We start from the raw sequence: 57,671 nt of genomic DNA, 5'->3' as shown, positions 1-57,671 counted from the left end.
CTAAGGTCCAAAGGCAACCCGAAGCCGTGCGGATGTATTACGACTACCTTACCATTAAATATGAAGACCAGATTAGTTTCCGCCATCCTTCCGATAGCTTGATAAAAGGCATCGTGCACTACTACGAGGAGAAGAACGACCGCCGGATGTTGCCCGAAGTGTATTACCTTGCCGGGCGGGTATATGCCAGTTTTGGCGATGCCCTCCGGGGACTGGACTATTACCAGCAGGCTTTGGACGCATCTGCTGCGCAAGGCAATGAAAAGCTGATGCAACGTATCTATTTCCAGATGGGGCACATCTTCCTGCATCAGGATGTGTACAACGAGGCATTGAATGCCCAGCGGAAAGCACTTGGCTACAAACACCTGGCGGTGGACAGCGTGTCGGAAGTATTTATCCTGAAAGACTTAGGAGCCACTTACGCGGCACAGGGAAAGACCGACAGCGCTTTCCTTTACTACCAGGAAGCCTTGCGGAAAGCCGAAACCGCCTGCAATGCTTCCGTCCGCTTCTACGTAAAAGAAGACATAGCAGCACTCCATCTCCGCCTGGGCGAATACGACAAAGCATGGCACCTGCTCGATGCACCTCCTGCCGATATGGATGCCAGCGTGCAGGCAACGCTCTACCGCTTGAAAGCTCAGCTTTTTCACCGCACCGGACAACCTGACTCTGCCCTCTACTATTGCCGTCTTTTGACCCGTGAGGGCAGCTCGGTGTACGACCGGCAGGCAGCAAGCCTGGAAATGGCAGGCATCTTTACCGGACAAGGACGTTTTCAGGATGCCGTCAACCAGTACTGCCAATACGTCACTTATACCGACTCGGTGCAGAAACTCATCCGTACCGCTGCCATCAGCAAGGCACAATCTACCTACAACTACCGGTTACGCGAGCGGGAGAACAACCAGCTGAAACTGAAAAACGCCGAGCAGCGCACCCTGATACTGGTCTACCTGCTTGCCGGTGTACTCATCACAGGAGGCGGCACTGTCTACCTGCTCCACCTGCGCACCAGCCGGCAGAAGCAGAACGAACGCATCAAGGAACTGGAGCGCCAACAGGAAGAACAATACACCCGAAGCCGTGCCTACATTGAACAGAACAATGCCGTCATCCGCCAACTGGAGACCCGACTGGCTTCTACCTCGGCAGATAACACGCGGATGCGCGAACGCCTGCAGACCCAACAAGAGCAATTGCGCCAACGCAACATCCGTGCCGAAGCCGAAATGCGCCAACAGGAACTGGCACTGCATACGTTCCGCCAATCGGATATTTACATCCGTTTCCATCAGGCAGCAGACTTTTGTGAATTGTCGGAAGCAGACTGGCAAGTATTGCAACACACCATCGATGAAACCTTCAACCATTTCACAGCACGCCTCTATGCACTCTCTCCCCTCAACGAACGCGAGCTTCGCATTTGCCTGCTGGTAAAAGCCGAAATCCAGCCTACCGGCATCGCCCAACTGACTGGTCGTGTAAAGTCCACCATCACATCCGCCCGCAAAAACCTATTCGAAAAACTATACGGCAAGAAAGGCTCGGCAGAAGACTTCGACCGCTTTATCCGGGCTTTCTGAAAGTATCCGCCAACTGCCCGGTTTTTCCACTACAGATAACACGGATTATACCATGCGCGGTATGAAATTGTGCCTTTTGTGGATGGGGCAATAAATAATGTGACAATGTGATAATGTGACAATGTATTAATGTGATAATGTGACAATGTATTAATGTGATAATGTGACAATGTATTAATGTGATAATGTGGCAATATGTTAATGTGTTAATGTGTTAATGTGTTAATGTGAAAATGTGAAAATGTGAAAATAAATTAGCACATTGCTCTATTATTTATTGGCACATTAAAAGCCCGTCTGTGTCTTTCCGTGTTTTCTGTGTCCCTTCAGAATTCGCAAATGCTTTTTCGAACAAAAACCGCACCGCATCGAACAAAAACCGAACCCGTTTACAGCACCCTATTCAGCAGGTTTCCCTACTTTTGCTTCAAACCAAAAACGAAAAATGCCATGAAACCAATGTTCTATTCACTCTTCGCGCTGTGCTTCCTGATGCCCACATACGCACAAACCGTCGATTTTATCAAAGAACTGGAACCTGCCATCTTGCAATGCACCTACCGGTGCACCATGAAACTTGATACATTAGGGACTAATACAAAAACAGACCGGATGATACTCCGCATCGGGAAAAACATCAGCCAATTCTACTCGTACACGGCTTACCGCACCGATTCGATATGGAAAACACCCAACGGAAAACGGATTTGGGGCAATGCCATGGTACGTGCCATCCGTTCGAAAAACCATGCCCAAATGCTCAATGCCAACATGGTAACCAACGATTATATCTATAAAAACTATCCCGAAGGCAAACTCAGCACGTATGCCCAACTGGGAGTAACAAGCGTACGGATAGAAGAAGACTACACCGGACAGGATTGGACTTTGCAGGACAGCAACAAGACCCTGCTGGGCTATCCCTGTCAACTTGCCACGTGCAGTTTCCGCAGACGAGACTACCAGGCATGGTTTACCTCGGATATACCGATTGCCAACGGGCCGTGGAAGTTCAAAGGCTTGCCCGGACTGATACTGGAAGTGTACGACACGCAATGCCATTATCAATTCCGGATAGAAGGAATAGAACGGACAAACATCGCTCCCGTATGTTTCTACTATACACTACCCGACCCACGGACAGCGGAACGCACCGACCGCATCCGTTACTTGCAACTCAAGGAAGAAGGCACGGCAGGCGTCCCCGGCTTCATACAGAAAACAGGATTAAGCGGAGGCAAAAAGAAAGACAGGCAAAAAATGCCAAAAGGCAATGCATCGCCTACGACTATATGGAAACCGATTATCACACACACTAAGAAGCTGTTTTGAATTTCTTCAAAAAGTTTTTCTTGGCTTGATGTATCCGTTTTCGTGTGTGCTTTGGGCGATTTTTTGGCCCTTTTCGCTCCTGTTCTTCGTCAGATAGCCCGCTATCTTCCTCATCACAGAAGCGAAAATGCCTCAAAAACTCATCCCAAATCATCGCACGATAAATTCAAAACAGCTTCTAAGGAAGTGTTTTTTCATTTCCTCTGACAAATTTGTTTGGCAGGATATGAACCAATGCTTGATTGAAAGCATTACAATCTGCTTCAAGCAGTCTACATTTTACGTTCTCCGTCCCAAAACCGTACGGTTTCCGAACCAAAAACGTACGGTTTTGGTTAGGAAACCATAAAAGGATGCTATCTGCACCGATAATATAATCCAAACATTCACCCAAATGTATGGAAGACATGCGGGAAATTCAACTGATTTCTGAACAAAGGGCTATTTCCGCCCCGCGGAACACCACTTTCAGCAAATGAAGCCGCGTGCCTTGACAGAGCCGTTTCACTATCTTGTCGTTGGCGTATTGATGCAACCGACCGTCGGCTTCCGTGCTCTTTGCCTCCACTTCCGCATCCGTAGCGGTGGGCTTTACGTATTTCAACTCCAAGATGTAGCTATGCGCAATCTCCGGATAACGTGCCTTGTCGGGCAACATCAGGAAGTCACTATACCCATAATTCAGTTCGATTTCAGGCTCTACCAGGTAAAGGGTATTCAGGGCGAGGTATGCCTTGAAAAAGCCTTGCAGGTTGTGCTCGCCCAAGATGCTGTCGCGCACCGAAGAGTTTTCCTTGTATGCCTCGGCAATGCGGTTGATTAGCGACATCCAATCCCCATCGAATGACATCTGGTCCATTTCATCTTGCAAAGCGGTCATGTCTACCCGTGCGCTGCGGCCGAAATAATCCCTCATGAAACTCCAATACTGCTCTTTCACGCAATTGTTCGGTATTTCCATTTCGATACGTCTGCCGAGACTTTTTTTCATTGTAAGCAAACCGTAATAATAAAGCAGGCTCCGGAAATTATCTTCATCAGTCACACCTTCGGCAGGGAAAGAGGTTTTCAACGTCATCACAATCGAACCTGTTGCAGAGATTTCTTCTATCACGCTCATACGTTTCTCCTTCAGGTTGCCACGGTCTATTTCCGCCAGCATCTGCAGTTTCTTGTAATCCGTGCGGACGTTCATGTCCACCATTTCCTTAGGCGGACGGTTAAAGGCGACTTGGTGGCGTAAATAGTAGAGCACCATGTCGCAGTTGTACAAGCGTTCTTCATCGGTATACTCTTCCGCAAAGCAATAGTTGTTATACCACGGCTTCATTTCCGTCAGCATCGCTTCGATGTCGGCATCGGCACGCAGCTTGCCGTTGTCCTTGTAGTATTGGAACATGGTGCGCACGTCCGACTCCGGGAAACCGAGCATGTAGTTGAACCGCGGGTCTTGCGAGATGTTCCAACCGATGTTGTATCCGCTCGTAAGGTCATCCAGCGTAACGGGAGACACCCCTATCATGAAGATGCGGCTGAACATCGCCTTGAATATCTTGAAATACTCACGGTAGAAACCGCTGGCATGGGTCAGGTTGCGGAACACTTCCTTACCGCCTTCACTCAAGATTACATTGGTGAAATTGTCGTATTCGTCAATAATCAGATAAAGCAAGTATTTCTTGCGGCGTGCTTCAGCATTAATCAGCCTCAGCTTGGAAGCCGCGTCTTTTTCGGCAAGCACATTTTCGAAGGTTGACTCATCGTAATAATCTTTATATTGCTTGATAAATGAATCAAGTTCGGCACAGCAATAGTCGTTGAACGTATATTCCAGCCTTTCCATGCCTGCCCCCGCCAACGAGAAATCAAAATAAATCACCTGGAAAGCGTTCTTCAGCGGCGTGGGATGCTCCTTTATCCAAAGCCCGTCGAACAACGTGTCGAAACGGTCTGCCATGGCGATATCGTAATACGCCTGCATCATGCTTACGAACACGCTCTTGCCGAAACGCCGGGGGCGAATTAAGAACAAGAAGTCGCTTGCCTCTTCTAATAAAGGAAGATACATCGTTTTATCTATATAATACCGGTTTTTGCTTCTTACGTCTTCGAAGCTTGCCACTCCATAAGGAATGCCTTTGACTGCTGCCTTTTCCATACTCTTTAAGTTCTAAGTTTCCGCATAGGCAAAGATACGGATTTTCCCGAAACAGCCCAACTTGTCAAGTTCATTAGAAGCTGTTTTGAATTTATCGTGCGATGATTTGGGATGAGTTTTTGAGGCATTTTCGCTTCTGTGATGAGGAAGATAGCGGGCTATCTGACGAAGAGCAGGAGCGAAAAAGACCAGAAAATCGCCCAAAGCACACACGAAAACGGATACATCAAGCCAAGAAAAACTTTTTGGAGAAATTCAAAACAGCTTCTGAATATCCTCAAAATGCCAGTAGATAAAAGGAGCGTGAGGAAATACATTCCAGTCCTCCCCCAATCCCATATTGCCAGGACTGCAGTCCTAGATAGTATAGGACTGCAGTACCAGTAAGGTAAAACTGCAGTCCCAGCCTATCAGGACAGGGAAAGATTATAGCTTTGTAGAAAAGGTCGTGCAGCTTTGTAGAAAAGGTTGACTACTTTAAGTCTTATTCGTAGTATGGTATTATTACTATTCATGCCTGTCATTTACCGGTGTGAGGCAATACCATATTTGCCTTGCAGAAGAATGGAGCCTTTCTGGAATAAAATACTGGCAGTGAGGAAGCTCCCATCACTTCCAGCTCTTTTCGCAAACATTCAGTAATCATCATATTTTCAGCAGTTTCATAGATATTTTCTTAATGGCGGTCATTCATCGCACGATAAATTCAAAATAGGAACTTATACTATGCGGTATAGATTTGTGCATTTTAATGAAACATAACTATTCACCACAGAGGCCACAAAGAACCACAGAGGAAAAATTTAAAAGACTCTGTGTACCTGTGCCCTCTGTGGTAAGAAAATGCACACTTTCATACCGCGCAAAGTATAAAAATTTTCATCGAACAAAAACCGAATCCTAAAACCGTAGCATCGAACAAAAACTGAACTGTTTTATAGCTTCCGGTTCAAGCGGTTTCCCTACTTTTGCCGATATCGAATTTAAAACTTTACAGATATGGCAAAACACACATTTATCGCCTTGATGATGCTCAGCTTCCTGCTTCCGGCACAGGCACAAATCGGAACCACCACACAAGTAATAGAACCAGCCATCATGGAATGCCAGTATGACCATACCGCTATACGAGACACATTTGATTGTAGTCAAGTAATGAAAGACCGGATGATTTTACGGATAGGGAAGAATGTCAGCCAATTCTATAGCTGGTACACCCACTATGGAGATTCATTATGGTCAAGCCCTACAGGACAACAAATAGCCATAAAAAGAACATTCGAAGCCATTCGTACAAAAAACTTCGAAAACAAACCGGGCGAACGCACACCCGGATATATCTATAAATCATATCCCCAAAAAGGGGTAACCACTACATACGTTATACAGGTAGAACCAGATTTGACACTTCAAAAGAAACCCGCTTGCCTATATTTCTCAGAAGATACGCCTAAACAAACGTGGGAAGTGCAAGACTCCATAAAGCAAATAGCAGGTTATTCCTGCCAACTTGCCGTTACTCAATTTAGAGGCAGACTATGGTATGCTTGGTTTTCTCTTGATATTCCCATTGATAATGGACCATGGAAACTTTGCGGATTGCCAGGACTGATTATGGAAGCATACGATAAGCAAAATTATTACCATTATACATTAACAAGCATACGTACAAAAGACGTGGAGCCAATCATTTTTTATAATTATTGGAATTCGGTATTTGAACAGACTACACGACTTACCTATTTAAAAAGAGCGCATAAGTTCATAACCCAATATAGTGAACACTTAAAATATACCCAATATGATTTCTTAGAATTAGATTACCAGCCATAAAATAACATCATGAAACGAAATCTCCTATTTTATATACTCTTGTGCATTTTACCACACGCACAAGCACAAATAGACCACATCACGCAAATTATTGAACCATCGCTATTGGAATGTAAATACCAATGGATACAAAAGCAAGATACACTAAAAAATAATGTAGTAATTGATACAATGATTTTACGCATTGGAAAAAATGTAAGCCAATGTTATCCGTATTCCACGTTTAAAATAGATTCTCTCGCTAATGATCCCAAAGGGAGTGAAACCTTATTACAACAAATGATGGCATCATTTAATGGAGAAGGTCCTGCATTAGGAACAAAAATCATCAATGAATACTATTATAAAAATTATCCGAAAGGCAAACTCACAACGTGGGTGACAAAATCAATAGCCTATCAGATAGAAGAAAAATATGAAAAACAGCCATGGATATTGATAGAAGACAGCATTAAAACCATAAATAAGTATCAATGTCGTTTAGCTGTATGCAAATTTCATGGTAGGGAATATAAAGCCTGGTACACCACTGAACTTCTTTATCAAGAAGGACCGTGGAAGTTTCATGGTTTACCCGGATTAATCATAGAGGTTTACGACACGAAAGACCATTATCATTTCACCTTAGTTAGTGTAAAACGAGAGAATCTTCCCCCTGTATGTTTTTATGATATCAAGAATTCGTCACAATCTCAAGGAGAAAGGATAGACCGTATTTCTTATTTAAAACAGTCAGCGGAAAACAATCCGTATATGCATGAGAAGAAAAAAGACTCAAAAGGAAACACGGTCGCTTACGATTACATGGAAACCGATTATCATAACTATTAATTTTAGATAAAACGAACCTAATACAATAAAACAAACTATTGAAAAACTTCATGCAACGTTTCCCCCACTATCGGCAACATGAACAAATGGACTGCGGACCGACCTGCCTGCGTATGATAGCCGCCTATTACGGCAAACGCTACTCACTGGAACGCTTGCGCGAGCAGTGCCACATCAGCCGGTTAGGGGTATCGATGTTAGGTATCAGCGAAGCGGCGGAAAAGATAGGGATGCGCAGCATGGGGGTGGAAATCAGCTTCAAGCAATTGAAGGAAGACGCCCCTTTGCCTTGCATCGTACACTGGAACCAAGAACACTTCGTCGTGGTGTACCGCTGCACGGAAAAACAAGTGTGGGTGGCAGACCCGGCTACCAGCAAACTGAAATATACGGCAGAAGAGTTCTGCCGCTGCTGGACAAGCAACCGCAAAGAGGGACAGGACACAGGCATTGCCCTGCTACTGGAACCTTCGCCGGAGTTTTACAAAGAAGAAGACGATGAAACGGACAACGGCTTTCAAGGGATGGGCTTCATGCTTTCGTACATCAAGCCTTACAAGCAACTGGTGGGACAACTGTTCCTCGGCTTGCTGTTGGGCAGCCTGATACAGCTGATACTGCCTTTCCTCACCCAGTCTATCGTAGACTTCGGCATCAACAACCAGAACCTGAACTACGTGTACCTGGTCTTGCTGGCACAACTCACTTTATCCATCAGCAATGCGGGCGTGGGCTTTATCCGCGGCTGGATATTGCTGCACTTGGGCACACGCATCAACATCTCGCTTATCTCGGCTGAAGAACACGAAGAAGCACGCCGTGCCTTCCTGAACCAACAAAGGGGCATGGAACAGATGATGAGCAACCTGTCTTCGGCACGCATCCAAGAAGCCAGCCTACGGCAAGACTGCTGGACCCATTGAAATATTTATGGGAGAAATATACCTGACGAACAAAAAACAAACTGCAAGGAGGAAACATCGAACAAAAACCGAACGATTTTATAGTTCCCGACCTGGCAGATTTGCCTACCTTTACTAAAACAGTAAAGAACCCAACAGCTAATAATTGCAATTCATGAAACACCTTATCGTATACCTGTTCTTGCTCTGCCTCGCTTCTTCCCTCTGCGCCCAGCAACGGACATTAACGGGCAAAGTGACCGATTCCGCCAAGCAAGTCTCCTTACAAGGAGTAAGTGTAACAGTCTGCCGGGCAGACGGAAAAAGCATCCTTGCCTTTGCCATTACGGACGAGGACGGGACATTCAGCCTAAACGTGGACAGCACAAAGGCAAGCCGTGCGGTGATACGCTTCTCTTGCCTGGGCTATGCAGCCGTGACCCGCCCTATCCAGCCGCAAGACCAAACCTACCGCATCGGCTTGCAACCCGAAGAAATCAGCATCCGGGAGGTCATCGTGAAAGCACCGAAGATACGGGCGCAAGGAGATACGATCATCTATAATGTAGCACGCTTCTCGAAAGAGGGCGACCGCACCATCGGGGACATCCTGAAGAAGCTGCCCGGCATACAGGTAGCGGACGACGAGAAGATTTCGTACCAAGGCACGCCCATCAACAAATTCTACATCGAGGGCAAAGACCTGCTGGGCGGAAAGTATGGCATCGCCACCAACAGTATCTCCAACCAAGACGTAAACAGCGTGGAGGTGATGGAGAACCACCAGCCCATCAAGGCACTGAACGGACTGAGCCTTTCGGATCAGGCAGCCATCAACCTGCGCCTGAAAGAGAACGTGAAGCAACGGTGGATAGGAAGCGTGAAAGGAGGAATCGGGCTTGCCGCGCCTGCATCGGCACTATGGGACGAGGAACTGATAGCCATGCAGTTCAACAAGAAATTCCAGTCGCTCAACACCTACAAGACCAACAACACGGGCAGGGACGTGACCCGCGAGTTCAAGTCGTTCGACATCAACGCCACACGCTACCGGCGCGAAAAACTGACCGACTACATCCGCATCGTGCCTCCGGCAGTACAGGCACTGAACAAAGAGCGCGAGCTGTTCAACCGAACCCATCAGGCGACTTCGAACAACCTGTTCCAACTGAAGAACGGAATGAACGTGACCGTAGGCATCGGCTACATGAACCACCGGACCGAATCGGACAAGCAGACCGTGACGCAATATTTCCAAGCGAACGCCGATACCACCACCATCCGCGAAAAAGAGAGTTCGCTCTTCGAGCAACAGCAGCTTTCCGCCGAGATACGGCTGGAAGCGAACGAAGACACCTACAACCTGACCGAACGCCTGATGGCAGACTTCGCGTGGCTGGACAAGAATGACGGCGTGAGCGGAACCATCCCCAACACCCAAGATGCCTGGTCGCCCGACAAACAGCTGACCAACGACCTCTACCTGCTGAAGCGGTTCGGCAACAAGTTCATCATCTTCACCTCGTACACCTTCGTGCAAGACCATCCGCAACGGATGGACGTGACGTACGGAGACGAAACACGCAGCCAGCGGATAGAGCAGCGAAAACTGTTCTCGGACAACAAAGTGGATTATGGATTCGCCATAGGGCAAGTCACGGTAAGCCTAGGAGCCGGAGCCAAAGTGATGTGGCGCGACATGGCATCGGAACTGGAGGGCGTAACGCTGACCGATAATGACGAGGAAGGTTCGGGCATGAACTACACGCAGCTCTACCTCACCCCCAAACTGGAATATACGTGGCGCAGGCTGAAGACCCGACTTGCGCTGCCCGTCAACTTCTACCATTATCTATATAAGGAAAAGGCAAACGGGCTGAAAAGCCCCTCGACCCGTGTGTTGTTCAATCCAGACCTGTACCTGTCGTATACCCTAAGCGCACGCTGGGACATCGACCTTTCGGGCGGAATCACCAGCCGTCCGCTCGGTGATGCCTCTTTCTATCCAGGTTACCTGATGGATTCTTACCGCACGCTGATGAAAGGTTATCCCGTATACGGGCTGAGCACCAGCAAATACATCGAAGGTGGCATCTACTACAAGCGTCCCTTGGACGAACTGTTTGCCGATGTGTCGGTGTCACACAACTGGATGAGCCTGCCCTACCTGACCCATCAGCAATTCGAAGGAGATTTCATCGTCACTTCATACCAGCAGGGAGAAAACACGGCACGCCAGCTGGACGTGAACGGCAATGTATCAAAAGGATTCGATTTCCTGAACTGCTACATCTACCTGAAAGGGATGTACACCAACCGCCATGCGGTGCTGGTGCGCAACGAAGAACGGATACCGAACGTGCGCACAATGTGGAGCATCGGGCCGCGCATCGAAGCGGACCTGACGGAAAAAATTACCCTGCACTATGAGTTAAACTATGGGAAAAGCAAGTTAAGGCTGGAAGAAGAAGGAAGCGAGACGAATACCGCTTCATTAGAGCAAAGCCTCAGCCTGCGGATAACACCCGCCGCAAAGCTCAGCATCTTGCTGAAAGGCGGGCATTACCGCAACCGGGAAACAGATAGCCGCAAGCGGGATTTCTTCCTTGCCGATGCCGTGGTGTTATACAAACTCTCCAAACGGATGGACATGGAGCTTGCCGCCACCAACTTGCTGGACGAAAGAGAATACACCTATACCTCTTTCACCGATGAAGCCAGCACCGTATCACGCAGCTACCGCATCCGCCCCCGCAATCTGCTGTTCACCCTGCGGATGACGTACTGAGGCCACACTTTAATCCTTCATTTTAGAAACCCCTTTTATCTTGCCTTCTACACGGGTGGGGGTACCTTTATAACGGATATCGCCGGCACTTGACACCGAAGTGGAAAGCACGCCGCTGGCGTTACACTCGATATCGCCTGCCGAAGAGGCGGTCGCCTTTACATCTTTCGCCAGCAGGTCCTTGGCATAGATGCCGCCTGCCGAACTGGCACTGAACGTAGCGTTACGGCATGTGCCGGCAAGCTTGATGTCGCTCGATGAGCTGGTAGATGCTTTCACATCACCTTCACAGGTCAGGTTCTTTACCGTGCAGTCGCCTGCCGAACTGGATTCGACAACGGCTCCACTGCATTGGGCAGTATTCACCTTGATATCGCCGCTGCTCTGCGTATCCAGACTCAGCTGCCCGCACCGGACAGCATCTACCACGATGTCGCCGCTGCTCTGCGTAATCATTTCCACATCGGCACAAGCTACAGCCCCTGCCTTGATGTCGCCGCTACTCGATGCACGGAACGATACAGCCTTTTGGGTCTTCAAGCCGTTTGCCAAGATAATGTCGGACGAACTGGATGTGGAGAACGAAGTCACTTCGGGAGCATACACACGCACTTCGCATTTATATCTTCCAGTAATGGATGTACCGCTCTTGAAACCTACATGCAACTTACTTCCTTCCTGTTCTACTTTTATCAAAGGCACAATGTTATCAGGTGCATAGATTTCGGCATAGGGTGTACCCGAAGCCTGCGTATAGACTACATCTACCGATGAAGACGAACGAATAGCATCAATGCCGGTAAGCGATACTTTCTGGGTCACATAATTCTTGCTGGGTTTTACCACGTTTCTGCTTCCGGCGTAGCATCCGGAAACGGTAAGCATCATTGCCAAGACACATGATGCCACAATCATTGAAAAATGTTTCATAGTTTCTGTTCGTTTAATTGTTTATGTTCTACTTGTTAGACGCAAAGTCGCGAAAAAAGTTACGGAAAAATAAAGAATCTTTTTGAATGAAAAATTAAGAATGAAGAATGAAGAATTTCCATGCGGGCGAAGCAATTCTTCATTCTTCATTCTTAATTACTTAAAGTACTTGAACGCCGGCGAGATGAACCAGCGCTTATACATCAGGGTAGCAAGCTGGTAAACGAAAAAGGCGGTAAAGAAACCGGCTATGGAATCGACCAGATAATGCGCCTGAATATAAACCGTTGCACAACACAACAACACATAAAAAGGTGCCAGGAAATATGCCAGCCTCCGATTGACCCGCCACGCCATAATCATCACAATGGTAGATATACCTACGTGCGAACTGGGGAAAGCCGCCGTAGGCCGTTCGCCCACTTCTTGTGAAGCCTCCACTAAATTAAAGAAAAAACCATGGTCGAACCCCGGTCCCGGTATCAAGTAATCATTCGTATTGAAATAATCGCCAATAGGAGGAAAATCGCACGCATTCACCCTGTCCATCCCAATAGCCGGGAAATAGAACTGCGGTCCTGCCACAGGCAACATAATATAAACCAAATAATAAATGAAGAACGAAGTGACCAGCACAAAGCAAATCTTCTCGAACCACTCGAAACGCTTCACGAAGTAATAAAGTACCACAATGAGCATCATCGGATAATAAAAAAAATAGCCCATATTAAACGGCTCGCTGAACCAGATGGACGGACAATGCTCGCTGAACTCTACCGAAGGCTGGCACCCGAACAATGCCTGCTCATTGCGTGCAAACAAATAATCAAGGTTCGGGAACAAACGATTGAATTCAAACGTATCGGGATACCAATAAGCAAGCAGACTCATCTGCACCACCATACGGACAAATGCCGTCAGCCTGCACGGAAACGCCTGATACAGGAATATCAGCACAAATGTCAGAATCACAATACCCAAACGTTCCAGTAACATTGTTCCCGGATGGTCCATACGCTGATACAGCAACAAAACCAAAAAACTGGTCAGTGCATTATAAATCAAGCTGATTGTCTCTACGGCAAACAGTTCCTTACCGCTTTCTACCCGTTCGAATAATTTTATAGCCATCCCTCTTTCTTATACCATCTGATTGTTTCTTTTACTCCTCTCTCCAGCGGATATGCAGGCTGGTAACCCAGTTCGTTTCCCAACGGAGCTATGTCGCACCGCCAATTACGCTGTTTCATAATCTTATATTTGTCGGGATTAAGCGTACTGGGTTTATGCATCAGCTTCGCCACGTTTCCTGCCACAGACGAAATAATCTTCAACAACCCAAGCGGACACGTAAAACGTACCAGCCAAGGATGTCCCAATTCGGTCCGTATCAAGTCGGAGAACGTGCGGCTACTATACACTTCGCCATCGCTTACGAAATAAGCGCGTCCCGTCACCTGCTTTTCCACAGCCAAATAAATGGCCTGCACCAAATCGGTCACATACACAAACGTAAGATCTTGCCGGCGGAAACCAGCAACGATGTCCAAATGGCGCGATATGGATTGAGCCATCAGGAAATAATCACGCTCACGAGGACCGTATACTCCCGTAGGGCGGAATATCACCCACGGCAAGTTTTCCAGTGAACGTATGTATGCTTCGGTATGAAGCTTGCTCACCCCGTATGCCGTATTGGGTTGTGGCGTGTCGCACTCACCTATGGGCAGATAGTCACGTTCATGTATGGGACCGAACACACTCAGCGAACTAAGGTAAACGAACTGACGTGGCACCATGTCCAATCTTATCAACACTTCGACAAAATGACGCGTAGCCCAATAATTACCTATTTCGAAGTCTGCCTGATGCAGGCATTTTGTCACACCCGCACAGTGGATAATGCAATCCCACCCGTCATGCTCTTTTTTATGTCGCTTCAGCTGTTCTTCCAAATGATCGGAATCTGTAAAATCGAGTTCGGCAAAACGGATACGCTCATCCTGCAGATATTTCCGACTGCTACTCTGCCTTACACCTGCCCATACCTGCATGCCACGTTCCAATCCTCCTTCGACCAAAAAACTGCCGATGAATCCGCTTGCGCCTGTCACTAATATCTTCATGTTTCCTATATTCTTCATTCTTAATTCTTCATTTCATCGGCTCTACATGGATGTTGATGTATGTATCCTTCCCATATGTGTCACGCAATTTCTGCTCTACTTGCGTGGCACGGTCATGCGCCTCACTCAAAGGCATATTGCCATCCATCCGGATATGCACATCTATCGCATAACGGTTGCCTATACGCCTCGTGCGCAAATGGTGCGGCTGTGATACACCAGGTACCGAAAGCACCAAGTCGGTGATATGACGTTCCACATCATCGGGCAACGAACGTTCCAACAGTTCGTCCAGACAAGGTCCCAATTGCTTTATCGCCACATGGATAATAAAAAAACTTACGATAACTGCCGCCAAAGGGTCGAGTACCCGCCAGTCTTCGCCCAACAAAATGGCGCCGCCGATACCTACTGCTGTCCCTATAGACGAAAACGAATCACTCCGGTGGTGCCAGGCGTTAGCTATCACCGCCGGACTATCGTATTTCCTTCCTACCAGACGTGTGTAATGAAACAGAACCTCTTTCGACACAATTGAAAACAATGCTGCCCACAAGGCAATCCAACCCGGCGAAGGCAACGTTTCCCCCTGTAAAAAAGCGTAAATCTGTTCGCCTCCGCTCCATAGGATACCAATACCTACCACCAGTAATGCCACGCCAATCAGCAAGGTGGCAAAGGTTTCATATTTTCCGTGTCCATAATCGTGTCCTTTGTCTTCCGGCTTGTCTGAAATACGCACAAACACCAATACAATCACATCTGTAGCCAAATCGGATAATGAGTGTACCGCATCAGCTATCATCGCGGCACTGCGTCCCAATATGCCTGCAGCAAACTTACACAGCACCAGCACGACATTTACCACGCTGCCTGCCAGCGTCACCCCGTATATGGCACGCCGGCGGACAGCAGCATCAGTCTCATTCATATCACATTCATTTTTTACATAAGCATGGGGCAAAGATACGCAATTCTAATGAAGAATAAAGAACGAAGCATAAGGAATCTTCATATTTTTGACAGACAGGACAAGAATCCCGACAATCTGATTCGTATCACTTTTGTAATACCTGTTTCACGCCCCTGTAACACAAAAACTACACCTTTGCACCCGAATCAAAAAAGACAAGAAATTATGAAAAAGAGTTTCATCACCCTGTTATTATGCTTGTGTTGCAGCTTCGTGATAAAGGCACAAACCAATTCGCCACACGTAGAGCGTCCCCGATTAGTAATCGGCATTGTAGTCGACCAGATGCGTTGGGATTACCTCTACCGTTTCTATCCGCGTTTCGGAGAAGGAGGCTTCCGGCGCCTAATGAACGAAGGCTTCAGTTGCGACAACACTCATCTCAACTACATACCCACCGTGACCGCCATCGGGCACTCGTCTATCTATACCGGTTCCGTACCCTCTATCCATGGCATTGCAGGAAACAATTTCTACAAGAATGATACACTGGTATATTGTACCGACGATCCTACCGTAACAGGTGTGGGAAGCAACAGTCCTGCCGGCAAAATGTCACCACGCAACTTATTGGTCACCACTATCGGCGACGAACTGAAACTTGCTACCAACTTCCGTTCGCGCGTCATCGGCGTAGCCTTGAAAGACCGCGCTTCGATTCTTCCTGCCGGACATACACCCGATGCAGCCTATTGGTTCGATGACGAGACCGGACGCTTCATCACCAGCACTTATTACCGGAAATCACTTCCCCAATGGCTGAACGACTTCAACCAACGTGACCTTGCCCGACAATATCTCTTGCAAGACTGGGACACCCTCTACCCCATCGAGACCTACACTGCAAGCACAGCCGACAGCACTGCTTACGAATTACCCCTTGCCGACACTCCTATACTGCCCGTGCCCACCTCACACCTGTTCGAACAGAAAGGCTACAGTGTCATCCGCACCACTCCTTATGGCAACTCGCTCACGCTGGAACTAGCCAAGGCTGTACTGAAAGGTGAACAACTGGGTCAAGGTCCCGAAACTGATATGCTCACCGTCAGTCTTTCGTCAACCGACTACGTAGGACACCAGTTCGGAACTTATGCCATCGAAACAGAAGATACTTATCTCCGTCTTGACCGTGACCTTGCCGACTTTTTCCGTACGCTGGACGAGACGATAGGTAAGAATAACTACCTTCTCTTCCTTACTGCCGACCATGCAGCCGCCCACAATTTCCGCCTGATGCAAGACTGTGGAATTCCTGCCGGGGGCTGGTATGCGGGCACTGTCAAAGATTCGCTCAATGCTGTGCTTGACAAACAGTTCGGCTCTGGCCATCCACTGGTGAAAGACATCCTTAACTATCAAGTATTCTTCGACCATGCATACATCCGCCAAGCAAACATTGATTTACGCGCCGCAAAAGCCTGCGCCATTGATTTCCTGAAAAGTTACCCACAATTTGCCTACGTGGCAGACATGGAAGACCTGAGTAACGCCACCCTACCTGCCGATGTGCGCGAACGTGCCATCAATGGTTACAACCGACTGCGCAGCGGTGACATTCAGCTCATCATGCAACCCGGCTGGTACAACATTGACCGACCTGATAAAACAGGTGGTACCGACCACGGCGTATGGAATCCTTATGATGCACATATCCCGCTGTTTTTCATGGGTTGGCACATCGAATCGGGTAATACTTTCCACCCTGTACACATGACTGACATTGCCGCCACCGTCTGTGCCCTGCTTCGCATACAGATGCCCAACGGCTGTATCGGAACACCTGTAGAAACAGTAGTGGAATAAAACAACCGGCATCCTTTAACCTGTTTAAATTTTGCTCAGCCCCTTAACTTCATAACGCATCAATGAAACACAAGACGGACACAGAATTTACATAAACACCTTATATAATAAAAGGTATCGAGAAAAATCTGTGTCCGTCTGTATGTTATCTCCAAACCCGTTTACCTGAAAGCTTTTTCCGCCTCACGCCTCAAAGCACGCCAGCCGGGCATCTGTTTCAGTTCGCGACGGATAGGAGCATCGTAAAGCAAGAAGAGAAGGAACAGCAGAAGGCAGGCGTAAATCACCCAGCCATAGATTTGCTTGATGCTCACTTCCATCATCCGTTCGATGAACCCCGGCATATATCCGCCTAAATCGAAAGGCGAGGAGCTGACTGCTACGTTATCAATAGCAGTGCCGTAACGCGCCAGATTATCCGCCATGTAGTAAGACAGACCTTCGGTATAGACGGCTGCCCCCAGTACACCGCCTACCACCATGTGCAGCATATTGAACACACTCAACGCCTGGAAGAAGTGCTGAAACGTCATAATTTCTTCCAGACAGACCATAAACGTAGCACTCAGTACGGCATAGGCGAATCCACGGCACGCTACAGGCAGATAAAGCTGAGAAATATGAATTTCTGACGAAAGCGTGAAATAAAAGCCTACAAGATAACACGCCAGCACAGCTATGCCTACCGCCAGAAGGCGCAAATAACTGAACCGTCTTACGTGCATCCACCAGTAAGCGAAAAGACAGCCTGCCACCACACCCGCCAGCACCAGCCAGTCGAGCCGGACGCTGACCAACGCCTCATAATGCATCACGCTCTCGTAGAACACTTCTTCCAGCGAACGTTCGGCGGCAAGGTACATTTCGACCAGCATAATGAGCAGCAAGATGGGGAAAAGATGCCTGTATGTCCACATCTTCGGTTCGAGGAAAGGATGGCGCACATGAAGCATCCGTCCGACACACACCGCCAGCGTGGACACAATCATCACTGCCAGCACGCGAATAACAGGACTGTTCCACCAGTCGTAAAACTCTCCGTAACAGAAGAAATAAGCCACTTCCAGCAAGAGCAGCGCCCACAACAAGGCTCCCAGCCAGTCGATGCCGAAAAGCGGGAACTTCTTGACGATGCGGAAATGCCGTGTACAAAGGGTGATTATCAACAAGTCAACCATCATCACCCCCGCCATGAACCAATGCATGTACGACCAATGATAGTAATGCATCAGATAAGTGGCAAGAAGGTCGGACACCTGCATGCTCCCTAATATAATAATGTGCAGCATGGGGAAGAACACCGTGAAATCACGCTTTGGCGTCATCCAAAGCTGGATGGTGGACATACATTCGAAAGTACCCTGTATCTTGCAGATGCCCTCCACGAAACAGATTACCCAAAGCAAGGGCAGGAACGTAACGTGTGGTGCAGCCAAGTTGCACACCAACACACCCGTAGCAGATACCGCCAGCAACGTCTTGTTGGTGAAACGGAACTTCATCCGGAACAGCAGAGGGAAATAAATCGCCATTCCCGCCAGGTTGGCATAAAGACACATTAGCAAGTCCTCGCGCATCAGGGTGATTTCACCCATCATCTCTGCCAGCGTACCCAGATAAAGCCCTCCCGAAAGCTGGAACGTGACTGCCATAAAGACATAAAGCCAGGGCTGCATGAGACGGGGCACAAAGCCGCGGACCATCGGCATCGTGAACGGTCCGTTAAGTACAGGCGCTCCCATCTCAACGCTTCACTTTACATTCCACATTCAGCCCAGCACGCAGAAGACTCAGCTTCTCCACATCGTTACCTTTCAGGCTGATACGGACAGGCACGCGCTGTTCCACCTTTACAAAGTTGCCTGTAGCATTGTCTTGTGGGATGAGCGAGAAGGCGGCTCCCGTGGCATCCGAGATAGATTCCACCGTGCCGGTATAGGTCACACCCGGAACGGCATCGGCGGTAAGCATCACTTCCGAACCTACATGAATGTGCGGAAGTTGGGTCTCACGGTAGTTGGCAATGACCCACAAGTCCTGCCCGTCTACGATATCCACCATTGTTTGTCCGGGCTGCACCAGCTGCCCTTCATGAATATCCTTGCGCCCCGTCACGCCGTCGCAAGTGGCGACAATCACGGTGTACGACAGGTTCAGCTTTGCCAAATCCACGGCTGCTTCCGCCAGCCGGATGCCCGCTTCGTTCTGCTCCAGCCGGTGCGTCTGCTCATCACGGGTGAGGGCGGTCGATTGCTTGGCACGCAAGAGCTGTTCATAACGTGCCTTAATAGCTTCGTATGCCGTGTGCACTTGGTCGTATTGTTGAGGTGTCACGGCATCTTGCTTCAGAAGTTTCTCGTAGCGGTGCCATTCACGCTCGGCGTTCTGCATCTGCACCCGCACTTCTTCGATGCCCGCATCGCTTACACGCAGGTTGTTTTGTGTAGTAGCGATACCGGTCGATGTGGCACGGCGTCCCGAAAGGGCGTTGGCAAGGTCAGCTTCTGCCTGAGCAAGGCGCAGGCGGAATTCGGTGTCTTCTATCACCAGCAAGGTATCGCCTTTGCGCACCGGCTGGTATTCTTCGAAATAAATCTTCTTGATAAAACCCTGCACACGGGTATTGACGGGCGTAATATGTTGACGCACCTGCGCATTATCGGTATATTCCACACCCAAATGAATGAAGCGCGAGCAAACGTAAACCAGTCCCACGGCAAGCAGGGCAATCACTACGGTATTATAAATCTGTTTTTTAGTCTTTTTTGTAAGCATAAGTCTATTGAGTTTGGTAGTTAAGAAGTTAAGAAATTAAGGAGTTAAGAAATTAAGGAGTTAAGGAGTTAAGAAGTTAAGGAGTAAAAACTATTGGCTTAACTCCTAACGAAGCGAAGCGGAGTGATAACTCCTCTAACTCCTTTAACTCCTTAAAATTACAACGTATGTGTCACATATCTCATCTGATAATAATGGTAAACCAAGTCGATGCGGGCGTTCACCAGTGCAAGATCGGCGCTCAGTTTGGTGTTGCCGGCATCCAACATGTCGGTCAGCAGGGCAAGCTCGTTGCGGTAGCGGTTGCTGGTCACGCTGTAATTCTCATTAGCAAGCTGCACGTTCTTCTCCTGAGTCCGCAGCTCGGTAAAAGCAGTCAGCAGAGAAGTATAGCTTGCCTGCACGGCATTTTCCACCTGCTCTTGTGCCAGCCCGTGTGTCTCTTGCGCCCGGCGCACGTTCAGCCGTGCCTGCTTCAGCTTGCGGGTATTCTTGAAGAGCGACGAGAAGTTATAACTCACACTTACGCCCACGTACCAGTAGTTGAAGTTGTTGTCCAAAACGGGTACTTCGATAGTGATAGGTCCATCCAGATGTTCGGCGGCAAAGAGCGACACCTTAGGCAAGCGTTCCGAGCGTTCGCGTTTCACCAGTTGCTTGCTCGTCTCGATGCCCGTCGCCGCCTGCCGCAAGTCGATGTTGGTCTGTGTGGCAAGCTCCTGCCAGTCATTTTCGCTTAGTGTCTGCACTTCGGTGGCAAGCAGGGTTGTGTCAGGCACGACGACCGTCTCTTCGGGCAAGTGCAGGATAGTCACCAACCGGTGGTTTACTATCTTGCACGCATCGTTCACCTTCGCCAATTGCAGTTTCAGATTTTCTTTCTGAAACTCATAGCGGGTGATGTCGTTTTGCAAAGCGGTGCCCTGCTCGCGCCGTGCCTGCATGTCGGCTATCACCTGCAGGGCGAGGGCGAGGTTTTTTTCCAGTACCTGCGCCTGGTTGTTCAGCTTGTACAAGTCGAGGTAATATCCCACGAGCTGGAAGCGGACATCCTGCCTGTTCTTCTCCCAGTCCAGTTCCGCCTTTTGCTTATCAAGCCTTGCCAGCTCGATACCGCTGTTCACCGCCCCTCCGGCATAGATAACCTGTTGGGCTTCGAGGGCGAAATTGTTCCCCCAGTGGGGCATGTCAATGTGGGTGGCATTGCCAAAATCGCGGTTCCACAGCTTCCCGTCGCCCCAATAGCTGCCCGAAAGCGAGGCGCTGATGTCAGGCAGACGTTGCGCTTTTGCCGCCTTCAGTGCTTCGGCGGCAGCTTCTTTTCCTGTCGCATACGCCTGTATGCTTGTACTGTTCGCATCGGCAAGGCGGAACAGTTCATCGATGCCCATCACTCGCGGTTGGGCACAAAGGTGCAGGCTGCATAGTGCCACCAAGCAAGGCACTATGAGCCTAAAGTTTTTGCTCATAATGTAACTGATTAAAAAATGGTTGAATGAAAAAATGGAAATCCCCGTTGTCGTATACCGAAGCCGGCCATCAAATCAAAGCCGCCACGCCCCATGCGTGGAAATCATGAATTTTGTTACTAAAACGGACGATGTAAGTTTTCTTCTGTGTCATATTCGTAGGGCGGACTCTTTCTAAATCCGGCGCGAAGTTAGAAAAACAATCCGCAAGTTGTAACCTTACAAGTGCTGCATTTTACATTTCTTTAACAAAAAAGCTACATATATCACACAAGCGAATATACATCAAAAACTCATTCCAAATCAGCACACGATAAATTCAAAACAGTTCACCATGTTTCTTTCCAGATTTCAAAAGAAAACACAAAAACACCGCTTAAAAAAGAGCCGTACTGAAAACAGAGGTTGTCATCCCTTAATTCTTGTTATAAAACATTTTATTTTAGTCAAAACATTTGCATATTTCCCAGAAGTCCGTACCTTTGCAACGTGTTTTTCATAGTATTAGATTTAAGGTTAACAAAGGTTGGAGTACAGCGGTACTCCTTTTTTTATGTCCATACGTTTGGACATTACGCTTTTGCCTATGGTTTCATGCCTGTTACAGCCCTAAAGAGTTTGCAGGAATGGTATTCATAGCTTTCAACGCATATAGGTCTATCCGCTGTAAGATTAATAATCTTCAGGCTGCAAGATTATTAATCTTACAAGCGGAAGATTATTAATCTTACACCAGACGAAGTTATCTGCGCTGAGAAAAGGAGATAATAACAACCTTTTAAATAATCTGAATACTACCCATTTATTTAAACCTTACCGCTACTCCTATCAGATGGTTGACCGGCTCCCCGTTAAGGCTGGCAGGGATGAAGTAAGGCAGGTTGCGGACCACCTCGCAAGCAATGGAATCCATTTGGCGGTATGAACGGGCATCAGGCGCAAATACTTTTGCCGACCTTGCAAGGGTGACGTGACAAGGTAATCCCATTTTATTGACCACAAAATAGACCACAGAGATGCCTTCGCCGATGTGGATGTCCTTCACGGCTTCCTGTATGTAGTGTTCCAAGCCCGTATTATATTCCGAGCCGTAAGGCTTAGGAATGGAAAACTCCGGCCCGCTGTCCGCATATCTGTAGACCGTATCTCCTTCTATCATGTCATAAACCGGCTTTCCGGTCTCACGCTCCAAGATTATCGGTTCTTTGTCCGGTTCCTTTACCTGTATCGTATCGGTTTCAGCCGCAAGCGGAGTTCCTGTCTTCTGCTGTCCTCCGCAGGCTCCTAAGGCAAGCAATAAGAAACATATCATCGGTTTCATACGCACATAAGGTTTTGGTCTCTGCAAATTTAGGGAAAAGAAGGGAAAAGCGCAACCGCAAGATTCTTCATTCTTCGTTCTTCATTCTTCATTTAAATTCGCTATCTTTGCAAAAGTTATTTAGTATCAAAGAAAAAACATACGCTATATGGAAAAGAAATTCAAACGGACTACTGTCACCTCGGCATTGCCTTACGCCAACGGGCCGGTCCACATCGGACACCTGGCGGGCGTATATGTGCCTGCCGACATCTACGTGCGCTACCTGCGCCTGAAGAAAGAAGAAGTATTATTCATCGGAGGCTCGGACGAGCACGGCGTGCCCATCACCATCCGCGCCAAGAAGGAAGGATGCACGCCGCAGGACATCGTGGACCGCTATCACACGCTCATCCGCGACTCGTTCAAGGAGTTCGGCATTTCGTTCGATGTGTACGGGCGTACCACTTCGAAGGTGCACCACGACACGGCATCGGCATTCTTCCGTACCCTTTACGACAAAGGCGAGTTCGTAGAAAAGACCTCGATGCAATACTACGACGAGGAAGCAAAGACTTTCCTTGCCGACCGCTACATCACGGGCGAATGTCCGCGTTGCCACGCCGAGGGCGCTTACGGCGACCAGTGCGAGAAGTGCGGTTCCACGCTCTCGCCTACCGAACTTATCAACCCGAAGAGTGCCATCAGCGGAAGCCAGCCGGTGATGAAGGAAACCAAGCACTGGTACCTGCCGCTCGACAAGCACGAAGCATGGCTGCGCCAGTGGATTCTGGAAGACCACAAGGAATGGCGCCCCAACGTGTACGGCCAGTGCAAGTCGTGGCTCGACATGGGACTTCAGCCGCGTGCCGTAAGCCGTGACCTCGACTGGGGTATCCCCGTTCCGGTAGAGGGAGCCGAAGGCAAGGTGCTCTACGTATGGTTTGACGCACCTATCGGCTACATCTCGAACACCAAGGAATTGCTGCCCGACTCGTGGGAGAAATGGTGGAAAGACCCCGAAACACGCCTCGTACACTTTATCGGAAAGGACAACATCGTGTTCCACTGCATCGTGTTCCCCGCCATGCTGAAGGCGGAAGGCAGCTATATCCTGCCCGACAACGTGCCGGCAAACGAGTTTCTGAATCTGGAAGGCGACAAGATATCCACCTCACGCAACTGGGCGGTATGGCTCCACGAATACCTGCAAGACTTCCCCGGCAAACAGGACGTATTGCGCTACGTACTCACCGCCAACGCTCCGGAAACAAAGGACAATGACTTTACATGGAAGGACTTCCAGGCACGTAATAATAATGAACTGGTAGCCGTATACGGAAACTTCGTGAACCGTGCCCTCGTGCTGACCCACAAATATTTTGAAGGCAAGGTGCCCGCCTGCGGCGAACTGAACGATTACGACCGGGCAACCCTGCAGGAATTTGCCGACGTGAAGGCACAAGTAGAGAAACTGCTTGACGTATTCAAGTTCCGCGATGCACAGAAGGAGGCAATGAACCTTGCCCGCATCGGCAACAAATACCTTGCCGATACCGAACCGTGGAAGCTGGCAAAGACGGATATGGACCGTGTGGCAACTATCCTCAACATCGCCCTGCAACTGGTAGCAAACCTTTCTATCGCCTTCGAACCGTTCTTGCCTTTCAGCTCCGAAAAGCTCCGCAAGATGCTGAACATGGAAACCTTCAGCTGGGAACAACTGGGACGCACCGACCTGCTGGAAGCCGGACACGCCCTGAACAAGGCGGAACTGCTCTTCGAAAAGATAGAAGACGACGTCATCCAGGCACAAGTGGACAAGTTGCTTGCCACCAAGAAGGCAAACGAAGCTGCTGCCTACAAGGCAAACCCTATGAAGCCGACCGTCAGCATCGAGGACTTCGACAAGCTGGACATCCGCGTAGGCACGGTGCTGGAATGCGAAGCAGTGCCCAAGATGAAGAAACTCTTGAAATTCAAGATAGCCGACGGGCTGGAAAACCGCACCATCGTGAGCGGCATCGCCCAGCACTACAAGCCCGAAGAATTGGTGGGCAAGCAGGTATTGTTCATCGCCAACCTCGCCCCGCGCCAGTTCAAGAACGGCTTAGTGAGCGAAGGCATGATATTGAGTGCCGAAAACTTCGACGGCTCACTGGCGGTCACTTCCGTCTTGCGCGAAGTGAAGCCGGGTAGCGAAGTGAAGTAATCTTTTTATCTTGAAACGCAGATTAACGCAGATTTTCGCAGATTCTAAAAATAAAAATCCGCGCTAATCTGCGTTAATCTGTGTTTCATCTTTTAATCTTGCAATATGCCCGAACAATCATTAAAGGAAAAGACCGCGAAAGGACTATTTTGGGGAGCCGTTAACAACGGTGCCCAGCAATTGCTTGTGCTCGTATTCGGCATCATCCTGGGGCGGATGCTCGGACCGGCGGAGTACGGCATGGTGGGGATGCTCACCGTCTTTACCCTTATCGGGAACTCATTGCAGGAAAGCGGTTTCCGTGCCGCACTGGCAAATGTAAAGCACATCCGGCACGAAGACTATAACGCCGTATTCTGGTGTAGTCTCGGCATCGGCGTGTGTGCCTACCTCGTATTGTTCTTCTGCGCCCCGCTGATAGCCCGTTTCTATCACGAACCGGCACTGGTTCCATTGGCGCGTTATTGCTTTCTTGCCATTCCCATTGCCAGCCTAGGCACGGCGCAAGGAGCTTATCTTTTCCGCAATCTGAAAGTACGCCAGCAGGCACTTTCGGGCATCATCGCCCACATCCTATCGGGATGTCTGGGCATCACGCTTGCCTACCACGGATTTTCCTACTGGGGCATCGCCACACAAAGCCTTACATACCTGATTGTCGTGACAATATGCAGCTGGTATTTCTCGCCGTGGCGCCCTACGTTCCGGATTGATTTCCGCCCGCTGAAGCCGCTCTTCGCTTTCAGCAGCAAGTTGCTCATCACCAATATCGCCAACCAGCTGAACAACAACCTGCTTTCGGTCATACTGGGAAAATACTTCAACCCGCAGGCGGTGGGCAATTATAACCAAGCCAATAAATGGAACGCCACGGGGCATCAATTTATTACAGGAATGATGGGCAGCGTGGCACAACCTGTACTGGCAAGCATCAGCGACGACCGCGAACGCTCCCTGCGCGTATTCCGCAAGATACTCCGCTTCTGTGCCTTCCTTGCTTTTCCGGCGATGTTCGGACTCTCTATCGTGACACACGAGCTGATTCTCCTGACCGTAGGCGAAAAGTGGACAGGCAGTATCCCCTTGATGCAATTGCTCTGCATCGGAGGTGCCTTCGTTCCCCTCAACACCCTCTTCTCCAGCCTCATCATCAGCCAGGGGAAATCGGACATCTATATGGGAAATATCATCGCACAGGTCGTGCTCCAGCTCCTCACCGTCTTAGTATTAATACAACTGGGCGGAAGCATCTACGCAATGGTGGTCGTGAACGTGTGCCTCAACATCGTATGGCTGTTCGTGTGGCAAGGCTTTGCCCGGCGGTTCATCGGACTAAAAGTAAAAGCCTTACTACTCGACCTGCTTCCTTTTCTCTGTTCCGCATTGCTTGCCTGCTCGGCAGGGTGGCTGAGTGCCTATATGGCAGGAGGCCCGCTCGCCGTCACTTTTCTTACGAAAGTCATTGTAGCGGCAGGGTGCTATTTCCTCGTCATGAGGATCGCCCGTGCCGAAATCCTGCAAGAATGCATCGATTACCTCTTCAAGAAGAAACGGGCGTAAACCGTTTGCAAACTAACGGAACTTTGCTACATTTGCGGAAACAATCAAAATACCAACCCATTATGAAAACAAGATACTTATTAGTAGGAGCGATGCTCCTTAGCCTTTGCTGCTTTATGAGTTGCAACAAAGACGAAGACCTCTTTTCACGTGATGAAATCCAGCGGTTCCTTTTTAATATGAAGGATGATTATTACGGAACAGTAGAAGTAATTTGCCGTAAGGATAGTCTGACTCTTGATACCTTAAAAACCGTAGCCCGCTCCCGCGATTCACTGATGTTTATTATGCCGTTGGAGCCGATAGCCAAAATGGTTTCGGATAAAAGCGTAGCCCAACGGCTGTGTGATATCGGCGAAATTACGGTTACTGCCGGATATGAATTTTTAAATGCAACAGGTGAGACTTATACCAATTTTAGATTATATCCTGAAGATGCTATCATTTACGGTGGATTGGGAGCACCGCCTACCATCCGAATTGTTTTTTCTTCGCTTTATGACGGTCGTTATGAATATTATAATCAAAAGAATTATATTTCATTCAATATTGCCCCGGCAGAGTTATGGGTAAACGGCGAGAAATACGAAACGTTTCAGGTTCCTTACGCCGATAAAATAGTTTACCATTTCGAAGGCGAAACCAAATAGTAAAATTTGAATATCCGCAATCATTCCCTGTAGGGGCGGGGTTAGCCCGCCCGTATGCATTCACGTAGACGTTTTCGGGCAGGCAGACCCTGCCCCTACAAGGCATTGGGTGGAATGCGAAATTCATATAATAAAAACAATCTGCGGAAATCCGCGTTAATCTGCGTTTCAACATACTCCATGAGCACCCTTTACGTAGTCAGCCCCCCGCTTGAAATCTTCGAAGGCTTGAAGCCCGAAGTGAAGCAGCACATCGTGATGCTGCCCGACTTCCTGCGCTATCCCTCCGGACGGTTCAAAGGAATCACCCGAAGCCTGCTTGCCGGACGCATCCCCTTGCCCAAGCGAATCTTATATTATTGGTTCCCGAAGAAATACTTCGACCGGATTATCCATGCCGAGGCAGGCGATGCCATCTTGATTTACGAAGCGTGCAACGTGCGGGTGCTCCGCGCCATCCGCCCTTACCTGCCCGAGGGAGTGCCCTGCTACATTTACTATTGCAACCCTGTCGGCACCACCTTCCGCCGTCCTGCCGAAGAACTGCAAGCCATCCGCGCCCTCGGATACCGCCTGACGAGCTTCGACCCCTGCGAAGCGGAACGCTACGGAATGGCATGTACAGGACAATACTTCCGTTATCCCGAACACCAGCCCGACAACATCGACTCCGATTGCTTCTTCTGCGGCCTGCCCAAAGACCGCGCCGGCACGCTGCAACGCCTCCGCACACGCCTTGAAGCCGAAGGCCTCACGTGCGATTTCGTTATCCCCCGCACGCCGGCGGAGAAGCTCACCTATCCCCAGTACCTCGATCGCCTTGCCCGCACGCGCTGCGTTATTGACATCAGCCAGAAGGGACAGACCGGCCTGACGCGCCGCCCCCTCGAAGCCCTCTTCTACGGCAAAAAGCTCTTGACCGATAATCCGGAGATAGCACGCTATGACTTCTACCGTCCGCAAAACGTCTTTATCCTTGGCAAGGATCCGGAAGAACAGCTCCGCGCCTTCATCGAAAGCCCCCTTGCCGAAGTGCCCGAAACCGTCCGCGCCGCCTACGACGTAAACGAGTGGATAAGGCATTACCTGCCGTGATTTTTTACAATCATAAAAAAGAATACCGCAAACATCCCATGTAGAGGCATATTGCATACGTCCGAATGTGCCAACTTATCCACACGGATGTTTTCGGGACACGGTTTTTGGGGACCGGAAGACACTTTCCTCTGCTTCGAAGGTGGATTATCGGAAAATAAAACTAACTTTGGACGTGAATTTAAGACAACTCAATTATGACCGATTACATAGCTACTTGGTTCTACCGCGAATCGGCGGACGAGGCGAGCTTCTACCCGCAGATGGGGCAGAAGGGCGACTCAGCACTGGTGCACTCGGTGTATATGCAGATACAGGTGCCTTTCTTCCGCACCTTCCGGCACTATAACCCTGCGGCACGGCTGCTGTTCTTCACGAATCTGAAGCGTGAAGGATTGCCCCGTTTCCTGCTGGAATTGTTCGATGAATTAAGCGTGGAGACCGTCACACTTCCTTATACACGGCGTCCGCCGAAGGGATGGTACGAAGCATGGCAGAACCAATTCTATCTATACGATATTCTTAGCGGGATGGACGGACGGATGCAGGCGGATGATACGTTGCTGGTGTGCGATGCTGATTGTTTGTGCCGTATGCCGCTTGACCCACTTTTCGATGAAATCCGCAACAATGGGAGTGCACTCTATGAGTTTATCACCGACCGTTCCGCTACTATTAACGGCATCACCCTGCCGCAGATGGAAGCGTTCTACGAAGCCTGCTACAGCAAACCTCCCCGTTTGCCACTTGCTTACTACGGAGGGGAATTCATCGGGCTGAGAGGCGACAACGTCTACCGTATCAATGAGGCATATCCTGAACTTTGGGCATTCAACCTTGCCCGAGCCGGCCTCCAAGCTCCCAAACTGAACGAAGAAGCGCACGTGCTCAGCATGCTTGCCGAGCGGCTGGACTTACGCAATGCCATAGCAAACCGTTATGTAAAGCGGATGTGGACTTCTCCGCAATTCAACAACGTCCGTCCCGGAGACGAGCATCTTGCCGTATGGCATCTGCCTTACGAGAAAAAGCGGGGGCTGTACCGCCTCTTCCGGCTCCTCGAAAAGCAAAAAGGCCTGGGCGATGAGGCCCGCTTTTGGGAAAAGGCAAAAGCGTGGACGGGCGTGCCTGCCGTGAGCCTCGTCAAGCGTCTGCGCGACCGGTGGACAACCTTGCGGATGCGATTCGATTGATTTACGATTTTACTATTTACTATTTATGCGAATCAGAAGTTAAACGTAGTTATGTTTCACAGGAGTTATCACTTCGTTCAGGAGTTAAAAGCCAATAGCTTTACTTCTGAAAGCGGTGCAAAAGGTATTGGCATCTAACTCCCAGCCCGCATTGGCGGGCGATAACTACCTATAACTCCCTTTTAACTCCTGATTGGCATTATTTACAATGCCGCATGGAGAAATAGTAAATCGTAAATTGTAAATTGTAAAATATAAAAATAAAACCATGAAAATACTGACTATCATTGTATCTTACAACTTCACCCGATGGATAAAACCTTGTCTGGAGAGCCTGTCCCACTCGGATTATCCCACCGATGTGCTGGTTATCGACAACGAGTCGCAAGACGATACCGTGCAAACCATCCGGAACGCTTACCCGCATGTGCGCCTCATCGCCAACGGAGAGAACTTAGGTTTCGGACAGGCGAACAACATCGGCATGCGCCTTGCGCTGGAAGAAGGCTATGATGCCGTATTCCTGCTGAACCAAGACGCATGGGTGGCACCGGACAGCATCGGATTCCTGGCTGCCCAGGCAGAGAAGCATCCCGAATACGGCATCCTCTCGCCTGTACACTTGAACGGAACGGGCAACCGGCTGGACCATGGATTCGCCAGCTATGTGCATCAGACCGACCCTGCACGCATTCCGCACGACCAGGACGTGATAGAAGCCCCTTTCATCAACGCGGCATTCTGGTTCATCCCCGTCCGCACGCTGAAAAGGCTGGGCGGATTTTCGCCCCTCTTCTACCATTATGGCGAAGACAAGGACTACGTGAACCGCCTGCACCGCCACGGATTGAAAGTGGGCTACGTACCTACGGCATTCGGTTGCCATGACCGCCAGTCGCGCCCCATGACCCGTGAGGTGTTTTTCCGCACCGAGTACGTGTATCTGCTCTCCGAATACACCAACCTGAACCGCACTTTCGGAAACGCTTTCGCCTATAGCGTCCTTGCCTGCGTGAAGAAAAGCCTGCTCGCCTTCATGCATCATAAGTGGAAAGACGGATGCACCTATCTGCATCTTGCCTTGAAGCTAAGTGGAAAGACGCACGAAGTTATATGCATCCGCCGGCGAACCCGCATGGAAGCGCCGCACTTCTTACTTGAATGAAACAACCCGCTATTAATTATTAACTATTAATTATTCATTAAAGCATGTACGCTCCGATTCTCCTTTTCGTCTACAACCGCCCCGAACATACACGCCGGGTTATCGAATCTTTGCAAACCAATGCTGAGGCAATAGAGAGCCGCCTCTTTATCTATGCCGACCAAGCCCGAAACGAGGCAGACCGTCCGAATGTGGACGAAGTGCGCCGGTACATCCGGAGCATCGGAGGCTTTAAACAGGTTACACTTATCGAACGCTCCGAGAACTGGGGTCTTGCCCGCAACATCATCGATGGCGTAAGCACGCAGGTCAATGCCTACGGGCGTGTGATTGTGCTGGAAGACGACCTGGTGGTGTCGCCCTACTTCCTGCGCTTTATGAACGATGCGCTGGAAACGTACAAGGACGAAGAGCGGGTAGGACATATCCAGGCGTGCGACTTCACGAAAGACCCTTCGCTGCCCGACACCTTCCTTATCAAGTGGACCGGAAGCTGGGGCTGGGCAACGTGGGCACGTGCCTGGCGGCATTTCAATCCCGACGGGAAAGCCTTGCTCGCCCAGCTGGAAGAACGCCGCCTGACCCACACCTTTGATTTCAACGGGAATTATCCCTTCACCCGCATGCTGCGCCGCCAGATAGCCGGCAAGAACAATTCGTGGGCAATACGCTGGAACGCCAGCCTGTTCCTCGCCGGTATCCTTTCGCTGAACGTGGGCAAATCGCTGGTGCAGAACACCGGATTCGACGGCACGGGCACGAATTGCGGAGGCGGAGGCCTCTATGCTTCCGACCTGTGGATGCATCCGCTCCCCGTCGTCCCTATTTCCCCCATCGCGGAGAACCAAGAAGCCCGCCGTGCCTTCGCCCGCTATTATCACCGCACCAACGGCTTTTGGGCGAAAGCCATCCGGCGCATCAAGCGGACGTTGCGGGGAGACTTCGGAGCTTAGTTCTCACCACAGATTACACAAAAGGCGTTACAATTGTTACAATTACAATTATTTTTTAGCGATTTCAATGGGAGGAGAAAAAGTGAACATAAAATTTATATTATATATATTATATTATAATATATATAATATACTATAATAATCAATACACTCTTCCTTTTTATGCCACACACAGAAAAAGCCGTTTTCAATTAATTGTAATTGTAACAATTGTAACGCTTCTGCCTCCGTTACAATCATTACAATTACAATTAGCCTTCATGAATATCTGCCACGATTGAAGACTATCTAAATAAAAATGCCTCAAAACAAACAAGATTCCATTTATTTTCTTTACTTTGTAGGAAGAAAAAAAACTACCGACTATGGCTAAGAAGAAGAAAGAAAAAAAAGGCGGGAAACGCATGAAGAAAAAAGAACTCGCCGAACTGCTCATCAGTTATTTCCAACTGCGGGCAGGACAGGCCTTCGGGCTGAAACAATTGTTCAGGGGGTTGAAACTCACTACACACCCCTTGAAAATGCTCTGCACGGATATCCTGCAAGAAATGGCTGAGGACGGATTCCTCATCAAAACCGAAGACGGACAATATAAACTGAACGATAAAGGACAAGTGCTGACCGGTATCTTCCAGCGCAAAAGCAACGGTAAGAACTCGTTTACGCCCGATGACGGAGGAGAACCCATCTTCATCGCCGAACGCAACGCGGCACACGCCATGAACGGTGACAGGGTAAAAGTGAGCCTTTGTGCACGCCGCAAGCGCAAAGAACCCGAAGGGCAGGTCATCGAAATCCTGGAACACGCCAAGACCACCTTCGTAGGCACGCTGAAAGTGACCAAGAACTACGCTTTCCTGCTCACCGAATCGAGTACGCTGGCAAACGACATCTTCATCCCGAAGGAAAAGCTGAAAGGCGGAAAGAACGGCGACAAGGCGGTGGTGCGCATCACCGAGTGGCCCGACGAGGCGAAGAATCCTTTCGGCGAAGTAGTGGACGTGCTGGGCAAGGCAGGCGACAACAATACCGAGATGCATGCCATCCTGGCGGAATACGGGCTGCCCTATACCTATCCGGCATCGGTGGAAGCCGCGGCGGAGAAGCTCTCGGCGGAAATCACCCCCGAGGACTATGCCGAGCGTGAGGACTTCCGCACCGTGACCACCTTCACCATCGACCCCAAGGACGCGAAAGACTTCGACGACGCCCTCTCCATCCGCCCACTGAAGCCGGGGCTGTGGGAAGTGGGCGTGCATATCGCCGACGTGTCGCACTACGTGAAGGAAGGCGGCGCCATCGACAAGGAGGCCGTGAAGCGCGCCACCTCGGTATACCTGGTCGACCGCACCATCCCGATGCTTCCCGAACGCCTGTGCAACTTCATCTGCTCGCTCCGCCCCAATGAAGAAAAGCTCGCCTACTCGGTCATCTTCACCCTCAACGACAACGCCGAAGTGAAGGATTACCGCATCCGCCACACGGTCATCAAGTCGGACCGCCGCTTCACCTACGAAGAGGCGCAAGCCATCATCGAGACCGGAACGGGCGACTATACCTACGAAATACTGGAACTGAACCGCCTCGCCCAGCAGCTCCGCGCACGGCGCATGGCAGCAGGTTCCATCGACTTCGACCGCGTGGAAGTGAAATTCGAAATCGACGAAAAAGGCAAGCCGCTGAGCGTGTACTTCAAACAATCGAAAGAAGCCAACAAGCTGATAGAGGAATTCATGCTGCTGGCAAACCGCACCGTGGCGGAACACATCGGCAAAGTGCCCAAAAACAAGAAGCCGAAAGTATTCCCCTACCGTATCCACGACCTGCCCGACCCGATGAAGCTGGAAAACCTGAACCAGTTCATCGCCCGCTTCGGCTACAAGATACGCACGGGGGGAAGCAAGACCGAAGTGTCGCGCTCGCTCAACCGCCTGCTCAGCGACGTGTCGGGCAAGAAAGAGCAGAACCTCATCGAGACGGTATCGCTCCGCGCCATGCAGAAAGCCCGCTACTCCATCCATAACATCGGGCACTACGGGCTGGCGTTCGACTATTACACCCACTTCACCTCGCCCATCCGCCGCTATCCCGACCTGATGGTGCACCGCCTTCTCACCCGCTACGAAGCCGGAGGTCGCACCGCCCAAGCCGACAAGTACGAGGAATTGTGCGAGCACAGCTCTGCCATGGAGCAGACCGCGGCAAGCGCCGAACGCGCGTCCGTGAAGTACAAGCAAGTAGAGTTTATGGGCGAACGCATCGGCAACGTGTACGACGGTGTCATCTCGGGCGTCACCGAATGGGGCATTTACGTGGAAATCAACGAGAACAAGTGCGAAGGCATGGTGCCGATGCGCGACCTGGGCGATGATTACTACGAGTTCGACGAGAAAAACTACTGCCTCATCGGACGCCGCCATCACCGCAAGTTCAGCCTGGGCGACCCGGTGAAAATCAAGGTGGCACGCGCCAACCTGGAGAAGAAGCAGCTCGACTTCACGCTGGCGGAATAACCCTGCCTCAACTGTATCTGATACACCGATTCACCACAGAGGACACACTGAAATCATTTTACCCATGGCCTCTGTGGTGATATATGAATAGGATATTCTCCGGAAGTCCTTAAAATTTTCCACTAGCACTGCTATTGATTTCCACAAGAAGTTTGTAATTTTGCACACTAATTGAAAATAAGAATGGCGTTACAAACTGAAGTGTTATCCGAAATCCTGCGAACTTCGCCTTGCGTGGAACTGCTCCGCTTGCGCAACCGGCAACTGATTATCCTATTTCTTTTCAAAATGTTTTATCATAGGCAGACCGCCGTGCCTTTCGAATCCTTACGCATGCAACTGGCCGACTACCTGAGCGCTGTACGACTAGAACAGGACGAAGAAAGCGGCATCACAGAATTCGATTCATTCGAGGAAAAGGCAGGCAAATACATCCAACGGTGGACCGACAAAGGATTCTTGCGCAACTATCAGGAAGAAACAGGCGAAGTATTTTACGAGCTATCACTCTATACCAGCAAAACCATCGACTGGCTGCTGAGCCTGAAACGTGAGGAATTCGTGGGCACGGAATCGAAATTCATGAATCTCTTCGGACAACTGAAGGAACTGGTAGAGTTTACCAACGAAGACAAGGAAGAGCGCATACGGATGCTGGAAGAGAAAAAGCGCGAGATAGAACACCAAATTCAGTCCATCCGTGCAGGAGGTGACGCACAGATATTCGAGGAATACCAGATATTGCCTCGCTTCAAGCAAATCAGCCAGTCGGCAAAAGAATTGCTTTCCGACTTCAAAGAGGTAGAAGAAAACTTTAAAAGCATTACCAAGGACATCTACCGCCGACATGCCGACGGAGCATATTCAAAAGGTGACATCCTGGGCTTTACCTTCGATGCCTTGGCAAACCTACAACAGAGTCCGCAAGGCAAAAGCTTTTATGCCTTTTGGGATTTCCTGCTGACCCCTTCATTACAACACACATGGGATGAACTGGTGGAACACCTCTACGACACGCTGGACGACAAGCGGTTGGAGGTGAACGACACCTTCCTGAAAAATATGAAGCAATACCTCTATTCCGCCGGGAAAAAAGTATATCAGGCAAATGACAAGATGGCAGAGAAACTGAGCCGCATCATCTGCGAAAACGGAACGATACCTACCATTGCCATCCAACGGGTGATAACCGACATCCAGTCGTCCCTGTTAGCATTGGCACAAAAAGGCATCACGCCCGATGTATCGCTGGAAGTAGAAACACTACCTGATATCAATATGCCTCTGGAACGGAAACTCACCTTGGAACGAAACGTAGAAGTCATCTATCGACAAGCATTGGAAATGGCAAGTTCGGACATCAGCGAAGCCCATTCGGCAGAGAACCTGTTCGTGCAAAACCGTATAGACCGACGCACATTGAAACAACACATTCAGCATGCCTTGCGACACAAGCGTCAGACTACATTAGGCGATGTCATCCAGGAAAACGGTGGCTTACAGCAGGGTTTGTCGGAATTATTCGGCTACATCAGTGTAATACGCGATTTCCGGCATATCATCCATGCCGAGCGGACACAGACCGTAACGTTCGACGAAACACAGCACAAAGCAATTGTTATTCCCGAAATCATTGTCGTGCGATGAAGTGCATGTTTACAGAGGACACTGAGTATTTCAATTATTTCCTCTGTGGTAAGCCCAAACTCCAAAACCCAAGAACTTAAAACTCAAAAACGAATGAACTTAGAATCTTACATCTCCCCATACGCACGGGCAGTGGTCTGCCTGTTGAAAGGTCCGGTAAATACCACCGACCGATGCTGGAACGACCTGTTACATTACCAGACAGAAATCCAGAAATATATTTCACAAATCGGGCTGGAACTGATTGTAAAACGCGACGAAGGATTCGCTTACCTGAAACAGATGACCGACGAGAGTGGCAATACCCTGGGACTGGTGCCCCGCAAGCCGCTGGGATTCGAATGTTCAGTGCTCGCCATCATCCTCCGCGAGGTGCTCGAAGAATTCGACAGCAACCTTGACGAGCTATATACCACCGCATGCTACATCACCGGCAAGGAACTGAAAGAACGCATCGAACTATTCCTCCCCGAACGCTTCAACCGTGTCAAGCTCTTAAACGAACTTGACTCGTACATCGCCCGTATGGTGCAACTGGGATTCCTGATAGAAAGAGAGCAAGAAGGGCGTACCTTTTATCAAATCCACCGCATTATCAAAGAAAAGGTCACACTCGACCAATTGGTAGAATTTAAAAAGAAACTCGAAAGCTATGTTGAATCTGTTTAGTACATCTTCGGATACGGCGGGGTTCCGCCTCGACTATATGGAAATCTATAACTGGGGCACATTCCACGAACGCATCTTCCGACTTGCCCCACAAGGCAACAATGCCTTGCTTACCGGAGCCAATGCTTCGGGCAAAAGCACCATCATCGATGCGTTGCTCACTTTACTGGTGCCAGCTAAGAAAGACCGTTTCTATAATCAGTCTTCGGGCGTGGAAAAGAAAGGGAACCGTACCGAAGAAACCTATGTACTGGGACATTACGGTAATATACAGAAAGAAGGTGAACGGGGAGTCACCACGCAAGCCTTGCGTGACAAAAGTGCCTACTCGGTGCTGCTCGCCTCGTTTTCGAATACAGACCAGCGGGTAGTTACCATCTTCCAGGTGCGCTGGTTCTCGGGTGGAGAACTGAGACGTAGTTTCGGGCTTGCCCATGTCCCCCTGGAAATACAAAAAGACTTTCAGCCCTTCGATGGCAAAGGTGTATGGCGGCGCAGGCTGGAGGCATCCTACAAAGGAGCACGCACGCTGGTTGAGTTCTTCGACGGACCAGTAGGCTATGCCGAGCGCATCACCCAACTGTTCGGTATGCGTTCGGTCAAGGCACTGAGCCTGTTCAACCAGATTGTGGGCGTGAAAGTGCTTGACGACCTCGATGAATTTATCCGCATCAATATGCTGGAAGAACACGATGCCGAAGCCCAGTACCTACAACTGAAAGATAGTTTTACTACCCTGATAGACGCCAAAGTCAACATTGAGAAAGCACGCACCCAAATAGAGATGCTCCAGCCGATAGCCAGCCTGGCATCCCAAATAGAAAGTGCCGACGAACGGCTTCACCAGCTGATGACCGACAAAGACACAGCTGTCTATTGGTTTGCCAAACAACTGATAGACCTTGCCAAGGAGAAACTCGATGTGGCAATGAAGGAAAAAGAAAAACTGGAAACCGAAATCGCACACCTGCGCCAGCGTGAAGAAAAGCTGAAGCAGGAAGAACGCACACTCTCGCTTGCCATCGAGAAAGACGAAGTCGGGCGTAAACTGAAAGAATTGGAAACCGACATCGAACGCCTCTCAAAAGTGCGCAACGAGCGAATGGCATCAATGGACACTTACAACGAACTTGCCAGCAAATCCGGGTTCTCACCCAACCCCGACGAAAAGACCTTCAACGCCCAGCGGGCCCAGGCTGCACAACAGATTGAAGAATGGACGGAAACCAAGGAAACATGTATCCGAAAACAAGTCCAGACAGAAAATGAACAAAAAAAACTGGCACAGCAGGTAGAAGAGCTGGTACACACAGTAGAAATGCTCCAGAAAAACAAGAACAACATTCCCTTACGCGAAACCGAAATCCGTGACGCCATTTTAGCGCATACAGGAGCTTCGAAAGAAGAAATTCCTTTCGTTGGCGAATTATGCCGGGTGGCTGAAGACGAAAAAGAATGGGAAATAGCACTGGAAAAAATCCTGCACCACTTCGCACTCCACCTTATTGTGCCCGACAAATATTACCATCAGGTCAACGAATACGTAAATACCACCAACTTGAAAGGACGGGTGATGTTCTACCGCTATACGCCCTCAGGTTTGCTTGCCGGTATGCAGACGTACCAGCTTTCCGCTGGCGAAGAAGGACAAGTCATCGACAAAATTGAAATCCGTCCCGATAGCGAATACGAAGAATGGGTGCGCGACATGATTCTGGAAAAATACAACTACACATGTGCCGATACACTGTCCGCATTCGAGCGTTACCGAGAAAAAGTGGTTACCCGCGAAGGACTGGTCAAATTTGCCGGCGAACGCCACGAGAAAGACGATCGTCCACACATCTTGCGCCGTGAGAATTTTGTTCTGGGCTGGGAGAATAAAGAAAAGATACGTCTCTTGCAACAAGAATTGCTCCAACTTCAGGAACAGGACGCCACGCTTGCACGAGAGATAGACCGCATCCGGCAAGAAGCTGCAGAAGGAGAAGCCCGGTGTGCCTTGCACCGCCGATTGGTAGACTTATTCCCTGACTTCAAGAAAATAGACTGGCAAAGCTTCGTAGGCGAAATCCAACGCAAACAGGAAGAAAAAGAAGCCTTGGAAAAAGGGAATGACCATCTGCACACCCTCCAGACACAACTGGAAAATGTACACGAAGAACAGCACCGCCTCTCGGTGACTGACATTCCGGAACACACCCGGAAAATGATTCATGCCGAATACCGCATCGAACAGTTGCAACGGGAAATAGACGAAAACCAACGGGTAATTTCGTCCATCCGGTCATTACTCTTCACTGATTTCGAAAAGAATTATGCCTACTTGTGCGAACTTTCTTACGACCAATTGAAACAAGAGCGCGGCAAGTTCCAGGCAAAGAACGAGCGTGAGCGCAAAAAACTGGAAACGGAAAAACGCGGATACGAAGACGAGGCAAAAGTGAAAATTACCGCCTTCAAGCATCCCGATGAGGATATCCTCACCCGTTTTAAAGACTGGCGTGCCGATGTAGACACTTTGCCTGATGCCACTCATATCGAACTGATAGACGCCTACCGGCAAATGCTGGAAAGGCTGGAAAAAGAAAACCTGCCCAAGTACGAAAAGCAATTCGACGGCTATCTGCAAAAGACACTCACCGATAAAGTGGGCGAGTTCCGGATGTTCTTCATCAACTGGATGCATACCATCAAGAGCAACATCGATATGCTCAATGACTCGTTGAAAGCCATCGATTACCGGATGCGTCCCGTTACCTACATCCAGCTCACCGCCCTTACACAAATCAGTGAAGAAGCCAGCGAGTTCAGACGGCTTATGGACGAAGCGGTTCCGAATGTACAGAAAATCAATGCCACATCCGACGGCAGGCGAATACACTTCTACGAACACGTAGAACCGTTTATGAGCCGTCTGGCAGACGAGGAATGGCGAGCCAAAGTTATGGACGTACGCTTCTGGTTCACCTACAAAGCAGAAGAATTCAACCGCCAGAACGGACACAAGGAAACCACCTATGAGAATATGGGACACCTTTCGGGAGGAGAAAAAGCGCAGCTGACGTATACCATCCTCGGTTCCGCCATTGCCTACCAGTTCGGACTTACCAAAAGTGGATTGCAAAGTGATTCGTTCCGGTTCGTGGCAATCGACGAGGCATTCAAGGCACAGGACGAAGACAAGGCACGCTACCTCATCACCCTGTGCAAGCAACTCCATCTCCAACTCCTTGTAGTGACGCCCAACGACAACATCCATATTGTGGAAAACGATATCTCGTACGTCTATTTCGTAGAACGCAAAGAGGAGAAAACCTCCTGGCTCTATAGCATGCCGATAGAACAATGGAAACGCGAGACCCACGAACAACCAAGTAGGACCTGAAACCGAACTACTGACATGAAACCGCACCAAAATAAAAGTCTGCTTTCATTTTATCACTGCCAGCACAGTGAAGGATTTCGAAAACATAAACCGATGCATACGAAATCCTTCGCTATGCGCCTCCAGACATACTTTTTGATAGTTCAATCCTATTTCAGCACACCATCTTATCATACATTTCCTCCAGCATATAGGAAAAATGTATGAAAAAAATTCCGTTTTTGACAAATTGCATGTATGAAAATTTTGAATTTTCCATGATTACTTATATCTTTGTTATGTCTAACCAATTACTATGAATAATGGCAGACGGTATTACATGTAAAGAAAGATATTTTTCATGCGTTTATCTTTTACTTCCTGAATATTGTAAAAACAAAAAAGGAATTGTCTTTGCAGTGTTGCCTGTGAGCCCTTGTGTTCTGTGACAACATCAACAAAAATGCACAAATCCATACCGCGCAGAGTATAATTGCAAAACATAACTGATAAAAGATAACAAAATGAAGATATGTCAATCTTTCCGGAATGAAGACATTCATACTTGTCTTTTCCTAAGGGAATAACGCAAACTCTCAAGAAACAAGACAAACCGGAAAACAGATTCCCATATCTTTTTTAATGTTTACCTATATTTTTGTTATACCTTAATTATATATGAAAACAATGCATATCGGTCAACTCATCAAACAAGAAATGGACAAACAAGGAAAAACAGTATCTTGGCTGGCCAGAGAATTGTCGTATTGCAGAACAAATGTATACAAAATATACGACAAGAAATCCATCGACACTGATTTGTTATTGCGCATTTCCATTTTATTAAAGCACGATTTCTTTGCCTGCTATTCGAATGAATTAAAGTAAAATGTCCCCAATATATAAACATATACACTTATTGGGGACACTTTTACTTCATTTTGTTAATATATATTTTTTTCTTTGTATATCTAAACAGTCAAACACACAAAATATGAACAACAAAGTAAAGCAAATTATATTGACAGGCATATGCATTTTCACCGGATTCGGCGGATATATCCAAGCACAACAAGTAGACTACTCCGTAGTTTCAGTTCCAGAAGAATCCAGTAACCAATTCATCCGTATCACATCAGATGCCGATTGTGTATGTATGCCCATCGTAAAACGGAACGGGAACAAACGCATTGACTGGCTCTCCAATCGCATATTAGACACTTCAACCGACGGACAACATATCGCCTATCTTTCAGCACGCAACAACACGACCAACATCTTTATAAAAGATTTAAACAAACAAGGAGGTTCTGTACAACGAACCAATCGTTCGGCTGTGCTGGACTTTTCTTATTCACCCGATGGAAAATACATTTGTTTTTCAGAAACTCGCGGGGGAACAAACCAGATATTCCGCACCGATGCCAAAGAGGGATATGTGTGTCGGCAAATCACCAGTGGAAGTCAAGATTATTCCCCCGTTTATTCAACAAACATGACACAAATATTCTTTGCCAGACAAGAGCTGAAAAGTGTCAGTATCTGGAGTTATAATGTACAAAACAATTTCCTTTCAACATTCACCAGTGGCATGAATCCGTATCCTGTAAAATCAGAACAAGCATTTGTATGTACCCGTCCCAATGCAGCAGGAAAAAGCGAAATATGGAAAATAAATTATCATACAGGCACAGAGGAATGCATTATCTCTGACCCCGAACGAAGTTTCACTTCTCCAATAATTTCACCCGATGGGAAATGGCTGTTGTTTGTAGGAAGCAGCAAAATAACATCAGGGACATTCACTTATTTGAATACCGACATATTTGTAGCAAGAACAGACGGCACGGACATGACACAACTCACCTACCATGCCGCCGATGACCTCAGCCCCGTATGGAGCAGAGACGGGAAATACATCTATTTTATCTCCCAACGTGGAAGTACCTCAGGTACAGCCAATATCTGGCGAATGAACTTTAATTACTAATACCTTTTAAATTTATGTATCATGAAAAAGTTTAAGTTATTTGTGTTGTTGGCTTTTATAGGCTTGGCAACCAGTGCTTCTGCACAGTTCGTTAATTCAGGCACATCCAGTAGCACATCAAACAGCAGTTCATTTGATGTCACTTCCGTAAAGACTAGCGGATGGAATCGCATCTATGTATCGTACAATCCTTCAAAGTTGAAATTTGATTATGACGATGCGGATGATATAAAATTCAAAGGATTGACCGTTGGTTGGTTAAGAGGCTTCGGGCTTACCCAAAAGTTACCCTTGTACATGGAGGTAGGTGCAGGCGTTCAGTACAGAAGCTATAAGGACGAAGAATCTGATTCTTATGGCGGATATGAAGCCAGCTATTCAAATAAAGTCACAATGCTTTCTTTGAATATCCCTGTAAATTTATTGTATCGGTTCAACATCACAGACGACTTTTCCATCAGCCCTTACTTCGGATTAGACTTCCGCATAAATCTCCTTGGCAAGAATAAAGCCGAAGTAACTTATAACGACGAAACAGATTCGGAAGATATTAACCTGTTCGATGATGACGATATGGGCGATGAAGCTTGGGGACGCTTCCAAGCCGGCTGGCATCTTGGTGTAGGATTTGATTACCGTGTACTACATGTAGGAGTAGAATATGGAACCGACTTCAACGAGATAGCCGAAAAAACAAAATTCGCAACCACTTCCATTACATTGGGACTAAACTTCTGATATATAAACCAAACAAAGAGTAAGGTGTGCCAAATCCTATTTCGGCACACCTTCTTTAATCTTAATACTTATGAAAACAATTCGATTATTTTGGCTATTTACTGTTATGGCATTGATGGCAGTAAGCTGCTCGGATGATGATAATGACCTTGAAAGTTCGATTGTAGGCGCATGGCAATCTGAAATTCATACTTCCCGCATATGGATATTTATGAGCGATGGACAGGTTGTTTCTGAAGATGAGTATGGCACTTACTATCTAAATGGAGACCGTTTGTATATTTCATGGACAGACGAATACGGTAATTATGAGGAAGCTTTTCTAATTGTTGAATTAACATCCGACACAATGATTCTTGACGAATTGGACGAAGAAGGGATAGCTCATGATGACCCGGAAACTTACCGACGAATAAATATGGGAAACAGGTAAAAAACAAACAACCCGCTATCTTCCTCATTACATCCCTTCCCAGCCTCCCCCCATAATGGAAGGTCGGGAAGGGTTCTCAAAAACATATTCCAAATCAGTACACAATAAATTCAAAACAGTTTCTGACATTTCTTTTTGCACACAAAATCTCACCCACAAGAAACAAAAAGAAAACAAAACAAGGAATACTGAATCTTTTTACTTACATTAAATCTTTATTTGATTTCATTTCGTCCACAATTCATCAAAATATTTTTCATTTTGCAACACATTATATAGAAAATCCTTTCAATTTAAAACACAACAAGCTATTATGCTTAAAAAGTGCACTCATTCAGCTTAAAACAAAAACAAAAAGACATAAATTTGCAGTGTAATAAAACAAAAAGATGTTTATCCGGGATAACAACTGTAAATGTGTTAGTTTAAATGGTATGAATGATTAAATCAGGAAACTATGAAAGGATTACTTAAAAAAGGAGGAGCATGGATTGCAGTTGCAATACTATCTCCAGCAGTGCTGATGGCACAAGACAAAGTGGAAGCAAGTGTGGGAGCCGACCTGGTGAGCGGATATATCTGGCGCGGGCAAGATTTGGGGAATGTCAGCATCCAACCCTCGCTCTCCATCGCCTACAAAGGGTTCTCGCTCTCGGCTTGGGGGTCGGTAGGGTTCGAGAAGTCAGATACGAAAGAGTTCGACCTTACGCTGGGGTATGGCATCGGCGGGTTCAGCGTATCTGTAACGGACTATTGGTTCAACAACGGGCCGGCGTATTTCCATTACGGAGCACACGACACGAACCACACGTTCGAGGCGCAAGTGGGATATGATTTCGGCGTGCTTGCCGTAAACTGGTACACCAATTTCGCCGGCAATGTAGGGTATAATTCGGACGGCGACCGTGCGTATGCCTCATACATCGCCCTTTCGGCTCCTTTCCGTCTGGGCGGGCTTGACTGGGAAGCCACGGTAGGAGCCACGCCCTGGGAGAACGATTTCTATAACGGAGGCAAGAACGGATTTGCCGTGAGCGAGGTAGGCATTAAAGCCACCAAGGAACTGAAAATCACCGATTCGTGGACCCTGCCCGTCTTTGCGCAGGCGATATGGAACCCGGCAACAGAAGGCGCCTATTTCGTGGCAGGCTTAAGTTTTTGATAGGATAAACGAGAGGTAAAAGATTGAGGGATAACATTTCTGGCAAAGTACTAACTACAAAATACAAATACAAGATGAAAAAGATTGAAGCGATTATCCGGAGAACACGGTTCGACGATGTGAAACAAGCATTGCTGGATGCTGACATCGAGTGGTTCTCCTATTACGACGTGCGGGGCGTAGGAAAGACCCGCGAAGGCCGCATTTACCGCGGCGTGGTGTACGACACAAGCTCGATAGAGCGCATCCTGCTCTCCATCGTGGTGCGCGAAAAGAATGTAGAGAAAACCATCCAGGCGATACTGAAAGCCGCCCAGACGGGCGAGATAGGCGACGGGCGCATCTTCGTCATCCCGGTAGAGGACGCCATCCGCATCCGTACCGGCGAACGGGGGGACATTGCGCTCTATAACGCCGAACAAGAGAAATAAGCCACATAAGTCATACAAATACAATATCTAAACGAGATTTTATTATGGATACATATACAAAAGGCGGCAGATGCTGGATGAGGTATGCCGCGGCGATTCTTATGCTTTTGATTTCCACGCCTTCCCTGCTGGCACAGGAGGCAAGCGGAGCGGATATGCCCGCGCTCGATTCGGGCAATACAGCGTGGATTCTGACCTCTTCCATCTTAGTGTTATTGATGAGCATTCCGGGCATTGCCCTGTTCTATGGCGGCTTGGTGCGCCAGAAGAATGTATTGAGTGTCATTATGCAAACCCTCTTCATCGTAGGCGTGGTCAGCATCTTATGGATAGCCTTCGGGTATAGCTGGGCGTTCGATACCAGCTTTGCCGAGTCAGGAAACCCGCTGGCGTGTGTGATAGGCGGATTCGACAAGGCGTTCCTCCACGGCATCACCCTGGATACGCTGACCGCGGGCAACATTCCCGAACTGGTATTCGTGATGTTCCAGTGCATGTTTGCCATCATCACCCCCGCGCTGATATTGGGTGCCTTTGCCGAACGTATCAAGTTTTCGGGCTATATCGTGTTCATCACGTTGTGGGTAATCCTTGCCTACTTCCCGATGGCACACTGGGTATGGGGCGGAGGCTTTCTGCAGCAAATGGGAGCCATCGACTTTGCCGGAGGTACGGTGGTGCACATCAATGCCGGGATTTCGGCATTAATCATGGCGATTATGCTGGGCAAGCGCATGGACTATAAGGTAGGGCATCCCATTACGCCGCATAACGTGACCTTCGTCTTTATGGGCACTTCGTTCCTGTGGCTGGGATGGTTCGGCTTCAATGCCGGAAGCGGGCTTGCCGCCGACGGGCTTGCCGCAAACGCCTTCCTCGTAACCCATGTGGCAACGGCTATGGCGGCTATCACGTGGATGGTCATCGACTGGCTCTGCAACAAGAAACCCACCACCATCGGCGCCTGTACGGGAGCCGTAGCCGGACTGGTGGCAATCACTCCGGCGGCAGGCACGGTAGACCTGCTGGGCGCGTTCTGCATCGGTATCATCACGCCGATAGTATGCTTCTTCATGGTAGCTGCGGTCAAGCCGAAATTCAAGTATGACGATGCACTCGATGCGTTCGGCGTACACGGCATAGGCGGTATCATCGGTTCTATCCTGACCGGCGTATTCGCTACCCGCTTCATCTCGGGCGAAGACGGCGTTCAAGGCGCTCTCTACGGCGACTGGCACCAGCTTTGGGTTCAGATTGTAGCAACCGTGGTATCTATCGTGTTCAGCGCGGTCATTACCTTCATCCTGTTCAAGATAGTAGACTCTACCATCGGGCTCCGCGTAGACAAGCGCGTAGAAGAAGAAGGGCTTGACATCTACGAACACGGCGAGTCGGCTTACAATCATTGATAGCTGACAAGGAGAATTGGTTTTAAGGGCACACAGAATTCCAAGGCTTCGCACAAGCCTCGGAGTTCTGTGTCCTCTGCATGCTTGGGAAAGCCCGTTCCCCTCATATTGTTATAGAATGTTTTTTTATGCCAAAGGGTGTGACAAACAAGAGAGGTACACGCGACATTTTTGGTACTTTTGCAGCGGTAAAAGAAAGGATAATTTATGGCTAGACAAAACTCACGTGTATTTATTTTAATCTTTTTGGGTATGCTTACCGCCTTCGGGCCGTTTGTCACCGATATGTATCTGCCTACTTTCCCCGAGATGGCAGATTTTTTTCACACATCTTCTTCGATGGTCCAACTGGGCTTGACCGCCAGCATGATAGGCCTGGCGGCGGGGCAATTGTTCTTCGGACCGCTGAGCGACAAGTACGGGAGACGCCCGTTGCTGATTGCCGGCATGTTTCTGTTCCTGGTTTCTACGCTGGGATGCGTATATTCGCAGACCGCCCTGCAGTTTGTAGGCTGGCGGCTGGTGCAGGGGATAGCCGGGGCAAGCGGGATTGTGATATCGCGCTCGATAGCCGCCGACAAATATGCCGGACGCGAACTGGCAAAGATGTTAGGCATCATAGGCGCCATCAACGGAGTGGCTCCGGTAGCTGCTCCGATGGGAGGAGGGATGCTGGCGGAAAGCATCGGCTGGCAAGGCATTTTCTGGTGCTTGTTCTGCATAGGCATCCTGCTTCTGGCAGGCAGCTTCCACCTGACCGAGTCACTTCCGGCAGCTAACCGGAGAAAAACAGACTGGGCAGATGTGTTCCGCGGTTTCGGCGCGGTCTTGCATAACCGCCAGTACTTATGCTACATCCTGCAGTTCGGGTTTGCCCAGGGCGTGTTATTCGCCAACATATCGTCCGCCCCGTTTATCATGCAAGAACATTATGGCTTCTCGCCGATGACGTTCAGCGTATGCTTCGGCGCCAATGCGCTGGCAATTGTCTTCTCGGCGGCATTATCTGTCAGGTTCCGCCATCCGGAGCTGGTACTCTATCGCGGAAGCCAGGGCATGCTGGCCGTTTCCATCCTCCTGCTGGCAGCGATGGGTTCCTCGTGCAGCTTTTGGATTTACGAAACATTGTTGCTCTGCCTGTTGGTGATGCTGGGGCTGACATTCACATCGTCCAACACCTTAGCCATGAACGCCGAACGCCAACATGCCGGAACGGCATCCGCGGTATTGGGTGCGTTAGGCTTTGCTTTTGGCGGCATTGTTTCTCCGTTGGTGGGTATCGGCGACATCATGCTTTCTACGGGTATCGTATTTACCGCAAGCTCACTAGGGGCTTTCACATGTGCCCGTATCCCCATGCGCAGACTGATAAGACGTAAGGTTGCTGTAGCATGCGGCAAGTAATGCCGAAAAAAATCGTACTGGATGACAAAAGTATCTAATTTTTCGACAAAATAATAGGATAAAACGCAGAATAAAGCAAATTTGAGTATTCTCGCTGACAGTCAGAGAGTTTGACTTTGGATGGAACAAATTGGCATAAGGTCGGGAAAACGGATTTAGGCAGATTGCAGAAATAGATGCACTTCCAAATCATTACCCGACACCTGATGCACATTTAACACTAACGGTCTCTATTTCTGCGTTCTGCGTAGGTTTACATTCTGCCTTTACAACTCCCGTAAACTAATTTTGCACCAAACAAAAAGCAAGGATTATGAGGAGTACATTCAAGACCGTTTTTTATGTAAACGGAAGCAAAGAGAAGAACGGATTTGTCCCCATCATGGGACGGGTTACAATCAACGGGACTATCGCACAGTTCAGTTGCAAACAGAGCATCTCAAAAGAACTTTGGGATGCCAAAGGCAACAGGGCGAAAGGCAAGAGCCGAGAGGCGGTGGCGGTCAATTATGCCCTTGACAACATCAAGGCGCAGATAACGAAGCACTACCAGCGGCTTTCCGACCGTGAGGCGTTTGTCACGGCAGAAATGGTACGCAATGCCTATCAAGGTGTAGGCACGGAGTATGAAACATTGTTGCGTGCCTTTGATAAGGAGAACGAGGCATTCGCCAAACGGGTGGGCAAAGACCGTTCCAAACGCACATATCTGAAATATGTCATTGTCAGGAGATATGTTGCGGAGTTTATCAAGAAGAAATACAAGCGGACGGACATAGCGATGAACGAACTGACCGAGGACTTCATCCGTGACTACTGCCTGTACCTGCGCAACGAAGTCGGGCTGGAACAATCATCCGTGTGTGTATACTCCATACCGTTGAAACACATCGTCACCGCAGCCCACTATAACGGGAAGATAGCGAGAAACCCGTTTGCGATGTACCATCTTGACCCTGACCACAAGGAGCGTGGCTTTCTCACGGAGGATGAAATTCAGGCGTTAAGTGCAATCAAGCTGGACAATCCCAACTTTGCATTGGCAAGAGACCTGTTCCTGTTCGGTTGTTGGACGGGAATCTCGTTCACGGACATCAAGAACCTGACCACCGACAACATCATTGAAATGAATGGTGCATCGTGGATTGTGTCGAAACGCCAAAAGACGGGCGTACCGTTCCAAATCAAGTTGATGGACATCCCGATGCAGATTATCAAGCGGCATGAAGCGTTCAGGACTGACAAGCGGCTGTTCAATATCGGCTCGCTTGACATGGTGAACAAGCGCATCAAGAAAATAGCTAAAAGATGCGGTATAGAAAAGACGGTTTCATTCCATCTGAGCCGCCATTCATTCGCTGTTTTGGCATTGAATTACGGTATGCCGATAGAGAGCGTGAGCAAGATTTTAGGACATACCAATATCACCACCACGCAAATTTACGCGAAAGTGACGAACAAAAAACTTGAAAACGACATATCCGATTTCGAGAGCAAGGTAAGCGGACGTTTCGCCATATAAACGCACAGGGTATGAAACGGACAACAATCACGATGGACGAGTACGGCAGGGTTGCTGTACCGTCCGATGCCGCCAGCGTATGGATGAGCGAAATGGAACTGGTGGAACTTTTCAATGTAATCGTTCCTACACTCCGTGCCACCGTCCGATCCGTGTATAAGAGCGGAGTGTTGAAATCTTGCGAGGTGGAAACGCGTATCAGGCTGCCTAATGGCTATTATGCGGAAGCGTATGCCCTGCCAATGGTCGTTGCACTTGCCTTCCATATCAACACACCCAATGCCGCAAGGGTGCGCAATGCCCTTTTGGAAAGGATGTGCTTGCGAAAAGACAGACAAATGCTGTGGCTTTCGTTAAGCGACAGACAGCCATGTAAATGTTAATGGGTGCGATTATTCGTCAATATATCCATTCGTCAATACGCCTGTGTGGTTACACATCCATACCACTATCATATCAGTCCGAAGAAGTGCGGTTTTGCTTCTTCGGGCTTTTTCTTTTCACCTTTTGATGGCTGGCATTGCCCGTTTCGCTGCATTTTCTTGTTTGTCGGTTTCTTTTGCGCCGTTCTGCATAGTTTTACGTATCAAGGTTTTAACCGTCATGCCGTAGCTTTGCAGCCATGTTTAATCCGCCTGCCGACAGGGTGTCGGCGGCACTAAAACCTATATTTGAAACATGGAAAAGAAAGAAACATTCATCCGAGTAGGCACAACGCTTTACAAGATTGTGGACCAGCCCCGCATTGACGGCGGCTATGTGAGAAAGCGCATCGCATGGAACTCCGAGACCCTGCGGCAGGACTACGGCAAGGATTACATGGCAAGTGTCCCGAAGTATGACGGCTTCTGCACCGTACCCGACCATGTGGGCTACCAGCCCGTTGTCGGCAAGTTCCTCAACCTCTACGAGCCGATAAACCACCAGCCGCAGGAGGGCGACTTTCCCTGCATCCGCTCGTTGGTGGAACACATCTTCGGCGAACAGTACGAGTTGGGCATGGACTACTTGCAGCTGCTCTACCTCTATCCCGTTCAGAAACTCCCCATCCTCCTGCTCGTGTCCGAAGAACGGAATACGGGCAAAAGTACGTTCCTGAACTTCCTGAAAGCCGTATTCCAAAACAACGTGACGTTCAATACCAACGAGGACTTCCGCAGCCAGTTCAATTCCGACTGGGCTGGCAAGCTGCTCATCATGGTGGACGAGGTATTGCTCAACCGCCGTGAGGACAGCGAGCGTTTGAAGAATCTCAGTACCACGCTTTCCTACAAGGTAGAGGCGAAAGGAAAAGACCGTGACGAGATAGGCTTCTTCGCAAAGTTCGTGTTGTGTTCCAACAACGAGCATCTGCCCGTCATCATTGACATTGGCGAGACACGCTATTGGGTGCGGAAAATTGTGCCGCTCAAGAATGACGATACAGACTTCCTGCAAAAGCTGAAAGCGGAAATCCCAGCTTTTCTCCATTTCCTGCAACACAGGCAACTCTCCACCGAGAAAGAAAGCCGCATGTGGTTCAACCCGAAGCAGCTGGAAACAGATGCCTTGCGGAAGATTATCCGAAGCAACCGCAACCGTTTGGAGATAGAGATGGCGGAACTGCTGCTCGACATCATGGCAAGCACGGGTATCAGTTCTGTTTCTTTTTGCCTCAATGACATTATCCCGTTGCTTGTCTGCTCGCAAGTCAAGGTGGAGAAGTCGCAGGTTCGGAAAGTGGTGCAGGAATGCTGGAAGCCGGCTCCTGTATCCAATTCGCTTTCTTACACCACCTACCAATACGATTACAACCACGAATGTCACTATTCACCTGTCAGACGGATTGGACGCTACTATACGGTAAGCAAAGTGCAGTTGGAAACACTCTGATATTTTGATGAAATGATGAAAGTATATGTAAACATAAAAAATAACAGCGACTTACATGCTCATCAAACCCTCAACAAAAGTATTTGGCTGATGAAAAGAGAAAGCGGATGCAGCCTCACACATCACTTTTCTTTTGGCGAGCGGTTTGATGAAACGCTGATGAAAGGTTATTGCATTAGTTGTCAGTATATTAGACTATCCAATCATCAATTCATCGGATTTTCACCCCTCATCAAGTCCGCCGGGAAAGCAACAAAGGTGAATATCGCCATCCGTAGGCTGGTCGGACGGACTTCCGTCCTGCCGACCGACAAGGGAAAGCCGATGTCGCTGGCGAAAAGAAAAAGCAACCAATGTCCGCCAACATCACCGCTGACACCACCGCAGGCTTTTGGGAAACAAAAAGCCATAGCTCATTAGGGCGTTTTCTTCACGCACCGCTTCGCTCATGCTAAAAACACCCTAATGAGCCAATGGGGTTGCACCCCTCTGGACACCCCCGTTTGTCCTGTGCGGCATGACCGCAGGCGGACGAACATTGACAAACAAGTTTGTAGAACCTCAAAAACAAGAAACGAACATGGGATACATAAGCATTCAAATCAACAAGGCGAAAGGGTCGGCTGACACGGGCGCATCCGACCACATAGAACGCAAGACCACGCCCAAGAACACAGACCCCACACGCACCCATCTCAACCGTGAACTGGTGCAATTCCCCGATGGCGTGGCAGACCGTACCGAAGCGATAAGCCACCGCATCCGCACGGCTGGCATCAGGCGTAAGATAACGTCCGACCAAGTACGGGCAATCCGCATCGTGCTTTCAGGTACGCATGAGGATATGGTGAAAGTACAAGACGAGGGTAGACTATCCGAATGGTGCGATGACAACCTGCAATGGCTGCACCGCACGTTCGGCAGGGAGAACACCGTTTCGGCAGTGCTGCACATGGACGAACACACTCCACATATCCATGCCACGGTCGTTCCGATAGTGACGGGAGAGCGCAGGAAAGCGAGGAAGAAGCAAGCGGAGGGCAAACGCACCTACCGCAAGAAAGCCAACGCCGTGCGCCTGTGCGCAGATGACCTCTTGACCCGTGAACGGCTTGTTGCCTACCACGATAGCTATGCTGAAGCGATGGCAAAGTACGGCTTGCATCGTGGCATACGTGGGTCAGAGGCACGGCATACCACCACAGCCCAATACTACCGTGACTTGAAACGGCAGACGGGAGAGCTTGAAACCAACATAAGGCAGTTGCAGACCGAACAGAAACAAGCGGAACGGCTGCTTGCCGAAGTCAGGAAGGAAATCAAGTCGGAGAAGCTGGAAGCCGCCAAGACCGAAGCGAAAACGGCACTTGTGGCAAAGGTCGGTTCTCTTTTGGGAAGCGGCAAGCTGAAAGAACTTGAAGCCGACAACCGCACCCTGCAAAATGAGGTTGCAGCCCGTGACGAAAGCATCGAGTTGTTGCAACAACAGATGCAGCGGCAGCAGGATGAACACAGCCGTCAACTGATGGAACTGCAAGCCAAGCACCGCAGAGAAATGGCGGACAAGGAAGCGGAACACCAAAGGGAAGTGTCATTCCTGAAATCCATCATCCAAAAAGCCAAGAAATGGTTTCCGCTGTTCCAAGAGTTGGTGTACATGGAGAAATTCTGCCTTAAAGTCGGCTTCAACGAGCGGCAGACCGCCACGCTCATCAGCGGCAAGCCGTTGTTCTATGAGGGCGAACTCTATTCGGAGGAGCACAGGCGGAAGTTCACGACCGAGGAAGCAGGCTTCCAAATGGTGAAAGACCCGAAAGACAAATCCAAACTTGCGCTTGCCATCAATGGGCAACTGATTGGCGAATGGTTCAAGGAACAGTTTGGCAGGCTGTTCTCATCCATTAAAAGGACTGTTAAGCCGCTTAGGAGAGACAAGGGCATGAGATTATAAACGATGCCAACGGGAGGGTAGCAAGTTTGTGTTTGGGGCAGACCAAAACCGCTTGCTATCCTCCCATTGGTTAAATTCAAAATCGGACAGGAAACATCCTCTACTCAAAAATCTATAAGTTTTCTTGTTAAGTTTGGTTATTCATATTTGCCTTGGATGAAGTGCGTCCGCATTCTCGGTTCATATTCCGGCTTGCGAACGCCGTTCTTCCGTCCGCTTTCAATGCACTTTAGCAACCACGCCATATTTTGCCCCAAGATGCGCATGGTCTGCAAGCCTTCCTTGTCCTTGCGCACATCGTCGGGTGTGAAGCCGTGTACCGAGTTCCAGTATTGCGATGCTACGATAGGCATATTCGCAATAGTGAAATATTGATTCAATTGCTCGAAGGTGGCGGAGGCTCCACCACGGCGGCACGATACTACTGATGCGCCGAGCTTGCCCGCCATGCGGTTCTCCGTGGCGAAGAACAGGCGGTTCAGGAACGAAACGAGTTGCCCCGTTGGTGCACTGTAATAAACCGGAGAACCGATGACGATGGCATCAAATTCATCCAGCCGTTTCTGTATCTCTTGCACGAGGTCGTCGCGGAAACAATGTCCTGTATTCATGCAGGCTCCACAGGCGATGCAGCCCGCTATGGGCTTCTTGCCTAAATACAGCAATTCCGTCTCAATGCCGTTTGCCTGCAAGGTGGTTTCCACTTCGTGCAGGGCGGTATAGGTGCAGCCCGTTTGATTCGGGCTGCCATTAATCAACAATACCTTCATACGTTCAGAATTTATGCGCCAGTTCAGCCGCTTGCTTGCAGCCGTCCGTCTTGTTGATGTCACCTTCGTTCAATACTCCGGTAATAAGCACTTCGCCAGCCATCTCCCATTTCAGCAGAGCGGCAGAACGTTCCAGCGGCATACGGATGCCGTCCATTACCGTCACGTCGTTTTCTTCGCAGCAGGCTATCAGTCCGCATTTCTTTCCGGCGATATCCTTTCCGCCCACCACGAATGAAAACAGGCGGTCAATCACACCCTTTATCTGTGCCGGGATGGAATACCAGTAGGTTGGCATGGTGAATACAACAGCATCGGCTTCCATAATGGCAGGTGCGATAAGGTTGAAATCGTCGTCGAACGAACAAGCCTTGCCCGTCTTGAAGCAGGTCTGGCAGGCACGGCAACCGCCTATCTTCATCAGTGCGGCATCAAATCGTCGCACCGTGTGGCCGAGTGTCTCCGCTTCCCTGATAAATGCGTCCGTCATGGCAAAGCTGTTGCCATGCTTGCGTGGACTTCCCGTAATAACTGTTATCTTCATGACGCTTCCTCCTTACTTTTGAATGGTATTCGAATTCTGATTGTACGCCTTCGCCACGCACCGCCACTCGCCGTCCATCTTCATCAGCAGCAGGTAGTCGGTGAAGTCGATACGGCCTCCCCATTTCTCTTCCAGCACGCGCACCACGGCGAGGGTCTCTTCTACGTCCACCACGTCGATGCGTGCCTTGAAGTCATCGCCTGCGCCTACGGTGTCCACATTGTGGTAGAACTGCTCGATGCTGCCGTGCTCCAGCTTCCCGTCCAAGTAGCCGAATAAGACGGCTTCGTCAATAAACAATTCGCGGGCATACTTGCTGTTGCCTTCTGCCACACTTTTCACAAACTTCATGGCAGCTTCTTCCACTGCCTTGTACTCTTCGATATTTGCTCTCATGATGCTAATGTTTAATTGATTATCTTGTTTTGATGCTACAAAGGTAGGTGATTCCTCCAGTTTGCACAAGTACCGAAAAATTATTCATATACTGAAAAATTATTCGGTATATACCCGTTACGATATATTATCCTTACCTTTGCAGGCGTAACATTCAATAAAGATAAAACCATGTACGAAAGAAAGATACCCGTAGATTTGGACTGTCCCTTGCGGCTGACCATGAGCCTGATTGATTCCAAGTGGAAGTCATGCATCTTGGACGAACTGCGCCACCGTGCCCTGCGTCCCAGTGAATTGCACAAGATATTTCCCGAAGCCACGCCTCGTGTGCTCGACTTGCAACTGAAGGAACTGGTAGAGGACGGGCTCGTATCGAAGACCATCTACCCTGAACTGCCTCCTCGTTCGGAGTATGCTATCACTCCGTTGGGGATGACGCTTATTCCCATCATCGATGCTATGATTGCATGGGGAGAGAAGAATACAGAATTATTTGAAAAGAAATATGGGAAACGGTAATAGAATTTGGTTGCTTTTCACTATCTTTGCGCTAAGACAAGAGTTGTTTGACAGAAATTTACCGCATATTGCAGAATTTGTGACTGTTTCCAAGTCATTACCTCGTTTTTTGAGAAATGCTTATAAGTAGCTTATTTTTAATATATTCCTATTTCAATATCGTTTTTTACGACAAAAGAAACGCGGAGAGCTTGTTGGTGGTATGCTCTCCGCGTTTCTTTTTTACGTGACAATCCTCCTTACGAGAATGTGGATAATTTTCAGAATTGGTATCCGGTCCATCCGAAGAGGTCGGCAGAAGCTCCGGTATTGCCATCGGCTACGGTAACCTCACCTGTTCCGTGTATTTCATCGCCTGTAAGCGTCGAAGTCAATTCATTGGTTACAGAGATAGTTGTAGTTGCTTGTGCATCACCTTTGCTATCTGTCAGGTCTACCAAGTCGTCTACCATACCCGTACCGATAACCAATGCATTGGTAATAGTAGCCTTCGCACCACGGCGAATCTTGATAGCGTCTACCATTTCGGCTGCTTCAGACAAGTTTTCGATAGTCATGTTCTCGATGGTGAAGTCGGATTGCGGAGCGTGGTCTGCACCGTTTCCGTCCAGATTTCCGTCAGCTTCTACACCACGCGGATCTTCTTCGGTGCTGGTGAATCCGGCTTCCCAACGTCCGTAGCAGTCCTTCAGCGTACCGCAATAGCCTTGAGTGAAGTCGAACATATCGTCATCGCAGTTTACGGCAAGCAGTCCGGTTACGTTTACCGAGCCTCCGAAGAATTCGATGGCATCATCGGCACCGTCAGCAATATAAATGTTTTCAATCACCGTTCCGTTTCCTACTGCATTCAGTGTAAGTCCGTTGTGCTCGATATCGGCACTCGAACGCGCTCCGGTATAAAGCAGCTTGACATAACGCAACACGCCCGAATTGTCGGCATTGTCATCGCCTCCGTAGGGTTGGTTGTTATCAATCTCGGTAGCACCTTCGGTTACAGTTCCCTCTACGCCTGAGATACGGGCATAACCGTTGATAATCAATCCTCCCCAGTAACCCGGTCCGGCATTGGCTTCATCTTCTGCCGTAAAGGTAATGGGAGCCTCAGCAGTTCCTTCTGCCATAATCTTACCGCCACGTTCTACCAGCAAGTAATTGCCAAAACCTTCTTTTGCCTTGATGGTCAATCCGGCAGGGATGGTCAGCGTAGCACCTTCTTTCACTACTACAGCACCTTCGAGTGTATATTCAGTATTTGCATCGAGAGTCATATCCGAAGCGATATCGCCTGAAAGAGTTGCCGTAGCAGGTGCAGGAGCTTCGGTTTCGCCCGGGAACTGATAACCTGTCCATGACAGTGCACTGGTATTGGCACCCGTATTTCCAGCCTCCATCACGATGCCTTCGTAAGTGCCTTCTGCGTTCAAGTCGCCATCGGTAGTAGCCGAAGCCAACTGATTGCTTACACTCATTTCAGTACCTTCACCTGCTCCGCCTTTTCCATCGGTCACGTCAATCAGGTTTTCTACAGGACCTGTACCCATTACCAAAGCGTTGGTGATGTGTGCTGTAGCACCGCGGCGTACCTTGATAGCATCGTTCATCGAATAATCAGAGAAATTAGCGATAGTCATGTTCTCTATACGGAAGTCTGATTGCGGTGTATGGTCAGGACCATTTCCGTCCATGTTACCATCGGCTTCTACACCGCGCGGGTCTTCTTCGGTGCTGGTGAAACCTTCTTCCCAAATGCCGTAGCAGTTAGACAAGGTACCGGAATACCCCTGAGTAAAGTCGAACATATCGTCATCACAGTTTACAGCAAGCAAATTGCTTACATTTACTGTACCTCCGAAGAACTCGATAGCATCGTCGGCACCTTCTACAATATATACATTGTTAATGGTAGTACCGTTACCTACACCGTTCAAGGTCAAACCGTTGTGCTCGATGTCTGCACTTGAGCGCGCTCCGGTGTACCACAATTCGATGTATTGCAATGTTCCGCTATTGTCGGCAGCATCGCTTCCTCCGTAAGCCATGTTGTTGTCCACCTCGGTAGCACCGGTAGCGGTACTTCCTGCAGGACCTGAAATAGGAGCCTTACCATTGATAATCAAACCGCCCCAATAGCCCGGCTCAGCCTTGCTTTCATCGTCTACCGTAAACACGATGGGAGCCTGTGCCGTACCTTGGGCATTGATGCGTCCGCCCTGTGCCACAATGATGTATTTGTCGAAGCCCTGTTGTGCCTTGATGGTAGTTCCGGCAGGAATTTCAAGAACAGCGCCATCGGGTACAGTCAGCGTACCAGTCAAAAGATATTCCGTATTGGCATCCAAGGTCATCGTTCCTTCCACATTACCCGAAAGTTCCACGGTTTCTGTAGGTTCTTCACCTCCGCCTTGGTCTCCGCCTTGAGGATCGTCATCGTCACTACAAGAAGTCAGTGATACACTGCTTGCCAATGCGGCAAACAACATCGCATTTAAGAAAAACTTTTTCATTGTTCGATAATTTGGTTAAAATTATAGTTTGGTTTATTGTTCTGATTATATTTTTTCCAAGCAGGCTTAGAAGCTGTTTTGAATTTATCGTGCGATGATTTGGGATGAGTTTTTGAGGCATTTCCGCTTCTGTGATGAGGAAGATAGCGGGCTATCTGACGAAGAACAGGAGCGAAAAGGACCA

The 57,671-nt window shown here is 48.9% G+C and carries 47 protein-coding genes and 2 pseudogenes (1 of these 49 running past the window's edge); 33 read left to right on the top strand and 16 right to left on the bottom strand.

Features of this window, described 5'->3' with window-relative positions; all coding sequences use genetic code 11:
- Positions 1–1,589, top strand: partial view of a hypothetical protein gene (locus tag B5F25_RS07585; RefSeq protein ID WP_087248693.1) — the 3' portion only. It extends 154 nt beyond the left edge of the window; only the last 1,589 of its 1,743 coding nucleotides appear in the window; its start codon lies off the left edge, out of view; its stop codon occupies positions 1,587–1,589.
- Between the two features lie 450 nt (positions 1,590–2,039).
- Entirely contained in the window at positions 2,040–2,921 is an 882-nt protein-coding gene (locus B5F25_RS07580; protein ID WP_162614373.1) for a GLPGLI family protein, read from the top strand.
- Here B5F25_RS07580 and B5F25_RS21595 read toward each other — a convergent pair.
- Both B5F25_RS21595 and B5F25_RS07570 read right to left on the bottom strand, forming a co-directional pair.
- Positions 2,905–3,075 carry a hypothetical protein gene (locus B5F25_RS21595; RefSeq protein WP_158100011.1) on the bottom strand — a complete coding sequence of 57 codons (171 nt, stop codon included), beginning with the start codon at positions 3,073–3,075 and terminating at the stop codon, positions 2,905–2,907. The genes B5F25_RS07580 and B5F25_RS21595 overlap by 17 nt on opposite strands.
- Before the next feature lie 264 nt (positions 3,076–3,339).
- Entirely contained in the window at positions 3,340–5,079 is a 1,740-nt protein-coding gene (locus B5F25_RS07570; RefSeq protein WP_087248687.1) for an ATP-binding protein, read from the bottom strand.
- A 101-nt stretch (positions 5,080–5,180) separates the two neighbouring features.
- On the opposite strand from B5F25_RS07570, the gene B5F25_RS21590 reads away from it, so the two are divergent.
- A complete protein-coding gene (locus B5F25_RS21590) occupies positions 5,181–5,375 on the top strand; it encodes a hypothetical protein (RefSeq protein ID WP_162614372.1) in 195 nt (64 codons plus the stop codon).
- A gap of 224 nt (positions 5,376–5,599) precedes the next feature.
- On the opposite strand, the gene B5F25_RS22635 is transcribed toward B5F25_RS21590, so the two are convergent.
- Complete coding sequence (locus tag B5F25_RS22635; protein WP_262483239.1) at positions 5,600–5,728, bottom strand: hypothetical protein; 129 nt, start codon at positions 5,726–5,728, stop codon at positions 5,600–5,602.
- A gap of 350 nt (positions 5,729–6,078) precedes the next feature.
- Here B5F25_RS22635 and B5F25_RS07560 point away from each other — a divergent pair, with 350 nt between their 5' ends.
- The 4 genes from B5F25_RS07560 to B5F25_RS07545 all read left to right on the top strand — a co-directional run bounded on the left by B5F25_RS07560 (position 6,079) and on the right by B5F25_RS07545 (position 11,433).
- Entirely contained in the window at positions 6,079–6,912 is an 834-nt protein-coding gene (locus B5F25_RS07560) for a GLPGLI family protein (protein WP_087248683.1), read from the top strand.
- Positions 6,913–6,921: 9 nt separating this feature from the next.
- Complete coding sequence (locus B5F25_RS07555) at positions 6,922–7,743, top strand: GLPGLI family protein (RefSeq protein WP_087248681.1); 822 nt, start codon at positions 6,922–6,924, stop codon at positions 7,741–7,743.
- A 50-nt stretch (positions 7,744–7,793) separates the two neighbouring features.
- Positions 7,794–8,666, top strand: a complete 873-nt coding sequence (locus B5F25_RS07550) for a cysteine peptidase family C39 domain-containing protein (protein WP_087248679.1) — start codon at positions 7,794–7,796, stop codon at positions 8,664–8,666.
- Positions 8,667–8,820: 154 nt separating this feature from the next.
- The gene (locus B5F25_RS07545; protein ID WP_087248677.1) at positions 8,821–11,433 is read left to right on the top strand and encodes a carboxypeptidase-like regulatory domain-containing protein; all 2,613 of its coding nucleotides are present in this window, start codon (positions 8,821–8,823) and stop codon (positions 11,431–11,433) included.
- 9 nt (positions 11,434–11,442) lie between these two features.
- Here B5F25_RS07545 and B5F25_RS07540 read toward each other — a convergent pair whose 3' ends face one another.
- The 4 genes from B5F25_RS07540 to B5F25_RS07525 form a co-directional block, all read right to left on the bottom strand.
- Positions 11,443–12,363, bottom strand: coding sequence for a DUF2807 domain-containing protein (locus B5F25_RS07540; protein ID WP_087248675.1), 921 nt, complete (start codon positions 12,361–12,363; stop codon positions 11,443–11,445).
- A gap of 156 nt (positions 12,364–12,519) precedes the next feature.
- On the bottom strand, positions 12,520–13,494 hold the full coding sequence (locus tag B5F25_RS07535; protein WP_022038622.1) for a phosphatase PAP2 family protein: 975 nt from the start codon (positions 13,492–13,494) through the stop codon (positions 12,520–12,522).
- Complete coding sequence (locus B5F25_RS07530; RefSeq protein ID WP_241148375.1) at positions 13,485–14,507, bottom strand: NAD(P)-dependent oxidoreductase; 1,023 nt, start codon at positions 14,505–14,507, stop codon at positions 13,485–13,487. The genes B5F25_RS07535 and B5F25_RS07530 overlap by 10 nt, the downstream gene beginning before the upstream one ends.
- Positions 14,508–14,517: 10 nt before the next feature.
- Positions 14,518–15,420, bottom strand: coding sequence for a cation diffusion facilitator family transporter (locus tag B5F25_RS07525; protein ID WP_022038624.1), 903 nt, complete (start codon positions 15,418–15,420; stop codon positions 14,518–14,520).
- Positions 15,421–15,627: 207 nt separating this feature from the next.
- On the opposite strand from B5F25_RS07525, the gene pafA reads away from it, so the two are divergent.
- The gene (gene pafA, locus B5F25_RS07520; RefSeq protein ID WP_158100013.1) at positions 15,628–17,268 is read left to right on the top strand and encodes an alkaline phosphatase PafA; all 1,641 of its coding nucleotides are present in this window, start codon (positions 15,628–15,630) and stop codon (positions 17,266–17,268) included.
- A 161-nt stretch (positions 17,269–17,429) separates the two neighbouring features.
- Here the strand turns inward: pafA and B5F25_RS07515 are convergent, their stop codons facing one another.
- The 4 genes from B5F25_RS07515 to B5F25_RS07495 form a co-directional block, all read right to left on the bottom strand.
- Positions 17,430–19,010 (bottom strand): hypothetical protein, encoded by a 1,581-nt coding sequence (locus B5F25_RS07515; RefSeq protein ID WP_087248672.1) that lies wholly within the window; start codon positions 19,008–19,010, stop codon positions 17,430–17,432.
- A gap of 1 nt (position 19,011) precedes the next feature.
- Complete coding sequence (locus B5F25_RS07510) at positions 19,012–20,043, bottom strand: HlyD family secretion protein (RefSeq protein ID WP_087248670.1); 1,032 nt, start codon at positions 20,041–20,043, stop codon at positions 19,012–19,014.
- A gap of 158 nt (positions 20,044–20,201) precedes the next feature.
- Positions 20,202–21,512: a TolC family protein gene (locus B5F25_RS07505; protein WP_087248668.1), complete on the bottom strand. Its 1,311-nt coding sequence runs from the start codon at positions 21,510–21,512 to the stop codon at positions 20,202–20,204.
- 802 nt (positions 21,513–22,314) lie between these two features.
- Positions 22,315–22,833 carry a hypothetical protein gene (locus B5F25_RS07495; protein ID WP_140406885.1) on the bottom strand — a complete coding sequence of 173 codons (519 nt, stop codon included), beginning with the start codon at positions 22,831–22,833 and terminating at the stop codon, positions 22,315–22,317.
- Positions 22,834–22,981: 148 nt separating this feature from the next.
- Between B5F25_RS07495 and metG the strand changes: the two genes are divergently transcribed.
- The 24 genes from metG to mobV all read left to right on the top strand — a co-directional run bounded on the left by metG (position 22,982) and on the right by mobV (position 52,748).
- Entirely contained in the window at positions 22,982–25,024 is a 2,043-nt protein-coding gene (gene metG, locus B5F25_RS07490) for a methionine--tRNA ligase (RefSeq protein ID WP_087248664.1), read from the top strand.
- A gap of 105 nt (positions 25,025–25,129) precedes the next feature.
- Entirely contained in the window at positions 25,130–26,584 is a 1,455-nt protein-coding gene (locus tag B5F25_RS07485) for a lipopolysaccharide biosynthesis protein (protein ID WP_087248662.1), read from the top strand.
- A gap of 62 nt (positions 26,585–26,646) precedes the next feature.
- Positions 26,647–27,234, top strand: a complete 588-nt coding sequence (locus B5F25_RS07480) for a DUF4840 domain-containing protein (RefSeq protein ID WP_140406884.1) — start codon at positions 26,647–26,649, stop codon at positions 27,232–27,234.
- Between the two features lie 180 nt (positions 27,235–27,414).
- Positions 27,415–28,329, top strand: a complete 915-nt coding sequence (locus B5F25_RS07475; protein ID WP_087248658.1) for a hypothetical protein — start codon at positions 27,415–27,417, stop codon at positions 28,327–28,329.
- Between the two features lie 197 nt (positions 28,330–28,526).
- Positions 28,527–29,522 (top strand): hypothetical protein, encoded by a 996-nt coding sequence (locus tag B5F25_RS07470; RefSeq protein ID WP_087248656.1) that lies wholly within the window; start codon positions 28,527–28,529, stop codon positions 29,520–29,522.
- Between the two features lie 268 nt (positions 29,523–29,790).
- Positions 29,791–30,687 carry a glycosyltransferase family 2 protein gene (locus B5F25_RS07465; RefSeq protein WP_087248654.1) on the top strand — a complete coding sequence of 299 codons (897 nt, stop codon included), beginning with the start codon at positions 29,791–29,793 and terminating at the stop codon, positions 30,685–30,687.
- Between the two features lie 44 nt (positions 30,688–30,731).
- Positions 30,732–31,640, top strand: coding sequence for a glycosyltransferase (locus tag B5F25_RS07460; RefSeq protein ID WP_087207683.1), 909 nt, complete (start codon positions 30,732–30,734; stop codon positions 31,638–31,640).
- A gap of 365 nt (positions 31,641–32,005) precedes the next feature.
- On the top strand, positions 32,006–34,153 hold the full coding sequence (rnr, locus tag B5F25_RS07455) for a ribonuclease R (protein ID WP_087248652.1): 2,148 nt from the start codon (positions 32,006–32,008) through the stop codon (positions 34,151–34,153).
- A gap of 183 nt (positions 34,154–34,336) precedes the next feature.
- Complete coding sequence (locus tag B5F25_RS07450) at positions 34,337–35,800, top strand: DUF3375 domain-containing protein (RefSeq protein WP_087248649.1); 1,464 nt, start codon at positions 34,337–34,339, stop codon at positions 35,798–35,800.
- Positions 35,801–35,893: 93 nt separating this feature from the next.
- A complete protein-coding gene (locus B5F25_RS07445; protein ID WP_022040772.1) occupies positions 35,894–36,469 on the top strand; it encodes a DUF4194 domain-containing protein in 576 nt (191 codons plus the stop codon).
- Positions 36,453–39,857 carry an SbcC/MukB-like Walker B domain-containing protein gene (locus B5F25_RS07440; RefSeq protein ID WP_087248647.1) on the top strand — a complete coding sequence of 1,135 codons (3,405 nt, stop codon included), beginning with the start codon at positions 36,453–36,455 and terminating at the stop codon, positions 39,855–39,857. Before B5F25_RS07445 ends, B5F25_RS07440 begins: the two co-directional genes overlap by 17 nt.
- Before the next feature lie 657 nt (positions 39,858–40,514).
- Positions 40,515–40,724, top strand: a complete 210-nt coding sequence (locus B5F25_RS07435; RefSeq protein WP_191763348.1) for an XRE family transcriptional regulator — start codon at positions 40,515–40,517, stop codon at positions 40,722–40,724.
- A gap of 106 nt (positions 40,725–40,830) precedes the next feature.
- Positions 40,831–41,826 (top strand): PD40 domain-containing protein, encoded by a 996-nt coding sequence (locus tag B5F25_RS07430; RefSeq protein ID WP_022040776.1) that lies wholly within the window; start codon positions 40,831–40,833, stop codon positions 41,824–41,826.
- 21 nt (positions 41,827–41,847) lie between these two features.
- A complete protein-coding gene (locus tag B5F25_RS07425; protein WP_087248645.1) occupies positions 41,848–42,564 on the top strand; it encodes an outer membrane beta-barrel protein in 717 nt (238 codons plus the stop codon).
- A gap of 70 nt (positions 42,565–42,634) precedes the next feature.
- Complete coding sequence (locus B5F25_RS07420; protein WP_022040778.1) at positions 42,635–42,997, top strand: hypothetical protein; 363 nt, start codon at positions 42,635–42,637, stop codon at positions 42,995–42,997.
- A gap of 457 nt (positions 42,998–43,454) precedes the next feature.
- A complete protein-coding gene (locus B5F25_RS07415; protein ID WP_022040779.1) occupies positions 43,455–44,159 on the top strand; it encodes a hypothetical protein in 705 nt (234 codons plus the stop codon).
- 74 nt (positions 44,160–44,233) lie between these two features.
- A complete protein-coding gene (locus B5F25_RS07410; protein ID WP_013618448.1) occupies positions 44,234–44,590 on the top strand; it encodes a P-II family nitrogen regulator in 357 nt (118 codons plus the stop codon).
- A gap of 44 nt (positions 44,591–44,634) precedes the next feature.
- Positions 44,635–45,999, top strand: a complete 1,365-nt coding sequence (locus B5F25_RS07405) for an ammonium transporter (RefSeq protein ID WP_013618447.1) — start codon at positions 44,635–44,637, stop codon at positions 45,997–45,999.
- Between the two features lie 207 nt (positions 46,000–46,206).
- Positions 46,207–47,403: a multidrug effflux MFS transporter gene (locus tag B5F25_RS07400; RefSeq protein WP_087248643.1), complete on the top strand. Its 1,197-nt coding sequence runs from the start codon at positions 46,207–46,209 to the stop codon at positions 47,401–47,403.
- A gap of 313 nt (positions 47,404–47,716) precedes the next feature.
- Positions 47,717–48,925: a site-specific integrase gene (locus B5F25_RS07395; protein ID WP_087248641.1), complete on the top strand. Its 1,209-nt coding sequence runs from the start codon at positions 47,717–47,719 to the stop codon at positions 48,923–48,925.
- Positions 48,926–48,936: 11 nt separating this feature from the next.
- Entirely contained in the window at positions 48,937–49,308 is a 372-nt protein-coding gene (locus B5F25_RS07390; RefSeq protein WP_072530733.1) for a hypothetical protein, read from the top strand.
- Between the two features lie 295 nt (positions 49,309–49,603).
- Positions 49,604–50,797, top strand: a complete 1,194-nt coding sequence (locus tag B5F25_RS07385) for a DUF5906 domain-containing protein (protein WP_087248639.1) — start codon at positions 49,604–49,606, stop codon at positions 50,795–50,797.
- A gap of 90 nt (positions 50,798–50,887) precedes the next feature.
- Positions 50,888–51,217, top strand: coding sequence for a hypothetical protein (locus tag B5F25_RS07380; protein WP_021896288.1), 330 nt, complete (start codon positions 50,888–50,890; stop codon positions 51,215–51,217).
- A gap of 160 nt (positions 51,218–51,377) precedes the next feature.
- Entirely contained in the window at positions 51,378–52,748 is a 1,371-nt protein-coding gene (mobV, locus tag B5F25_RS07375) for a MobV family relaxase (RefSeq protein ID WP_087248703.1), read from the top strand.
- Positions 52,749–52,885: 137 nt separating this feature from the next.
- Here the strand turns inward: mobV and B5F25_RS07370 are convergent, their stop codons facing one another.
- Genes B5F25_RS07370 through B5F25_RS07360 form a run of 3 tightly spaced genes read right to left on the bottom strand, consistent with a single transcriptional unit; the run spans position 52,886 to position 54,458 of the window.
- Positions 52,886–53,518, bottom strand: coding sequence for a flavodoxin family protein (locus B5F25_RS07370; protein WP_087248637.1), 633 nt, complete (start codon positions 53,516–53,518; stop codon positions 52,886–52,888).
- 4 nt (positions 53,519–53,522) lie between these two features.
- Entirely contained in the window at positions 53,523–54,062 is a 540-nt protein-coding gene (locus tag B5F25_RS07365; RefSeq protein ID WP_087207705.1) for a flavodoxin family protein, read from the bottom strand.
- 12 nt (positions 54,063–54,074) lie between these two features.
- Complete coding sequence (locus tag B5F25_RS07360; RefSeq protein ID WP_021928857.1) at positions 54,075–54,458, bottom strand: nuclear transport factor 2 family protein; 384 nt, start codon at positions 54,456–54,458, stop codon at positions 54,075–54,077.
- Between the two features lie 171 nt (positions 54,459–54,629).
- Between B5F25_RS07360 and B5F25_RS07355 the strand changes: the two genes are divergently transcribed.
- Complete coding sequence (locus B5F25_RS07355; RefSeq protein WP_021928858.1) at positions 54,630–54,980, top strand: helix-turn-helix domain-containing protein; 351 nt, start codon at positions 54,630–54,632, stop codon at positions 54,978–54,980.
- Positions 54,981–55,240: 260 nt separating this feature from the next.
- Here the strand turns inward: B5F25_RS07355 and B5F25_RS22435 are convergent.
- A pseudogene (locus tag B5F25_RS22435) lies at positions 55,241–56,275 on the bottom strand (hypothetical protein); the annotation flags it as partial.
- 39 nt (positions 56,276–56,314) lie between these two features.
- Positions 56,315–57,487, bottom strand: a pseudogene (locus B5F25_RS07350) (hypothetical protein); the annotation flags it as partial.
- Positions 57,488–57,671 lie beyond the last annotated feature (184 nt).

Origin of the sequence: Bacteroides sp. An19 (assembly GCF_002160215.1) — a bacterium.
Taxonomy (GTDB): domain Bacteria; phylum Bacteroidota; class Bacteroidia; order Bacteroidales; family Bacteroidaceae; genus Phocaeicola; species Phocaeicola intestinalis.
This window is presented reverse-complemented; position numbering and strand designations above follow the sequence as displayed.

What these genes read in the sequence shown, in the direction of transcription:
- B5F25_RS07580 (WP_162614373.1), top strand. Translation starts at nt 2,040, where the DNA reads ATGAAACCAATGTTCTATTCACTCTTCGCGCTGTGCTTCCTGATGCCC.
- B5F25_RS21595 (WP_158100011.1), bottom strand. Translation starts at nt 3,075, where the DNA reads ATGATTTGGGATGAGTTTTTGAGGCATTTTCGCTTCTGTGATGAGGAA.
- B5F25_RS07570 (WP_087248687.1), bottom strand. Translation starts at nt 5,079, where the DNA reads ATGGAAAAGGCAGCAGTCAAAGGCATTCCTTATGGAGTGGCAAGCTTC.
- B5F25_RS21590 (WP_162614372.1), top strand. Translation starts at nt 5,181, where the DNA reads ATGATTTGGGATGAGTTTTTGAGGCATTTTCGCTTCTGTGATGAGGAA.
- B5F25_RS22635 (WP_262483239.1), bottom strand. Translation starts at nt 5,728, where the DNA reads ATGATGATTACTGAATGTTTGCGAAAAGAGCTGGAAGTGATGGGAGCT.
- B5F25_RS07560 (WP_087248683.1), top strand. Translation starts at nt 6,079, where the DNA reads ATGGCAAAACACACATTTATCGCCTTGATGATGCTCAGCTTCCTGCTT.
- B5F25_RS07555 (WP_087248681.1), top strand. Translation starts at nt 6,922, where the DNA reads ATGAAACGAAATCTCCTATTTTATATACTCTTGTGCATTTTACCACAC.
- B5F25_RS07550 (WP_087248679.1), top strand. Translation starts at nt 7,794, where the DNA reads ATGCAACGTTTCCCCCACTATCGGCAACATGAACAAATGGACTGCGGA.
- B5F25_RS07545 (WP_087248677.1), top strand. Translation starts at nt 8,821, where the DNA reads ATGAAACACCTTATCGTATACCTGTTCTTGCTCTGCCTCGCTTCTTCC.
- B5F25_RS07540 (WP_087248675.1), bottom strand. Translation starts at nt 12,363, where the DNA reads ATGAAACATTTTTCAATGATTGTGGCATCATGTGTCTTGGCAATGATG.
- B5F25_RS07535 (WP_022038622.1), bottom strand. Translation starts at nt 13,494, where the DNA reads ATGGCTATAAAATTATTCGAACGGGTAGAAAGCGGTAAGGAACTGTTT.
- B5F25_RS07530 (WP_241148375.1), bottom strand. Translation starts at nt 14,507, where the DNA reads ATGAAGAATATAGGAAACATGAAGATATTAGTGACAGGCGCAAGCGGA.
- B5F25_RS07525 (WP_022038624.1), bottom strand. Translation starts at nt 15,420, where the DNA reads ATGAATGAGACTGATGCTGCTGTCCGCCGGCGTGCCATATACGGGGTG.
- pafA (WP_158100013.1), top strand. Translation starts at nt 15,628, where the DNA reads ATGAAAAAGAGTTTCATCACCCTGTTATTATGCTTGTGTTGCAGCTTC.
- B5F25_RS07515 (WP_087248672.1), bottom strand. Translation starts at nt 19,010, where the DNA reads ATGGGAGCGCCTGTACTTAACGGACCGTTCACGATGCCGATGGTCCGC.
- B5F25_RS07510 (WP_087248670.1), bottom strand. Translation starts at nt 20,043, where the DNA reads ATGCTTACAAAAAAGACTAAAAAACAGATTTATAATACCGTAGTGATT.
- B5F25_RS07505 (WP_087248668.1), bottom strand. Translation starts at nt 21,512, where the DNA reads ATGAGCAAAAACTTTAGGCTCATAGTGCCTTGCTTGGTGGCACTATGC.
- B5F25_RS07495 (WP_140406885.1), bottom strand. Translation starts at nt 22,833, where the DNA reads ATGAAACCGATGATATGTTTCTTATTGCTTGCCTTAGGAGCCTGCGGA.
- metG (WP_087248664.1), top strand. Translation starts at nt 22,982, where the DNA reads ATGGAAAAGAAATTCAAACGGACTACTGTCACCTCGGCATTGCCTTAC.
- B5F25_RS07485 (WP_087248662.1), top strand. Translation starts at nt 25,130, where the DNA reads ATGCCCGAACAATCATTAAAGGAAAAGACCGCGAAAGGACTATTTTGG.
- B5F25_RS07480 (WP_140406884.1), top strand. Translation starts at nt 26,647, where the DNA reads ATGAAAACAAGATACTTATTAGTAGGAGCGATGCTCCTTAGCCTTTGC.
- B5F25_RS07475 (WP_087248658.1), top strand. Translation starts at nt 27,415, where the DNA reads ATGAGCACCCTTTACGTAGTCAGCCCCCCGCTTGAAATCTTCGAAGGC.
- B5F25_RS07470 (WP_087248656.1), top strand. Translation starts at nt 28,527, where the DNA reads ATGACCGATTACATAGCTACTTGGTTCTACCGCGAATCGGCGGACGAG.
- B5F25_RS07465 (WP_087248654.1), top strand. Translation starts at nt 29,791, where the DNA reads ATGAAAATACTGACTATCATTGTATCTTACAACTTCACCCGATGGATA.
- B5F25_RS07460 (WP_087207683.1), top strand. Translation starts at nt 30,732, where the DNA reads ATGTACGCTCCGATTCTCCTTTTCGTCTACAACCGCCCCGAACATACA.
- rnr (WP_087248652.1), top strand. Translation starts at nt 32,006, where the DNA reads ATGGCTAAGAAGAAGAAAGAAAAAAAAGGCGGGAAACGCATGAAGAAA.
- B5F25_RS07450 (WP_087248649.1), top strand. Translation starts at nt 34,337, where the DNA reads ATGGCGTTACAAACTGAAGTGTTATCCGAAATCCTGCGAACTTCGCCT.
- B5F25_RS07445 (WP_022040772.1), top strand. Translation starts at nt 35,894, where the DNA reads ATGAACTTAGAATCTTACATCTCCCCATACGCACGGGCAGTGGTCTGC.
- B5F25_RS07440 (WP_087248647.1), top strand. Translation starts at nt 36,453, where the DNA reads ATGTTGAATCTGTTTAGTACATCTTCGGATACGGCGGGGTTCCGCCTC.
- B5F25_RS07435 (WP_191763348.1), top strand. Translation starts at nt 40,515, where the DNA reads ATGAAAACAATGCATATCGGTCAACTCATCAAACAAGAAATGGACAAA.
- B5F25_RS07430 (WP_022040776.1), top strand. Translation starts at nt 40,831, where the DNA reads ATGAACAACAAAGTAAAGCAAATTATATTGACAGGCATATGCATTTTC.
- B5F25_RS07425 (WP_087248645.1), top strand. Translation starts at nt 41,848, where the DNA reads ATGAAAAAGTTTAAGTTATTTGTGTTGTTGGCTTTTATAGGCTTGGCA.
- B5F25_RS07420 (WP_022040778.1), top strand. Translation starts at nt 42,635, where the DNA reads ATGAAAACAATTCGATTATTTTGGCTATTTACTGTTATGGCATTGATG.
- B5F25_RS07415 (WP_022040779.1), top strand. Translation starts at nt 43,455, where the DNA reads ATGAAAGGATTACTTAAAAAAGGAGGAGCATGGATTGCAGTTGCAATA.
- B5F25_RS07410 (WP_013618448.1), top strand. Translation starts at nt 44,234, where the DNA reads ATGAAAAAGATTGAAGCGATTATCCGGAGAACACGGTTCGACGATGTG.
- B5F25_RS07405 (WP_013618447.1), top strand. Translation starts at nt 44,635, where the DNA reads ATGGATACATATACAAAAGGCGGCAGATGCTGGATGAGGTATGCCGCG.
- B5F25_RS07400 (WP_087248643.1), top strand. Translation starts at nt 46,207, where the DNA reads ATGGCTAGACAAAACTCACGTGTATTTATTTTAATCTTTTTGGGTATG.
- B5F25_RS07395 (WP_087248641.1), top strand. Translation starts at nt 47,717, where the DNA reads ATGAGGAGTACATTCAAGACCGTTTTTTATGTAAACGGAAGCAAAGAG.
- B5F25_RS07390 (WP_072530733.1), top strand. Translation starts at nt 48,937, where the DNA reads ATGAAACGGACAACAATCACGATGGACGAGTACGGCAGGGTTGCTGTA.
- B5F25_RS07385 (WP_087248639.1), top strand. Translation starts at nt 49,604, where the DNA reads ATGGAAAAGAAAGAAACATTCATCCGAGTAGGCACAACGCTTTACAAG.
- B5F25_RS07380 (WP_021896288.1), top strand. Translation starts at nt 50,888, where the DNA reads ATGAAAAGAGAAAGCGGATGCAGCCTCACACATCACTTTTCTTTTGGC.
- mobV (WP_087248703.1), top strand. Translation starts at nt 51,378, where the DNA reads ATGGGATACATAAGCATTCAAATCAACAAGGCGAAAGGGTCGGCTGAC.
- B5F25_RS07370 (WP_087248637.1), bottom strand. Translation starts at nt 53,518, where the DNA reads ATGAAGGTATTGTTGATTAATGGCAGCCCGAATCAAACGGGCTGCACC.
- B5F25_RS07365 (WP_087207705.1), bottom strand. Translation starts at nt 54,062, where the DNA reads ATGAAGATAACAGTTATTACGGGAAGTCCACGCAAGCATGGCAACAGC.
- B5F25_RS07360 (WP_021928857.1), bottom strand. Translation starts at nt 54,458, where the DNA reads ATGAGAGCAAATATCGAAGAGTACAAGGCAGTGGAAGAAGCTGCCATG.
- B5F25_RS07355 (WP_021928858.1), top strand. Translation starts at nt 54,630, where the DNA reads ATGTACGAAAGAAAGATACCCGTAGATTTGGACTGTCCCTTGCGGCTG.